Genomic DNA, 45,371 nt, shown 5'->3' on the forward strand with positions numbered 1-45,371 from the left:
AGACGGGAACCACGGAAAACAAAGAATGGTGGCGGAACCCTGGCACTTTTTTCCCGCCCCCAGTGCGTGTACGGTCCGGGATCAGCCGGTGACCTCGACGGCGGCGAGGTTCTTCTTGCCCCGGCGCAGCACCAGCCAGCGCCCGTGCAGCAGTTCCTCGCGGGCCGGTGCGCTCTCGCCGTCCGTGACCTTGACGTTGTTCACGTACGCACCGCCCTCCTTCACCGTGCGGCGGGCGCCCGACTTGCTCGGCGCCAGGCCGACCTCCACCAGGAGATCCACCAGCGGGCCGAGCTCGGTGACCCGGGCGTGCGGCACCTCGGACAGCGCGGCGCTGAGCGTCGCCTCGTCCAGCTCGCCGAGATCGCCCTGGCCGAAGAGCGCCTTCGACGCGGCGATGACCGCGGCACACTGGTCCGCGCCGTGCACCAGCGTCGTCAGCTCCTCGGCCAGCGCGCGCTGCGCCGTCCGGGCCTGCGGACGCTCCTCGGTGACCTTCTCCAGCTCCTCCAGCTCGGCAGGGCTCCGGAAGCTGAGGATGCGCATGTAGCGGGAGATGTCGCGGTCGTCCACGTTCAGCCAGAACTGGTAGAACGCGTACGGCGTGGTCATCTCCGGGTCGAGCCAGACGGCGCCGCTCTCGGACTTGCCGAACTTGGTGCCGTCCGCCTTCGTCATCAGCGGGGTCGCCAGCGCGTGCACCTCGGCGCCCGGCTCCAGGCGGTGGATCAGGTCGAGACCCGCGGTGAGGTTGCCCCACTGGTCGCTGCCGCCCTGCTGGAGGGTGCAGCCGTGGCGCCGGTACAGCTCCAGGAAGTCCATGCTCTGGAGCAGCTGGTAGCTGAACTCGGTGTAGCTGATGCCCTCGTCGGACTCCAGCCGCCGGGCGATGGACTCCTTGGTGAGCATCTTGTTGACCCGGAAGTGCTTGCCGATGTCCCGCAGGAACTCGATCGCGGACATGCCCGCGGTCCAGTCCAGGTTGTTCACCATGACCGCGGCGTTCTCGCCCTCGAAGGACAGGAACGGCTCGATCTGGGACCGCAGCCGCGACACCCAGGCGGCGATCGTCTCCGGATCGTTCAGCGTGCGCTCCGCGGTCGGCCGCGGGTCACCGATCTGACCGGTGGCCCCGCCCACCAGGGCGAGCGGACGCAGACCGGCCCGCTGGAGCCGGCGCATGGTGAGCACCTGCACCAGATGACCGACGTGCAGACTCGCCGCGGTGGGGTCGTAGCCGCAATAGAAGGTGACGGGACCGTCCGCGAGAGCCTTGCGCAGTGCGTCCTCATCAGTGGACTGGGCGAACAGCCCACGCCACTTCAGCTCGTCGACGATGTCCGTCACGGTTCCGGTGCTCCTCGTGATGCGTACGGGTAGTGGTTTTCCTGCTCAGTCTAGGCGGGTCACACGCCAGGGCTCACCGAACTCATGTTGAAGTCCGGGATCCGCAGCGCGGGCATCGCGGACCGGGTGAACCAGTCGCCCCACTCGCGCGGCAGCGTCTTCTCGGTACGGCCCGCTTCCGAGGCCCGCGACAGCAGGTCCACCGGCGACTCGTTGAACCGGAAGTTGTTCACCTCGCCGACGACCTCACCGTCCTCGACGAGATACACCCCGTCGCGGGTCAGCCCGGTCAGCAGCAGCGTGGCCGGATCGACCTCCCGGATGTACCACATGCAGGTCAGCAGCAGACCGCGCCCGGTCGTCGCGGCCACCATCTCCTCCAGGGACCGCTCACCGCCGCCCTCCAGCACCAGGTTGTCGATCGTCGGCGCGACCGGCTGTCCGGTCAGCCCCGCCGTGTGCCGGGTGGTCGTCAGGTGCTCCAGCCGGCCGTCCCGCATCCAGTCGGTCGGTGTCAGCGGCAGACCGTTGTCGAAGACGGAGGCACTGTCCCCGGAGGCATGGGCGATCACGAACGGCGCCGACTCCAGGCCCGGTGCGTACGGGTCGCTGCGGAGCGTCAGCGGCAGCTCGGAGAGCTGCTCGCCGACCCTGGTCCCGCCGCCCGGCCTGGAGAACACCGTCCGGCCCTCCGCGGCGTCCCGAGCGGCCGACGACCACAGCTGGTAGATCAGCAGATCGGCGACGGCGGTCGGCGGCAGCAGCGTCTCGTACCGCCCGGCGGGCAGCTCGATACGGCGCTCCGCCCAGCGCAGCCGCTGCGCCAGTTCCGCGTCCAGCTCGGCCGGGTCGACGTCCTTGAAGTCGCGCGTCGCGCGGCCCGCCCAGGACGAACGGGTGCGGTCGGGGGACTTGGCGTTGAGCTCCAGCGTCCCGGTCGGCTGGTCGTGGCGCAGCCGCAGCCCCGTCGACGTACCGAGGTAGGTCGAGGTCAGCTCGTGGTGGGCGAAGCCGTACAGCTCACGGCCGCCGGAGCGGGCGCGGGCGAAGGCGTCGCCGAGCGCCGGGGCGAACTCCGCGAAGACGTCCGAGTCCGTCTCGGCCGGTGCGTCCGTGAAGTCGGGCGACGTGGGCACCCCGGTGACCAGCGGCTGCGCGTCCTCCGCCGGACCGGCCCCGCGCGCCGCGGCCTCGGCGGCCCGCACCAGCGGCTCCAGGTCGTCGGCGGTGACCGCGGACCGCGACACCACGCCGGACGCGGTGCCCTGCGCACCGTCGACGGTCGCGATGACGGTCAGGGTCCGCCCCCGGGTCACCCCGTTCGTCGTGAGCGCGTTGCCGGCCCAGCGCAGATTCGTGGACGACTGCTCGTCGGCGATGACCACACAGCCGTCGGCGGTGGACAGTTCGAGCGCCCGCTCGACGATCTCGTGCGGCTTGCTGACGCGGCTCATCGTCCGGCCTCCTGCGTCGTATTGAGACTGCGCTGTCCCGGGGGACGACCCCCGGACCCCCAGCCGGTTCCGTGGTGACCGCTCATCGTCCGGCCTCCTGCGTCGTATTGAGGATGTTCACGCCCCGGAAGAGGGCGGAGGGGCAGCCGTGCGAGACGGCCGCGATCTGGCCCGGCTGGGCCTTGCCGCAGTTGAAGGCGCCGCCCAGGACGTACGTCTGCGGGCCGCCGACCTTCTCCATCGAGCCCCAGAAGTCCGTCGTCGTCGCCTGGTACGCGACATCGCGCAGCTGCCCGGCCAGCCTGCCGTTCTCGATCCGGAAGAACCGCTGCCCGGTGAACTGGAAGTTGTAGCGCTGCATGTCGATCGACCAGGACCGGTCGCCGACCACGTAGATCCCGCGCTCCACCCCGCCGATCAGATCCTCCGTGGACAGCCCGCCCGGATCCGGGCGCAGCGACACATTGGCCATCCGCTGCACGGGGACATGGCCCGGCGAGTCCGCGTACGCGCAGCCGTTGGAACGGCCCAGCCCCGTCAGCTTCGCGATCCGCCGGTCCAGCTGGTACCCGACCAGCGTCCCGTCCTTGACCAGGTCCCAGGACTGCGCCTCGACACCCTCGTCGTCGTACCCGATCGTCGCGAGCCCGTGCTCGGCGGTGCGGTCACCGGTCACATTCATCACGGGGGAGCCGTACGCCAGCTTCCCCAGCTGGTCGAAGGTGGCGAACGAGGTCCCGGCGTACGCCGCCTCGTAGCCCAGCGCCCGGTCCAGCTCGGTGGCGTGGCCGATCGACTCGTGGATGGTCAGCCAGAGGTTGGACGGGTCGACGACCAGGTCGTACGTCCCCGCCTCGACGCTCGGCGCCCGCATCTTCTCGGCCAGCAGCCCGGGAATCCGCTCCAGCTCGTCGTCCCAGTCCCAGCCGGTCCCGGTCAGGTACTCCCAGCCGCGGCCCACCGGCGGGGCGATCGTCCGCATCGAGTCGAACTCACCGGTGGTCCCGTCCACGGCGACCGCGGTGAACTGCGGATGCAGCCGCACCCGCTGCTGGGTGGTCACGGTGCCGGCCGTGTCCGCGTAGAACTTGTTCTCGTGGACGGTCATCAGCGAGGCGTCCACATGCGCGACGCCCTCGGCGCCCAGGAGCCGGCCGCTCCAGTCGGCGAGCAGACCCGCCTTCTCCTCGGCCGGTACGTCGAAGGGGTCGACGTCGTACGCCGAGACCCAGGTCCGCTCGCCGTGCACCGGCTCGTCCGCCAGCTCGACCTGCTCGTCGGAGCCGGCCGCCGCGATCACCTTGGCCGACAGCTTCGCCATGGCGACGGCCTGCGAGGCCACCTTCGCCGCGGCGTCCATCGTCAGGTCCACCCCGGACGCGAAGCCCCACGCTCCGCCGTGCACCACCCGCACCGCGTAGCCGAGATCGGTGGTGTCCGAGGACCCGGCGGGCCGGGCGTCCCGCAGCCGCCAGGACGCGCTGCGCACCCGCTCCAGGCGGAAGTCGGCATGCACGGCACCCAGCGCACGCGCGCGGGCGAGCGCCGCGTCGGCGAGGGCCCGCAGCGGCAGGGCCAGGAACGACTGATCTACCTCATGGGCCACGAAGGGCTCCCTTCCTTTGACAATGCTCGCAGTGAATCACGGAGCGGACCGTGAATGTGCTGCACCGCAGTAGGCTGATCGCTGCGGATGGCCGGGGGGCCGGCAGCGGTACGGGCGGGCCGACGCAGTACAGCAGGCAGCGGGGAGCGGGCGCGACAATGGATGTTTTCGGGGTTCACCAGAGGCTGATCAGTGACTACGACGCCTTCACCAGCTCATTGGTCGGTGTGAGGGACCGCGAAATCCAACGGCACCTCGACGAGGAGCGGGAACGCAAGGCCCGCTGGCCGGATCCCCGAATCTCGCTCAATCCGAATTTCCGCAGCGGGGGCACGGTCGCCGAACTCGTCGACGAGGGCATTCTGCACCGCGGGTGCCGCGACTACTTCCGGTCGAAGGAGCATGAGAACGACCCCGGCTCCCGGACGCTCACCCTCCACCGTCACCAGCGGGAGGCCATCGAAGCAGCCGCTTCCGGCGATTCGTACGTCCTGACCACAGGAACGGGGTCGGGGAAGAGCCTGGCCTACATCGTTCCTGTCGTGGACGCGGTACTGCGCCACCCCAATCCGGACGGCATCTCCGCCATCGTCGTCTATCCCATGAACGCGCTCGCCAACAGTCAGCAACACGAGCTGGCCCGCTATCTGCAGTGGGGCGTCCCGGAAGCGGACCGGAAGGTGACGTTCGCGCGATACACCGGGCAGGAGTCTCTGGAGAAGAAGACCGCTGTTCTGCGGTCGAAGCCGGACATCCTGCTGACCAACTACGTCATGCTGGAGTACTTGCTCACCCGCCCCCGTGAGCGCGAAGCGCTGATCGGTGCCGCCCAGGGCCTGCGTTTCCTCGCCCTTGACGAGCTGCACACCTATCGCGGCAGACAGGGCGCGGACGTCGCCCTGCTGGTACGCAGGCTGCGGGACGCCTGCGCGGCCCCCCGGCTCCAGTGCATCGGTACGTCCGCCACGATGGCCAGCGCCGCGACATTCGCCGATGCCCAGTCGAAGGTCGCAGCCGTTGCCACCAGCCTCTTCGGAACCACGGTCCGTCCGGAGCGGGTGATCGGAGAGACACTCGAACGCGCCACGGACCCGGGCCCCTCCCACGCAGCATCCGAGGACGCGCAGCGTACGGCACTGGGCATGGCCGTACGCCGCGCTGTGGAGGAACCTCACGCACTGTCGCGCGACTACATGGTTTTGCGGACGAACCCGCTCGCGGTATGGGTGGAGGACTCGTTCGGCCTGGTCGAGGACCAGAAGGCCGGAGGGCGGCTGGTCCGCAGGACGCCGGTGACCGTGCCGTTCGCAGGTCAGGCCCTGGCGAAGGCGAGCGGGGAGCCGGAGGACGTATGCCGTGATGCCATCGAAGCAGTACTCCGGGCAGGGGCCGAGGCACGGCACCCGCAGCACCGGCGCCCGTTGTTCGCCTTCCGGCTTCATCAGTTCCTGTCCAAGGGCGACACGGTCTACACCAGTTTCGAACCGGCGGGGCAGCGCCACCTGACCAGCCAGTACCAGGTCAGCGTGCCCGAGCACCGGGACAAGCCACTGATCCCCCTGGCGTTCTGCCGCGACTGCGGGCACGAATACCTGGTGGTAACCCGTGAGGAGGGGGCTGCCGGGCTCCGCCTCACCGCACGCCGTGACCCGGAGGCCCCGGCCGAGGACGGCGACGGCTATCTCTACGTCAGTGAGGAGCACCCCTGGCCGGACGATGCCGGGCAGCGGCTTGCACGCCTGCCCGACAGTTGGGTCGAGACCTCGGACGAGGGCGTCCGCACGGTCGTACAGGCCCGGACCGGGGATGTGCCGCGTGAGGTCCGCGTCGCTCCGGACGGCACGCTCGACCCGGCAGGGAGCAAAGGACTGCGCGCATGGTGGATCGGGGCTCCGTTCCGTTTCTGCCTGCGCTGCCGTGTCAGTCATGAGCAACTGCGCGCCCGCGACTTCGTCAAACTGGCAACTTTCGCCGCAGAGGGCCGGAGCTCGGCTGTTTCCCTGATCAGCGCCAGCGTGGTGCGGTCGCTGCGCGGTCAGAAGGAGATCGATGAGCGGGCCCGCAAGCTCCTCACCTTCGTCGACAACCGGCAGGACGCCAGCCTCCAGGCAGGGCACTTCAACGACTTCGCCCAGGTCACTCAGATCCGTGGCGCGCTCTACCGGGCCCTGGCGGCCGCAGGGCCAGAAGGGCTCCGCCACGATGTGCTGCCCAAGGCGATCGAGGAAGCACTCGCCCTCCCCATGGAGGCATTCGCCCGCCACCCGGGCGCGAAATACAGCCAGCGAGAGTTCGCGCGGTCCGCGCTGCGTACGGTCCTCGCCTACCGGGCCAACGCCGACCTGGAGCGCGGCTGGCGCATCACCATGCCCAACCTCACCCAGACCGGACTGCTGCGCTTCGACTACACCGACCTGACGGAGATCGCCGCCGACGAGGAATGCTGGCAGCACACACATCCTGCCCTGGCCGCAGACTCGCCCAAGCACCGCGCCCACCTTGCGCGCGTCCTGTTGGACGAACTCCGCCGGTCGCTCGCCGTGGACGATCCACTGCTCACGCAGGAAGGCTTCGACCAGCTTCAGCGCCAATCCGAGGGGCACCTCCTGGGCGTGTGGGCACTGCCCCCCAAGGAGCCCCGCGTTCCCTCCCGTGTCGCCTTCCCCGGAAGCGGCCCCAAGGGCGCCCCGTCCGGGGAGGCCATCTACCTCAGCGGCCTGGGGGCATACGGGCGCTTTCTGCGTCGGCCCGGCCAGTTCGCGGCCATCCAGGGGCTGGCAGGCACACGCATGGCGGTCGCGGACGCCGACGCGGTGATCCGCAGCCTGTTGGAGGTGCTGGAGACCCAAGGACTTGTCGCCGTCGTCCGGGAGGAGCGCGACGGTTCACGCGGACACCAAGTCAGGTCGGCCGCGCTGCGCTGGCTTCCCGGGGACGGGATCACCCCTGAGCCGGACCCTCTGCGCAAGGTGAGCGACTCCGGCGCGGAGCCTCGCGTCAACACGTACTTTCGCGATCTCTACCGTGACACCGCGGCCGAGCTGGTCGGCCTGGAAGCCAGGGAGCACACCGCTCAGGTCCCCTCGGACGTGCGGGAGAAGCGGGAGGAAGCATTCCGGGAGGGCGAGCTGAGCCTCCTGTACTGCTCGCCGACCATGGAGCTCGGTGTCGACATTGCCACCCTGAACGCGGTCGCCATGCGCAACGCACCGCCCACCCCCGCCAACTACGCCCAGCGCTCGGGCCGGGCGGGACGCTCCGGGCAGCCCGCACTGGTCACCACGTACTGCTCGACGGGAAGTGCTCACGATCAGTACTACTTCCGTCGCCCTGAACTGATGGTGGCCGGCAGCGTGACGCCGCCGCGTCTCGACCTCGCCAACGAGGAGCTCCTGCGCTCGCACGTGCACGCCATCTGGCTGGCTGAGACCGGCGCCTCGCTGGAGTCCCGCATGACCGACGTCCTGGACGCGGAGACGCGCGACTCCGCAGGCGGCGTGGTGCCGTTGCCGCTCAGCGAAGCGATGCGCGCCCAGCTCGACAGCGAGGCGGCCCGCCGCCGGGCCGTCGCCAGGGCGGAGGAGGTTCTGCGACCCCTGCTGGCCGATCTGGAGAAGCGCGCCGGCTGGTGGTACGACGGCTGGATCGAGGACGTCGTACGCTCGGCCCTGCGCCGCTTCGACGACGACTGCGAGCGTTGGCGTCGCCTCTACCGTTCCGCCCTTTCCGAGCGCGAGGAGCAGCACCGCATCGCCGGAGACCTCTCGGTCGACCCGAAGTCACGACGCCGCGCGCAGGCCCGCCGTGCCGAAGCCGAGAGCCGGCTGAAGCTGCTGCGTAACGAGGACAGCGAGGAGTCCTTCAGCGACTTCTACACCTACCGCTACTTCGCCTCCGAAGGTTTTCTCCCCGGCTACTCCTTCCCGCGACTGCCCTTGGCTGCCTACATCCCAGGCCAGCGGGGCGAGAGCCGGTACGGCCAGAAGAACGGGTCGTACATTCAGCGCCCGCGCTTCATCGCCGTCTCCGAGTTCGGGCCCGGAGCGCTCATCTACCACGAAGGCCAGCGGTACGCCGTCGATCGCGTCCAGGTCCCCACCGGTGCCGTCCCTGGGCAGGTGGCCACCAGCGACGTCCGGATCTGCGGAAGCTGCGGCACCTGGTACGACCGCTCCGAAGGCGCCGACCAGTGCGACGACTGCCATGTCCCACTCACCCTGACGCTGAGCCGGACGATGGTGCTGACCACGGTCCAGGCCTCGCCGGTGCGGCGTATCTCCTCAGATGAGGAGGAACGTCTCAAATCCGGCTTCGAATTGCTGACCGGCTACCAGTTCTCCCAGGTGGGCGGTCGGCTGGACGCTGTGGCCGCCGACCCGCACGGCCCGGTCCTCAGCGTCAGCTATGGCGACACCGCTCGTGTCCGTGTCTTCAACATCGGCCGTCGTAAGCGCAAGCACCCTGGGGACCGGGGCTTCTGGCTCGACCCCGCGCAGGGCAGGTGGCTGAGCGCCAAGAAGGCGGCGGAGACGCAGGAAGCGTCCCCCGAGGACGAGGCGCTGGGCGCCTTCGCATCCGCGGACCGTGCGCTTCAGGTCATCCCGTACGTCGAGGACCGCAAGAACATCGCTGTGCTGCGGCTCGCCGAGCCCGTCGGCGACGAAACCGTTGCCATCACGCTCAGGTATGCCCTCGAGCGCGGTATAGAAGCCCGCTACCAGCTCGAGGACTCCGAGCTCGACAGCCAGGACCTTCCCGACGAGGACGCGCGCGGACGCATGCTCTTCGTCGAGGGCGCGGAAGGCGGCGCAGGAGTCCTGCGGCTGCTCCACGACGATCCGGGCTCCCTCGCCGAGGTGGCCAGGGCCGCGCTGAAGATCATTCACGTGGACCCGGACACCGGCCGCGACCTGGACCGGGCGGAGGGGGCGCCCGAGCGGTGCGAGCTCGGCTGCTACGACTGCCTTCTCTCGTACAGCAACCAGCGTTTCCACACCCGCATCGACCGGCACGCAGTCGTCCCGCTGCTGATGCGGCTGGCAGCTGCCACCACCAGCGGCGAGCGACAGACCACCCCCGCCGCGCAGCGGGCTCAGGCACTGGCCAAGGCAACACGGAGCGCTCAGGGGCCCGTGGCCGACTTCGTGGAGTGGCTCGGTGAATCGGGCCACCGGCTGCCCGACGAGACGCACCCGGAGCAGACCGGTGCCCCCGTTCACCCCGACATCGTCTACCGTCTGCCCGGCGCCGATGTCGCGGTCTACCTGGACACGGCAGCCGGCCGTCACCTGGACAAACCGGCCGAGTACCGGCTGATCGACGATGGCTGGCTCGTGATCCGGGCCGGCGCCGACACCAAGGAGTGGGAAAGCACCGTGCGCGCACATCCGGATGTATTCGGCCCCGGACGGAGCATCCGATGACGACCGTCCCCCGCGCCCCCGGCGACCTTGTGTCGGCCCGTGGACGTGACTGGGTGATCCTGCCCGGTGCCTCCGACGACCTGGTCATCGCGCAGCCTTTGGACGGAGACCGCGAGTTCATCACCGCGCTCTTCCCGCACGAGATCGAGGACCCCGGCTTCGGCTGGCCGAGCGCGGTGAACGGCGAGATCGGCGACTTCGCCTCGGCCGGGCTTTTGCGGACGGCCCTGAGGATCGCCGCAACGCACGGTGCCGGGCCGTTCCGCAGCCTTGCATCCATCGCCGTCCAGCCGCGCCAGTACCAGCTGGTCCCGCTGATGATGGCCCTGCGGATGGACACCGTACGGCTCCTCATCGGCGATGACGTCGGCATCGGCAAGACCATCGAGGCCGCCCTCATCGCCAAGGAACTCATCGAGCAGGGGTCGGCACGCGGCATGGCCGTGCTGTGCTCGCCCTCGCTCGCCGAACAGTGGCAGTCCGAGCTCCGGGAGAAGTTCGGCATGGAGGCGGAACTCGTCCTGCCCTCCACCGCTGCCCGCCTGCAGAAGGGAGTGGAACCCGGCCAGACGCTCTTCGAGCGCTACCCCTGCACGATCGTTTCCACCGACTTCATCAAGCAGCCCGACCGCCGTGAGGCGTTCCGCCGCACCTGCCCGGACCTCCTGATCGTCGACGAGGCACACACCTGCGTCGGAGCGGGCACGGGGCACCAGCAACGCTACGAGCTGTTGCGTACCCTCGCCGAGGACAAGAGTCGCCACCTCGTCCTCGTCACCGCCACCCCGCACAGCGGCGACGCCCACGCCTTTGCCAAGCTCACCAGCCTGCTCGACCCCGGTCTCCAGGCACTGGACCCGACGCTCCCCGCGCACCGTGACCGGCTCGCCCGCCACTTCGTGCAGCGCCGCCGCCGGGACATCCGGCGCTACCTCGACGAGGACACCCCCTTCCCGCGCGACCGCAAGCTGCGTCCGGCCCCGTACCAGCTGGGCACGGAATACGCCCAGTTCGTCACCGATGTCCTCGCCTTCGCCCGCGAGCAGGTCCGCCGACCCGACGGCGCCCTCCGCCAACGCCTCACCTGGTGGTCCGTCCTCGCCCTGCTGCGCTGTGTGCTCTCCTCGCCCGCTGCGGCGGCCGAGACGCTCAAGGTGCGCGCGGCCGTAGGAGCTGCCCGCACCCCCGAGGAGGCCGAGAGCATCGGGCGCCGGGCCGTCCTCGAACTCACCGACGACGAAGCGAGCGAAGGCCTCGACGCGGTCCCCGGCTCCGTTCTCGACGACGACGATGCCGGCTCCCGCGCGGGCAGCCGCAAGCTGAGCGAATTCGCAGCGCGCGCCGCCCTGCTGGCCGGCCCGGAGAACGACACCAAGCTGGCCTTCCTCATCGACGCGGTGAAGGGCCTCCTCGTCGACGGCTACGACCCGATCGTCTTCTGCCGCTACATCCCCACCGCCGAGTACGTCGCCGAGCACCTGGCCGAAGCGCTGGGCCGCAGTGCTCACGTCGATGCCATCACCGGCAAACTCCACCCCGATGCCCGCCAGGCCCGCATCGACGAGCTCACCGCCAAGCGCGGCCGGCACGTCCTCGTCGCCACCGACTGCCTCTCGGAAGGTGTCAACCTCCAGGAGCACTTCGGCGCCGTCGTCCACTACGACCTGTCCTGGAACCCGACCCGCCACGAACAGCGCGAGGGCCGCGTCGACCGTTTCGGCCAGTCCCGTGAGAACGTCCGTGCCATCACCCTGTATGACACCGACACCGGCATCGACGGCCTCGTGCTGGACGTGCTCATCCGCAAGCACCGGGACATCGCCGAACAGGTGGGCGTCGTCGTACCCGTCCCGGACGGTGGTGCCGGAGTGCTTCAGGCACTCTCCAAGGCCCTCCTGCTCAGAGGCCGTGAGGGTGAGAACGATGGACAGCTCACGCTCGACTTCGACACGAACGAGCTCTTCGGCCACGCGCGCCGACAACTGGAGACGGAGTGGGAGAGCGCGGCCGACCGCGAGTCCAAGGTGCTGACGAAATTCGCCCACAGCGGTCTGCGCCCCGACGAGGTACAGGCCGAGCTGGACGCCCTGCGCCAAGCACTCGGTGACCCCGCCGACATCGCCGACTTCACCCGGGAGTCCCTGAAAGCCCTGGGCTCGGCGGTACGTCCCGACACACGCTCGACCGGGTTCACCGCTCCGGCCGGGGCACTGCCCCGCGGGCTGCGTCACGCCCTCGGCATCTACGAGGATTCCGACCAGGCTCTCGGCCCCGGCGCCGCCAAGGCCCCGGCCCGCACCCCGGCCAAGGGCAAGGCCCGCAAGCCGGCAGTGGACAACCTCGTCTTCCACCAGGACCTTCCGGTGCCCGCCGGCGAGCATGCCCTCTTCCGTACGGATCCCGCCGTCCGGGCCGTTGCCCGTTACGTCCTCGACTCGGCCCTCGACAAGGAACTGAGCGACAACGACCGCCCTGCCCGCAGACTCGGTGTCATCCGCACCCCGGACGTCGCCCACCGCACCGTGCTGCTCCTGGTCCGCTACCGCTTCCGCCTGACCCTTCCCCGCCCCGGCCGTACCACCGAGAAGCCGAACGAGCTGGTGGCCGAGGACGCCCAGCTCCTGGCCTGGCGCAACGACCCCGAGGGCGGGCGCGTCTGGCTCAGCGACGAGAAGACCGCCCAACTGCTCCTCGCCGCCCCGGACCGCAACACCAACCTGTCCATGCGTGGACAGCAGATCGAGCGAGCCCTGGACGAACTGGCCGAGGTGCAGGACCACCTCAGAGCCCATGGCGACCAGGTCGGCCGCCGTCTCGAAGCCGCCCACCAGCGCGTGCGTGAAGCGGCCGGCGAGCGGGGCCGGGCGCGCGGCGCGGCAGCGGCCCGCCGTATCACCGCCGTACCCGCGGGCGAACCCGACCTGCTCGGTGTGTATGTGTACGTCAAGCGTCCCGGAGGATCCAGGTGACCACTCTCGCCCCCGACCACCTCCCGGCGAGCACAGCCGTCCGCATAGAGGGAGCACTGCTCTCCGCCGACCTCATCAACAAGATCCGCTTCGCCGACCGGGAGCTTCCCGGAGCCGCACCCGCCGACTACGGCCTGCCCCGCGGCGTACGGGTCGAGGACGCTGCCAGCCGCAAGTGGGAGTACCTCAAGGCCACCTACGCGACCTTCCTGGATCAGCTCGCCGAATCCGGCGATCACACCGCGCCGGCCAAGGTCACCCACCAGGAATGGCTCGGCGTCCTCCTCGACGAACTCGGCTATGCGGGCCGCACCGCCGTGCCGGCCCGGCAGGGCATCCGCGTGCCGGGGCGGCCCGACCCGTACCGGGTGAGCCACCAGTGGCAGCAGCACCTGCCCATCCACCTCCTGGGCTGGAACACCCCCCTCGACCGGGGTATCGGCAACGACCGTGCCCCGCAGTCGATGGTCCAGGAACTCCTCAACGTCTCCGACGAGCACCTGTGGGCCCTGCTCTCCAACGGCAGCGTCCTGCGCGTCCTGCGCGATTCCACCGCGCTGGTCGGCTCCGCGTATGTCGAGTTCAACCTCGAAGCGATCTTCGGCGGCGACCAGTTCGCCGACTTCCTGCTGCTCTATGCGATGCTCCACTCGTCCCGCTTCGAGCTCGTTGCGAAACCGGAGAAGAAGCGACGCGGCGCGGCAGCGGTCGTGGACGCCGAGGCCGACGAGGACGACGTCGCCGAGGACGACACCGAGACCGACGAGTCCCCCCTCGACGAAGCTGCCACCCTCACCCCCGCCGACTGCCGCATCGAATGGTGGCGTGCCTACGCCATCGAGACCGGCATCCGCGCCCGCGACCGCCTGCGCAACCAGGTCAAACAGGCCCTCAGCATCCTGGGCTCCGGCTTCCTCCAGGCGAACCCGGAGTTCGGCAAGGCGCTCACCCGGGGCGGCAAGGCCGCACTGGACGACTTCCACCACGAGCTCCTCAGGCTGGCCTATCAGCTGATCTTCCTGTTCGTCGCGGAGGACCGCGACGCCCTGCTGCTGAGGCCCGGTGCCAATGCCTCCCGCAAGGAAGTCGAAGCGCTGGAGCGGGCCCGCGTTCATTACGCCCGCTACTTCTCCACGGCCCGGCTCCGCCGCATCGCCTCACGCCGCAAGGGCGACCACAACGGCGATCTGTGGGAGGGTCTGCGCATCGTCCTCGACGCCCTCGGTCAGGACGAGGGTCTGCAGGCCCTCGCCCTGCCCGAACTCGGCGGTCTGTACTTCCGTGCCGGAACGGACGAGACCCACGACGCCCTGCTTCCCGGCAGTCCCGAACCTCTGCGCTCGGCGAAGCTCCCCAACGAGAACCTGCTCGACGCGGTCAGGCTCCTCTCCCGCGTACGGGACAAGCAGGGCCGCCCCAGCCGGGTGGACTACCGCCACCTGGGCGCCGACGAGCTCGGCAGCGTCTACGAGTCCCTGCTGGAGCTGATCCCGCGCCACGATGTCCAGAAGCGGGAGTTCTGGCTCCAGGACCTGGTGGCCGGCAACAAGCGCAAGACGACCGGGTCGTACTACACACCGTCCGTGCTCATCGAGAAGCTCCTCGACAATGCCCTGGACCCGGTCATCGAACGCCACGCGGCGTCAGGAATCCCCGACGACCTGCTGAAGATCCGTTTCGTGGACCCGAGCTGTGGTTCCGGCCACATGCTGGTGGCGGCGGCCCGGCGGATCGCTCTGCGCTACGCCCAGATGTACGACAAGGAGCGCGAGCCCGCACCGGAGAAGGTGCGCGAGGCGATGGGCAAGGTTGTACGGTCCTGCGTCCACGGCGTCGACATCAACCCGCTCGCCGCCGAGATCGCCAAGGTGTCGCTGTGGCTGGAATCCCTGAACCCGGGCGAGCCGCTGGCCTTCCTGGACGACCGGATCAAGGTCGGCAACGCGCTGCTGGGCACGACTCCTCGGCTGCTGGAGGCAGGCGTGCCCGAGGAGGCCTTCAAGAAGCTGGAGGGCGACGAGACCAAGGCGGTGACCGAGGCCCGTGACCGCAACCGCAAGGAACGCAAGGGCATCGAGGTCTGGATCCAGAGCCAGCTGGGCGAGCCGGCGGTCCGTACGAGCACGGCAAAGGTGCGGGTGGCCGCCGAGGAGGCAGCCGCGAAGCCGGCCGGTAGAGGGCTTGCGGCGATCCGCGAGCTGGCCCGCCGGCACAAGGAGTTCGAGGCCAACCCGGAGCTGGAGCGCCTCAAGCGAGTGGCCGACGCCTGGTGCGCGGCGTTCATCTGGCCCAAGCGGAAGGACGCGCCAGCCGCCATCACGACGTCGACCCTGAAGCGGCTGGAGCAGGGCGAGCCGCTGGAAGGGCTCCCGGAGCCCTTGCCTCCGATGGGTGAGGACCCCGTGCCGGAGTCGGACGAGGACCGCGAGTGGCGCGAGGGCGCGGGAGAGCGGGAGCTGCGCGAGGTGGTGGCCCGTAACCGGTTCTTCCACTGGCACCTGGAGTTCCCGCGCGTGTTCCGGGTCGAGGACACGGACGCGGCGGACGCGAACGCGGAGACGGGGTGGCAGGGCGGCTTCGACGCGGTGTTGGGGAATCCGCCGTGGGAGCGGGTGAAGATCCAGAAGAAGGAGTGGTTTGCCGCACAGAACCCGTACGTCGCGGACGCCGAGACGGCGAGCGAGCGGGAGCGCCGCATCGGCGCGCTGCTCACGTCGGTGGACGAGCACGGCAACCCGATCGAGGGCGACCGGAAGCTGCACCGGGACTATCTGATCGCACAGCGTGAGTCCAAGGGCACGACGAACATGCTCCGCGACTCGGGGATCTTCCCGCTGACGGGCAAGGGCGACGTGAACACGTACGCGGTCTTTGCGGAGAAGTCCCGGATGCTGGTGGGGCCGGAGGGGATGGCGGGACTGGTCCTGCCGACCGGGATCGCGACGGACAAGACGACGTCGGCGTTCTTCTCGGACCTGGTGGAGCGGCGGCAGATGCACACAGTGCTGGACCTGGAGAACGAGGAGAAGCTGTTTGCGGACGTGCACCACTCGTACCGCTTCTGCGTGTTCACGATTAGCGGATCAGCGGCGAGAACAGAGCGTGTTCGACTTGCCTTCCGGGCTCGACGCACTGATCAACTAGATGCGAAGCAATTTGAACTAGATGGCTCTGGCTTCAGAGAAATTAATCCGAACTCTATTACCGCGCCAGTATGTGAGGGCCCTGAGTACTTCCGAGTGCTCCGTGCAATTCATCGCCGCGCTGCTGGTGTTCTGCTGACGCATCCGTGGTCAGGCCAGAAAGAGCGAAACCCGTGGGCGTTGCGACTATCTCGCATGTTCCATATGGCCGACAACTCTGGCGATTTCGTATCTGCGGAGAACCTCGCTCTCTCCGGCTGGCTCCGTGAGGGTAATGTCTTCAGCAAGAATGGCAAGCGTGCTCTGCCACTTTACGAAGCCAAGCTGGTCCATCAATACGATTCTCGCTTCAGCACGTTTGAGAACGCTACAGAAGCGCAATTGCGAATGAACACGCTTCCTAGGGTCTCACTCGATGGCCATAAGGATCCTACGCAGCTTCCGCTGCCGCGCCACTGGGTCGATGAGGAACTTGTTGATAAATGGATGGCGGGAGACCCTCGAACGCCCGAGACTGCCTGGTCGCATGATTGGGTAATTGGCTGGCGTGATGTCTGCCGTGCCTCGGACGAGCGGACGGTTATCGCGTCTGTACTGCCACGGACCGCGGTGGGGCATACGGAGCCGTTGTTCATGCCTACAGACACCGCCACATGCTTTGGTCCCTTCGTCGCGAACATGTCCTCCTTCGTCCTGGACTTCGCTGCCCGGCAGAAGATCCAGGGCGCGCACCTCACATACACCTACCTGGAGCAACTTCCGGTTCTCGCCCCGGACACGTACGTCAAGCCAGTTGCCTGGCTGGACAGCCAGACACCTGAGCCCTGGATCCGCTCTCGCGTCCTAGAACTGACCTACACGTCATACGAGATGGGGCCTTGGGCCGGGCATCTCGGTGACGAAGGCGCCCCGTTCGTCTGGGACGAGGACCGCCGCTTCCAGATGCGCGCCGAGCTGGACGCCGCGTACTTCCACCTCTACGGCATCGAGCGCAAGGACCTCGATCTCGTCCTGGACAGCTTCCGCGCCTTCCGCAACAAGAAGCCGGAACTCTTCCAGCGCACCAAGGACGAGATCATCCGCATCTACGAGGCCATGGCCGCCGGCCCGTACGTCACGTCCCTCACCCCGCACCCGGGCCAGGGCCCTCGGCACAACCCCGGCACCAGTCCTCTCACCCGCGTAGCCCCGCCCACCCCGCCGGTCCGGCCCGTGCCTGTGAAGAAGAGCAAGAGCAAGAGCAGGAAGCCGGTCACCGACAACCAGTTGGGCGGTGCCCTGTTCGGTCTGGAGGAAGTGGAGGGAGTCGACGTACAGCTCGACTTCTTCGGGCGTGAGGAGTAGCCGCGCCCATCCCGCACACAGCAACGGCCGCCCGCCCGGACACCCCGGCCGGGCGGCCGTTCGCGTGCCGCGTCGTCAGAACTCGTCCGCGATCACACCCACCCGGAAGGCGGCCCACTCCGTGGCCGTGAAGCACAGGGGCGCGCGGTCAGGGTTCTTCGAGTCGCGGACTGCTCGCCCACCGCCGGGCAGTTCGGCGATCTCGACGCACTCGTGTTCGCCAGCGCTGGCTGATGACTTACGCCATATGGCGTCGGTGAGGTCGATCTTGTACAGCTGCGCCTTGCTGTCCTTCACTCGCGACTTCTCTCTTCCATCTGTCCGATCAGTGCCAAGGTATCGTCCATCGAAAGAGCCGCGGCGACAATGCGTTCGAAGGCATCGGTAAAGGTTCGGACCTCGTCAGCGTCTTCTACGTAGGTCGCTCCGATCAGGTTCTCCAGAGTGACGACGTCCGGCATCGTGCCAGGGAAGTTGGCCAGGGTGAAGCCGCCGGCACCTCCCGGATGAGGTGTAGCGGCTAACGGCATGACCTGCACCGTCACGTTGGGCATCTCGGACAGGTCCAACAGCCGACGAAGCTGCTCCCGCATGGTCGCGGGACGCGCGGCGAAGCGCTGGTGCAGCACCGCTTCGTGGATGACTGCCCAGACCTTGAGCGGCCTCTCCGGTCGTGTCAGCACCGCCTGGCGTGCCTGGCGTACTTCGGCGAGAGCGGCCACTTCCTGAGCCGTGCGTGTGGTGGCGTTGGCTGCAATGGTCTCGCGTGCGTAGGCGGCGGTCTGAAACAGCCCGGGGATGACCAGAGGTGCGTAGGCGCGGATGCTCTCCGCGTCGGACTCCAACGAGATGTAGTCCGCGTACGACGGAGCTACGACGTGGTTGTACGTCTGCCACCACCCTCGTTTGCGCGCATCCTTGGCCAAGTCTTCCAGCGCAGCGACAACGTAGGCGTCCGTCATGCCGAACACCTCGAGCAGGGGCGCCACTTCAGCGGGCCGGATGTATCCGACCGCATTTTCGATGCGCGACAACTTGGGCGCGATCCACCCCATCGGCTTCGCTGCGGCGTCGAGACTCAGCCCTGCGTCATTTCGATAGCGGCGCAGGGCTTCCCCAAGGCGACGACGTCGGACGGTCGGTACAGGGCGCATGTTCGGCATGGCTGGAGTTTGGCACCCCGTCAATCTGCAAGTCCATGGGAACGAAGTAGCTATCACTCGATGTGGGTAACAACATTGCGAGTGTGCATGTGAGTCATCCACTCTGGAGACATTGCCGACCCGCCAGGCATCAGCCGAATCGGTGGCGGCTCAAGTCGCAAGGAGGCCCTGTGCTCAACCCCCTCGCTCAGATCGCCCCGGCCGCTGCCCTCGGCCACTACCTCACCCCCACCTCCACCGGTTTCGCCCTCCACATGTCCGCCTCCCCGCGCAATCTCCGCGCGGTCCGAGGGCTCACCGAGGCGACGCTCATCAGTGCGGGCGTCGCTCCCGACCTCGTCGACTCCGCCCAGCTCGTTCTCTCCGAGCTGTACGGCAACGCCGTTCATGCCTGCGGCGAGTTCGTCCCCCTGGTCGCCGAGGTCGAGTCGACGCACGCCGGCGTCTGGGTCCGGCTCCACGACCCCGACCGGATGCGCCTCCCGCACCGCTCGGGAGTTCAACTCGACGACCCTGGAGCTGAATCCGGCCGGGGGCTGCCCCTCATGGACTACTTCGCGCCCGGCTGGGACGTCACGCTGACGCCCGTCGGCAAGCAGATCTGCTGCCTGCTCCGGCATGGTCGCGCTTGACGGCACATGCCTCCAACTAACACACAGCTGTGCGATTTGACCGAGTGTCAGTCTCACGGGGTAGTCTCCCGATCACGCCGGGTTGACCGTCAACTTGCGCGACGGCGTTGTTGGTTGGGGAGATGGTGGATGGTCGGGCGAGGAGTGTCACCGGCAGATCACCAGCAGAAAGAGATCCGAATAGCTCTCAAGCGGCTTGTCGCCGAAGGCTGGACGCTGCGCAAGGAGGCCCACTGGGGCCGCCTGTACTGCCCCTGCGTCGGACGTAGCTGCACCATCATTCCCGTGCCCGGCACGGCAGCGAATCCGGGGCGCACGGCGCTCCGCCTCGTACGGCGCGCGAATCTCTGCCCGCTCCCCGAGGGTGACCCGCGCCGTACCCACGGAGGGGGCGCTGTCGTTTGACAAGCGATTCCCTGTTGTCGTTTGACAACGCATGGGGGCTGGGTAAGTCTGCCTCGCAGGGGTGGCGCGCCCTGGCGCGAAAGCTTGGACGGGCACGGACAAAGAGGGTTGAGGGCGAAATGGAGTACGAGTTTCTCTTTGTCGTGGATGGTGTCGGCGTGGACGACGATGTTGCGGTCGGCATCATCTTCGACGAGTTCGACGGGCTGCTCACCCGGCACCGGGACAAGTGCCTGCTCGATCTGGCCGAGTCCGGAGACAGCGCCGTGGACGCCGCTCACCGCCTGGTCGTCCGGCTGGGGGAAGAGCTGCCCCAGCTGAGGCTGCTGCGGCTGGACCCGGATCTGGTCGGTGTGCCGGACATCGCCGAACGTACCGGCCGCACCCGGCAGAACGTCCTCCAGTGGGTCAACGGCGAGCGGCACACGGACGCAGGCGCGTTCCCGGATCCGGAAGGCACGGTCGGGCGCTCGCTCGTCTGGCGCTGGGCCGAGGTCAATGCCTGGCTGGCGGGCATCGGAGGACAGGTGGGCGATATGGGGGCGACCCGGGAAGACGCCCTGTACATCGACTTCATGCTGCCCCGCTGGCAACAGGCGCTGGCCGAGGGCCTGCCGATCGTGCGGTTCGTGCACGCACGGGACGACGATCGCTCCGACGACCGTGCCGATGTGGCGCGGCTACTGGACGGCACACTTTCCGCCCCGGGATGGCTGGAGTCGATCTCCGCGTTTCCCCGGGCCGTACGGCAACGGCTGACCGTGGTCTGCGCCGTGCTGCCCGACCGGCTGAGCGATGTGGTCGCACGGATCCGCCAGGACGAGAGCTGGGTGATGCTCGCCTTTCAGGGCAAGCAGAACGAACTGCGTCTCATGCCGGTTGCCGCGCGAGATGTACCGGGGGCGCGGCCCGTATCGGAACTGGACCTGGGCGATGACGCCACCGTCGGTGATCTGTTGCTGGTCACCGTGAACGGTGCCGTACAGCCGACCACTCCTGTCGCCCTCGGCTGAACACCGTAGAGAACGCCCTTGCGGGGCCCACGAAAGGAATCCGTGCCCACCGCCTTCGAGATCAGCGCCCGCGCAGTACGTCAGGCCGCGACCGTCCTCGCCGACCACCTCCAGGACGGCCTGCCGTTCCGCGAACTCCGGCCGCTGATCCACGCCGCGGACCCGACGCTCGCGCAGGACTGGCAAGCTCTCGGCGCCGCGGTGACCACCGATATCGACCGCAACCTCAGCTTCACGGCCACCACTCTGACCAAGGCGGGCTGGCTGACACGGGCGAACCGCACCTGGCGGCTGACCGGCCTCGGCGTCGAGGCCCTGCACGCCTACCCGGAGCCGGGGACGTTCTTCTCCGAGGCCGGCACTCGGTACGCCCACTGGAGGGCCGGGCGTCTTTACTTCGATGCCGCCGCCAAACTGCTCTCCGAACTGCCCGACGACCGGTGGGTGAGTATCGAGGACCTCGCGGCCGAGTACGAGATCGACCCCGAGGCCCTCGCCGCCTGTCTTCAGGGCACCAGGCCCGAGGGCTGGCATCTCGCGCTCTCCCCCGATGGTGAGGCAGGTTTCGGCACCACGCTGCTAGCGACCGAGATCGGGGCCTGGCGCACCCTGCTGGAGCGCGACGAGCTCTACGACGAAGCCGCCTCCAGCATCGACACCGTACGGGCACTGCCCGGCAAGCGGCTCACCGCCGAGGAGATCACCGCGCTCGTGCTCGGGGAGGAACCCGGGCAGGACAGCATCCCTCAGCGGCCGCGCAGAGTGTGGATCATCAGAGGTACGGATGCCGGGGGCGCCAGCCTCATCCGCAGCCACTGGCGTGACGAGGGCGTGGTGACCCTGTCGGCCGACCGGCTGCCGGCCCTCGCCCAGGGCGCCGGGCCGCAGCGGGTCCGCAAGGCTGTCGACGATGCCGACTCCGGGGCCACCGCTGCCCAGCGCGACCGCCGCGCGGACGAGCTGCACACCTTCCTCTCCCGGATACAGGAGGGGGACATCGTGGTGTGCACCGACGGCCCCAAGGCGTATCTGGGCGTGGTGCGGGGCCCCGCCGTCTATACGGACCCGCTCGAGGACGCGGCCCACTTCGCCCGATCGGTCGCCTGGCGGAACCTCGACGCGCCGCTCGACTTCGTGCGCGACCTTCCTGCCGAGCTGACCGGCCGGGTCGCCGACGCGGACGCGCGGATCGTCGACATCAGCGAATTCGCCTCCCGGCTCGAGCCGCTCGTCGGGCCCGAACCGGAGCGCGCCGCACCCCCGCCGGACATCACGGCGGAGATTCCCGATGCCACCGGGGAGCTGGCTGACGGCCTCTTCCTGGGCAACGCCTCCTGGCTGCAGGAAAGTGTCGAACTTCTCCGGGGTAAACCGCAGCTGATCTTCCACGGCCCTCCGGGTACGGGAAAGACCTACACCGCCCTGGCCCTCGCCCGCCATCTGACCGGCGGCAGCCCCAACAACGTACGACTGGTGCAGTTCCACCCCGCTTACACCTACGAGGACTTCTTCGAAGGGTTCCGCCCCCGGCTCCCGAAGAAGAAGGCGTCCGACGGCCCTGCCGAGAAGCGCGAGCGGGACGCCGACACCTCGACGGGCCTTGTCTTCGATCTCGTCCAGGGCCCGCTGCGCAGGCTCGCGGACGCGGCCGAGGAACGCCCTGCCGAAGTCTTCGTCCTCGTCATCGACGAGATCAATCGCGGCAACCTCGCCAAGGTCTTCGGTGAGATGTACTTCCTGCTGGAGTACCGCAAGGAGTTCGTGCACCTCCTCTACGGATCCGACGAGGGCCGCGGCTTCCGGTTGCCGCCCAACCTCTACATCATCGGCACCATGAACACGGTGGACAGGACTGTGGCGTTGATGGACGCGGCGATGCGCCGCCGGTTCTCGTTCATGGAGCTGCACCCGGACGTTCCGCCTCTCACCGGCCTCCTCAGCCGCTGGCTCACCGTGAATCAGCACCCGCAGGACGCCGCGCTGCTGCTCGACGAACTCAACCGCCGTATCGCCGAAGGCCCGGCGAACGACCGGGACTTCCGCGTCGGGCACTCGTATCTCATGCAGTCCATGGCCCACAGCAGCCCACAGGCCATGGACCTCATCTGGCGCAGCCAGGTCATACCGCTGCTCACCGAGTACCACTGGGGCGACGGGACCGACATCGAGGAGACGTACGGCCTGGCCGGCATCAGGGAACACCTCGGGTTGCAGTCCGGCGGCGGTGCATGACGAGGGAGGAGCACGTACGGCTCCGCGAGGGGGACGCGTGGTCAGAATGGCCGTTGTCCCCGGAGCAGGTGTGGGAGCTGGACCGGTCCGAACTCGTCGACGTGGGGGCCACGGGCCGTGCGGGCACGTACCGCTTGCGTGCCAGGGACCGGGTGGGGGCCGTCCGGCTCGGGCGCGGCTCCGGCCGGGTCCGGCTGTCCATCGAGCCCAAGATTCCGGTCGACCGGCTCATGTACCTCCTCGGATACGCGCCGAGCCGGCTCCATTGGCAGGACCAGCAGGTCGACGCGGTGGCCCGCGCCGACCTCTTGCCCGCCGTCGCGCACGCGTTCAACCGCGCCGCTCGGCGGGCTCTGCGAGCGGGCCCGCTGTTCGGTTACCGGGAGACGGATGACACTCTGCCGGTGCTGCGCGGCCGGTTACGGGCCTCCGCCCAGCTGAGCAGGCGCCCGGGGCTCGTGGTGCCACTGGAAGTGACGTACGACGAGCACACCGTCGACATCGCGGAGAACCGGCTGCTGCTCGGCGCGGCCCGCAGGTTGTTACGGGTCCCGGGCCTGGAGTCGCGCCTGCGCGCCGAACTGCAGGGATTCGCCGCACAACTGGACGGGGTGAATTCTCTCGTCCCCGGGGCGCCCGTGCCCGCCTGGCAGCCGAGCCGCCTCAACCAGCGCTACCAGCCGGTACTCGCGCTGGCGGCATTGATCCTGGGTGGCGCTTCCTACGAGTTCGAGGACGGACGCAACGTTTCCGTCGACGGCCTGGTGTTCCGGATGTGGCAGGTCTACGAGGACTTCCTGGGCCGGGCGCTGGGCGAAGCGCTGGTGAGCGCCGTAGGCGGTCGGGCGGAACCCGCGGACCGCAATCACCACCTCGCCGTCGGCAGGCGCCACGTCCTGAAACCAGACCTGGTCCACTACCTGCCCGGCTCCACAGGCGTACCCGGGCCCGCGATCGTGGTGGATGCCAAGTACAAGCGTGGCTTCCGCCGCGAGGACCTGTATCAGATGCTTGCCTACTGCGTACGTCTCGGGCTCGACGACGGCCACCTCGTGTACGCAGGCGGTAGACCGGGCGTCGTACGCGTACCGGTGCCGGGCAAGGAGATCAGGCTGCACAGACACGTCCTGGACCTGAGCCTGCCGCGGGCGGAACTGAGCAGTCGCGTCGACGCGCTCGCGGAAACGCTCGCGCGGGCACTGCCATGAGCACGGGCCGACATTGTAGGTACAATTTCGGAGTGTAAGTACTTTCTTGGCCGCATGCTGAAGGGAGCCCCGCCCCCGATGAGCGCAATCTCCGTCCGAGAGTTCTCGTACAACCCGAGCGCCGTCTTCGCCCGCGTGGAGAAGGGGGAGGCGGTCCAGGTCACCCGGCACGGCAAGGTGATCGCCATACTGCTGCCCGGCTCCGGGGTGACATCCCGGTACGCGGACCTGGTGGCTCAGGGGAAGATCCGGCTCAAGGCCGCGACCACCTCGGACCTCGACCACTTCCCGCGCTACGACCTTCCCTCAGGCGCCCCCGATCCGCTGGAGCTTCTCCTGGCCGAACGCGAGGAGGACGACCGTTGATCTACATGGATTCCTCGGCGCTCATCACTCTGCTCACCGGCAGGCCGGGTGCCGCCGAGCTCAGGACATTCCTGTCCGACCGGCCCGGACTGCCCTTGGCTACCAGCACCATCGGCATCGTCGAGACCGTCCGGCAGCTCGACAAGGCCGGATCATTCCCCAACGCACTGTCGGATCTGGACGGGATGGTCACCGAGATCCTGCTGACGGAAGAGGTCCGGGATCTGGCCACCAGGGTCTCCGGGGCCCTGAGATCCCTTGATGCCATTCATGTCGCGAGCGCGCTCGTCATCGGCGGAGCTCTTGACTCCCTGGTCACGTACGACAAGCGCATGCTCGACTCAGCGAGGGGAGAGGGCCTCTCCGCGCATGCGCCCGGAATGGCGGAATGAGGCCGGGCCGGGTGCCAACTGTAGGAACTCCACAGCGCCCGGGGGAAGGCGCTGTCAGGGGCCGATTGCTCGTGGAGCACCTGGTACCGATAGGTTTTCGAGGTACCAGACCGCTATCGAAAGGGTGATCCGTTGAGCCGCTCGGTTCTCGTCACCGGAGGAAACCGGGGCATCGGCCTCGCCATCGCCCGCGCTTTCGCCGACAACGGCGACAAGGTCGCGATCACCTACCGCTCCGGCGAGCCGCCCGCGGCGCTCACCGAGGCCGGTGTTCTCGCGGTCCGTTGCGACATCACCGACGCGGAGCAGGTGGAGCAGGCCTACAAGGAGATCGAGGAGAAGCACGGTCCCGTGGAGGTGCTGGTCGCCAACGCCGGTATCACCAAGGACCAGTTGCTGATGCGGATGTCCGAGGACGACTTCACGTCCGTCGTCGACACCAACCTCACCGGCACCTTCCGTGTCGTCAAGCGCGCCAACCGCGGCATGCTGCGCGCCAAGAAGGGCCGCGTCGTCCTCATCTCCTCCGTCGTCGGGCTCCTCGGCTCGGCCGGGCAGGCGAACTACGCCGCGTCCAAGGCGGGTCTGGTCGGCTTCGCCCGGTCGCTGGCCCGCGAGCTCGGTTCTCGGAACATCACTTTCAACGTCGTCGCGCCCGGTTTTGTCGACACCGACATGACGCAGGTGCTCACCGAGGAGCAGCGCAAGGGCATCGTGTCCCAGGTGCCGCTCGGCCGCTACGCGCAGCCCGAGGAGATCGCCGCCGCGGTGCGCTTCCTCGCCTCCGACGACGCGTCGTACATCACTGGAGCCGTCATCCCCGTTGACGGCGGATTGGGCATGGGTCACTGATCACCATGAGCGGAATTCTCGACGGCAAGCGCATCCTCATCACAGGTGTGCTGATGGAGTCGTCCATCGCTTTCCATGCCGCGAAGGTGGCCCAGGAGCAGGGCGCCGAAGTCATCCTGACCGCGTTCCCCCGGCCCACGCTGACGGAGCGCATCGCCAAGAAGCTGCCGAAGCCGGTCAAGGTCATCGAGCTGGACGTGACCAACACCGAGCACCTGGACCGCCTGGAGGGCCTGGTCCGTGACGAGCTCGGCTCGCTCGACGGCGTCGTCCACTCCATCGGCTTCGCGCCGCAGGACGCGCTCGGCGGCAACTTCCTCAACACCCCGTTCGAGTCCGTCGCCACGGCGATGCACGTCTCGGCGTTCTCGCTGAAGTCGCTCGCCATGGCCTGCAAGCCGCTGATGAGCGAGGGCGGCTCGATCGTCGGCCTCACCTTCGACGCGCAGTTCGCCTGGCCGCAGTACGACTGGATGGGCCCGGCCAAGGCCGCGCTGGAGGCCACCTCCCGCTACCTCGCCCGCGACCTGGGCAAGGATGACATCCGCTGCAACCTGATCTCCGCCGGACCGATCGGCTCCATGGCCGCGAAGTCCATCCCGGGCTTCACCGAGCTCGCGGACGTCTGGAACACCCGCTCCCCGCTGTCCTGGAACATGGCGGACCCGGAGCCGGCCGGTCGCGGCGTCGTCGCGCTGCTCTCGGACTTCTTCCCGAAGACCACGGGCGAGATCATCCACGTCGACGGTGGCGTGCACATGATGGGTGCCTGATCTCGTACGACAGGCTCTGACACAGCCGCGTACCGCCTCCTAGCAGGCGGTACGCGGCTGTGTCGTGTCCGCGCCCGGCTCCGGCCCGCTCAAGTCGAAAAGATGGTCGATCCACCGCAGAATGTGGTGAACCGGACTTCGGGTCGGGCTACGGGGAGGAGGTCGCCATGCGCTCCACACGTCGCCGGACCGGGATACTGCTGGCGGCCTCCATAGCCGTCGCCGGACTCGCCGCCCCGGTGGGGATATCCGTGGCGGGGCGGGTGGGAGCCGGGGCATCCACCCCTGACGCTCCCACTTCTGACCCCGCCGGATCCGAATGCCGTACGTCGGTCCGGGGCTCCCGGGTCGTCGCCTACTGCCACAACCCGTACCCCTCCACCGACCGCGTGCAACTGCACACCGAATGCCGCCGCTGGTGGGACATAGATGCCGACGCCCCCCCGGTCGACGTGGGCCCCGGGCGGACCGTGCGGCTCGACGACCGCTGCTGGAAGGAAGTCGGCTCCGTCTGGGTCACGCACCGGGTGCAGGGCACGGTCTAGGCCCTGTCCACCAGACAGCTCAGCGCATGGCCCGCGGCCTCGGCCGCCGCCGTCTCCCCGTCCCCGGCCCGGATCGCCTCGACCAGCCTGCCGTGGTCCATGTGGTTCTCCGGCCGCAGCTCATGACCGATGTCGCCCCTGAGGTAGTCGCGCAGCAGATCGCCCAGGTCGGCGTAGAGGCCGGTCAGCACGTCGTTGTGCGAGGCCGCGACCACGGCCAGGTGCAGCGTCGCGTCCGCCGCGACGAACGCCTCGGCGTCACCCGCGGCCCAGGTCTCCTCCCGGCGCGCCATGAGCGCGTCCAGCTGCTTCAGATCCCGCTCGGTGCGCCGGGCGGCGGCCAGCCTCGCCGCCGACGACTCCAGGGTGGAGCGCAGCTCGGCGACATGGCGCGGATCGGCGGAGGCGAAGCGGCGGTGCATCACCCCGGCCAGCTCGCTGGTGGCGACGACATAGGTGCCCGAACCCTGCCGGATGTCCAGCAGCCCGTTGTGCGCGAGGGCGCGCACGGCCTCCCGGACGGTGTTGCGGGCCACCCCCAGCTGCTCCACCAGCTCGGGCTCGGTGGGAATGCGTGACCCCACGGGCCACTCGCCCGAGGTGATCTGATTCCTGAGCTGGGCAATCACCTGGTCGGCGAGTGCCGAACGCCGCGGAGACGTCAGCGCCATGGTGCTCCTTGGTCGGGTTGCTGGGGTGATGAGTCGGGTTGCCGGTGCGATGAGGGGTGACGGGAGTTGCTGTCGTTGCTGTGCCTGGAGCGAATGGTCTCAGAGGGACCCTCGCGTGATTGGACAATCAATCATCCCATGATTCTATGATGGGCCTCATGCCCGACGACGAGACCCGGACCCTGAGCCCCGCCACCACGGTGGACGCCCCCGAGAAACCCACGACCACGCAGACCCCGCAGGACCCGCGGACGGCACGGACCGCCGACGGGCCCTCTCCCTGGCTGCTCCGGCTGGTCGTCGTCGGGCTGGTCCTCACCGCGCTCAACCTCCGCCCCGCCATCACCAGCCTCGGCGCCCTCCTCGAAGAGGTACGGGACGGGCTGCACATGAGCGGCAGCGTCGCCGGCGTCCTCACCTCCGTACCGCCGCTCTGCTTCGCGGTCTTCGGCATCATGGCGCCGCGCCTCGCCCGCCGCTTCGGCGCGGGGGCGGTCGTCTGCGCCGGGATGATCGCCATCACCGCCGGTCTGGTGATCCGGCCGCTCGTCGGCGGGACGGCCGGCTTCCTCGCCGCGAGCGCCCTCGCCCTCATGGGCATCGCCGTCAGCAACGTCCTGATGCCGGTGATCGTCAAGCGCTGGTTCCCGGACCGGGTCGGCTCCATGACCGGGCTCTACTCGATGGCCCTGGCCCTCGGCACCTCGCTCGCCGCCGCGGTGACCGTGCCCATGACCAGCGCGCTGGGCGGCAGCTGGCGGTTGGGACTCGGCGTCTGGGCCGTGCTCGCCGCCGTCGCGATCCTGCCCTGGATCCCGGTGGTACGGGACCGGCGCGGCGCTCCGGGGCAGCCCGCCGCCCAGCACCCGGACACCCCGGCCCTCAGGATCACCCGCAGTCGTACCGCCTGGGGCCTCGCCTGCTTCTTCGGCCTGCAGGCCACCGCCGCGTACATCACCATGGGATGGATGCCGCAGATCTTCCGCGACGCCGGGGTCTCGGCCGGCACGGCGGGTGTGCTGCTCGCCGTGACCATGGCGATGGGCGTGCCGCTCGCCTTCGTCATCCCGAGGGTCGCGGCCCGGATGAAGAACCAGGGCCCCATCGTCGTCTTCCTAGGCAGCTGCGGCCTCATCGGCTACGCGGGCCTCTACTTCGCACCGGCCGGCGGGGCCTGGGCCTGGGCGCTGCTCCTGGGCATCTCGAACTGCTCCTTCCCGCTCGCCCTGACCATGATCGGCATGCGCTCGCGCACCGGCGCGGGAGTGGTCCGGCTGTCGGCGTTCGCCCAGTCCGTCGGCTACCTGATCTCGATCCCTGGACCGCTGCTGATCGGTGTGCTCTACCAGCACAGCGGCGGCTGGGAGCTGCCGATCGCACTGATGGCGGGCCTGATAGTGCCGCAGATGGCGGTCGGGATCCTGGCCGGGCGGGACCGGACGATCGAGGACGAGTGCTGAGGTGCGAGACTGGGGCCATGTCTCCTGTGCTCGACCCGAATCCCCAGAACGGTCAGAAGAAGCTCCTCGTCGTACTCGGCGCGATGCTGCTGATCACCGTGATCGTCGCGGTGATCGCCTCGATCGCGTCCCCCTGAGCCGCGCGGCCGGGGTCGCCGATGGTGGGGATAACCCCCGCGTCCCCTAGGGGGCCAGGGTCAGGGTGAAGTGGGTGGGTCGCCGGATGGGGCCCCCGGCCCCGGATCCGTAGGTTTTCGGTATCAGTACCGATGACCCACGGAGGCGGACATGTCGGCCCGAACGCACACCCGGACCACCCACCCGGCCACGGGCAGTGTCGAGGTGCGGCTGCCGTGGTGGGCCATCGCGCTGCCCGCGCTCGCGTTCGCCGCACTGCTGCTGCTGATCGTGGGACCCGGCGAGGCGCACGCCGCGACCACCGACCCGGCGATCAGCCGGTTGCTCGCGCGAATCACGGCCCTGGTGACCGGCTGACGGTGCCCGCGCACCCCGCGCAGGCCCTTCAACACCCTGCGCCGGGCGGCACATTTCGTGCGAAGCTGAGGTGTATGAGCGTCGATACACCTCGCAGGATCGTCCTTCTCAGGCATGCAAAGGCGGAATGGTCGCAGGATTCCGACCACGAGCGGCCGCTCGCGGAACGTGGCCGCAAGGATGCCCCCGTCGCAGGCCGCAAACTCGTCGACTCCGGGATCGACCTCGATCTGGCCCTCTGCTCCACCGCCACCAGGACACGCGAGACGTGGAAGCTGGCCGTCCATGAGATGCCGCACCGCCCCAGGACGGTGTACGAGGAGCGGCTGTACGAGGCGTCCCTCGGTGAGCTCATCGCCCTGATCAACGAGACCCCCGACGATGTGCACGACCTCCTGGTCATCGGCCACAACCCCGGCATGCACGCGGTCGCCGACGCCCTCTCGGAATCGGCCGAGGGCGACGCCCTGACCCGGATGACCCGCGGCGGTTTCCCCACCGCCGCGTTCGCCGTCGTCGAGTTCACCGGCTCCTGGAAGGGCGTGGAGCACGGAGTGGGCAGGCTGGTCGAGTACTGGACGCCCAACGACTGATCCCGCTGTCTTACGAGCAGGGCCCCGGTGCGGAAAGCACCGGGGCCCTGTTTCGTATGCGCGAGCGCGTCAGTGCCGGTACGTGCGAGCGCGCAGCGCCTGTATGCGCTCAGTGCCCGTACGCGTGAGCGCCTCAGTCGACGAGACCGTCGGCGGCCTCGACCTCCTCGCGGGTGATCCCGAGCAGATACAGCACGGTGTCCAGGAACGGCACGTTCACCGCGGTGTGCGCGGCCTCGCGGACCACCGGCTTGGCGTTGAAGGCCACCCCGAGCCCGGCGGTGTTCAGCATGTCCAGGTCGTTCGCACCGTCACCGATCGCGACGGTCTGCGCCAGCGGCACCCCGGCCTGCGCGGCGAAACTGCGCAGCAGCCGGGCCTTGCCGGCCCGGTCGACGATGTCGCCGACGACCCGGCCCGTGAGCTTCCCGTCGACCACTTCCAAGGTGTTGGCAGAGGCGAAGTCGAGCCCGAGCCGTTCCTTCAGGTCGTCGGTGACCTGGGTGAACCCGCCCGAGACGACACCCACTTGGTAGCCGAGCCGCTTCAGCGTACGGATCAGGGTGCGCGCGCCCGGCGTCAGCCGCACCTCGGCGCGCACCTTGTCCACCACCGACACATCTAGCCCGGCCAGCAGCGCCACCCGTGCGTGCAGCGACTGCTCGAAGTCGAGTTCGCCGCGCATCGCCTGCTCGGTCACCTCGGCGACCTTGTCCTCGCAGCCCGCGTGAGCGGCGAACAGTTCGATGACCTCGTCCTGGATGAGCGTCGAGTCGACGTCCATGACGACCAGCCGTTGCGCCCGGCGGCTCAGCCCGGCCGACACCACCGCGACATCGACACCGATGCCGGCCGCCTCCGTCGCCAGTGCGGTCCGCAGCTCCTCGGTCCCGGTGCCGGACACCGCGAACTCGACTGCCGTGACCGGGTACTTCGCGAGCCGGAAGATCCGGTCGATGTTGCCGCCGGTGGAGGTGATCGTGGCCGCTATGGCGGCGGTCGACTCCGCGGTCAGCGGGTGCCCGAGCACCGTCACATGGGAACGCCCGTCGCCACGCGGCCGGTTGTCGCCCGTACCGGAGATGATCTCGGCCTGAAGTCTCAGCGAGTCGGCCCAGCTGTGCACGGTCGCCCGCAGGTCGCCCTCGGTGGTGTCGCCCACGGTCGGGGCGGTGACCAGCGCGCACAGGACGATGCGGCCACGGGTGACGACCTGCTCGATGTCGACGACATCGACCGAGTAGGCGGCGAGGGTGTCGAAGAGCCCGGCGGTGATGCCGGGGCGGTCCTTCCCGAAGATCTTGACGAGAAGGGTGGGTGTGTCGGTGCCCCGACGGGACTCAGGGGGCTCAGGGGACTCAGGAGACGAGGAGGACCGAGGTGGCTGAGATGCGCTCATGGTGCTTCCACCGTATCGGTCCGCTCCGAGGCGCCGAAGGTCCGTCCCGAGGACCGGACAGCGCGTCGGCCCCGTACCCCCGCCCGGAGCACACGCGTGGTGACGGACCGCGCGCATCCGGATCCGTCCGGTGGCCGGCGGAGGGAATACGGGCGTTCGGGCCGTCCTGGATGTCCCTTTTGCTAGCGGTTCGCGTGCACTCGGGGTACTTACCGCGTACTGCTCCCTCTATTCGTGTCAGCACCGTAACGATGCAGGTCTCGGCAGGGTCTTCACCCCGCCCGACTTTCGTATCCGGGACTGCTCCTGGAATAGTTCCTCACGATGTTCAGCATCCCTAGGCTCCCTGTGACGGGGGCAATTCGGGGGACAACTAGTGGGGCGCGGAGTGCCGGAACTCGTACTGGAATTGAATGGAAGGACCTGGACGCTCGATCCGTCCAGGTCGTACACCCTCGGGCGCGATCCGCAGGGCGACCTGACGATCGACGACGCCAGGGTGTCGTGGCGGCATGCCACGATCAGCTGGGGGGGCCGGAGTTGGTTCATCGAGGACCACGGCAGCACCAACGGCACCTATGCGCAGGGCAGCCGGATCCAGCAGCTGGAGATCGGCCCCGGCTCCGTCGTACATCTGGGCAATGCCACTGACGGCCCGCGGCTGAGCATCACCGCCGCGGCGGGCGCCGATGTGTACAGCGGGCAGGGCGCGGGCGCCCAGCAGGCCCCCGCCCAGCCCCAGCAGGGCGGCCCCGGCTGGCCAGGCCAGCAGGCACCCGCTCCGCAGCAGCCGCAGCCGCCGCAGGGCTGGCAGCAGCAGGCCCCCCAGGGCCCGCCGCCGCAGCAGCCCGCGCAGCCGCAGGTTCCGCAGCAGCAGGGCATGGCGAGGACCCCCGGCGCGGGCGGTCCCGGCGGGGCCGCGGGGGCCCCGCCGGTGTACGGCGACCGCAGTCCGACCACGTTCCACCGGCTGGACCTCGGCCGCGTGATGCGCATCGGCCGTGCGCTGGAGAACGAACTGGTCGTCTCCGACCTCCAGGTCTCGCGCCACCACGCCGAATTCCACGCGACCCCCGACGGCCGCTTCGAGATCCGTGACCTCGGATCCCACAACGGCACGTACGTCAACGGTCAGCCGCTCCACAAGTCGGGCTCCGCGCTGATCGGGCCGAACGACATCGTCGGTGTCGGTCACTCGACCTTCCGCCTGGTCGGCGACCGGCTCGAAGAGTTCGTCGACACCGGTGAGGTCTCCTTCTCCGCCCGCCACCTCACGGTGACGGTCGATGGCGGGAAGCAGATCCTCAAGGACGTCTCCTTCGGCGTCCCGGAGAAGTCGCTCGTCGCGGTCATCGGCCCGTCCGGCTCCGGCAAGTCCACCCTGCTCAAGGCGCTCACCGGCTACCGGCCCGCCAACCAGGGCGACGTCCTCTACGACAACCGGAACCTGTACAAGCAGTTCGCTGAACTGCGCCAGCGCATCGGTCTGGTCCCGCAGGACGACATCCTGCACAAGGAACTCACCGTCACCAAGGCGCTCAAGTACGCGGCCAAGCTCCGCTTCCCCGCGGACACCACCGAGGCCGAGCGCCAGGCCCGGATCCTCGAAGTCCTCGCCGAGCTCAAGCTCGACATCCACAAGGACAAGAAGGTCACCTCGCTCTCCGGCGGTCAGCGCAAGCGCGTCTCCGTCGCCCTGGAGCTGCTCACCAAGCCGTCGCTGATATTCCTGGACGAGCCGACCTCCGGCCTCGACCCGGGCATGGACCGCGATGTCATGCAGTTGCTGCGCGGTCTGGCCGACGACGGCCGCACCGTCCTGGTCGTCACGCACTCCGTCGCCGAGCTGGCGATCTGCGACAAGCTGCTGGTCATGGCGCCGGGCGGTTCCGTCGCCTACTTCGGCCCGCCGGAGGAAGCGCTCAACTTCTTCGGCTACACCACCTGGGCCGACGTCTTCTCCGCGTTCGAGAACTACCGCGACTACGACTGGTCGGGCCGCTGGCGCGGATCGCAGCACTACCAGATGTACGCCGCGGACATCGACGCCGTCGCCGCACAGTCCGTACACATGCCGCCCCCGCAGCAGATGCGCCCGCCGAAGCCGCAGAGCTGGTCGGCCCAGCTGTGGACGCTGATGCGCCGCTACGTCTCGGTGATCGCGTCCGACAAGGGTTTCATGGGTCTGATGGTGATCCTGCCCGCGGTGCTCGGCGTCGTCAGCGTGGTCATCCCGGCCAAGTTCGGCCTGGCCCCGCCGGACCCGCCGTCCCGGTTCAACAGTGCCGCCGGAACGATCATGCTGATCCTCGCGGTCGGCATGTGCTTCTCCGGTGCGGCCAACTCCGTACGAGAACTGATCAAGGAACGCGTCATCTACGAACGGGAACGGGCAACCGGCCTGTCCCGCTCCGCCTATCTGATGTCCAAGGTGATCGTCCTCGGAGTGATCACCGCCATCCAGGGCGTCATCATCTGCGGCATCGGCTTCGCCACCCGCGAGCTGCCGGCCGAGGGCCTGATCATGCCGCCGGCCGTCGAGATCTGCCTGACGATCATCGCCCTCGGCTTCACCTCGATGATGTTCGGCCTGGTGATCTCCTCGCTGGTGAAGACCGCCGAGAAGACCATGCCGCTGCTGGTCATGTTCGCGATCGTCCAGGTCGTCTTCACCGGCATCCTCTTCCAGGTGTACGGATCGCCCGGCCTGGAGCAGTTCGCCTGGCTGATGCCGTCCCGCTGGGCCATCGCCGGCGCGGGCACGACGCTGGACCTCTCGCACCTCATGGCGCCGTGGGACCCGAAGAACCCGACCGATCTGGACCCGCTGTGGGAGCACTCGGCCGGTCAGTGGGGGATCAACATCTCGGTACTCCTGCTGCTCGGCATCGTCTGCGGCGTCGTGGTCGCGCGACTGCTGCGCCGCCACGAGCCGGAGGTCATGCGCAAGTAGGCACCGGACGCATACGCCGAAGGGCGGCACCCCGCGCGGGGTGCCGCCCTTCGGCGTATGCGGATGCTGTCCGGCCAGGTGTTCCGCCGGTCAGTACGCGCTGTTGACGTTGTCGATCGAGCCGTACTTGTCGGCCGCGTAGTTGGCCGCGGCCGTGATGTTGGCGACCGGGTCGTAGATGTTCGACGAGGTGCCGGGTACGTGGTACGCGCTGAACGTCGGCTGGATGACCTGGAGCAGGCCGCAGGACGGGGTGCCGTTCTGGGCGTTGACGTCCCAGCCGTTGACCGCGTTCGGGTTACCGGTCGACTCACGCATGATGTTGCGGTGCAGACCGTCGTACGAGCCGGGGATGCCGTGGGCCCGCATGATGTCCAGGGCCTGGTTGATCCAGCCGTCCAGGTTGTTGGCGTAGACCGGGGTGCGGGCCTCGGAGCGGCTGGCGGCCTGCGTCTCGGAGCGCTTCGCGACGACGGCCTCGGCCTTCACCTTGGCGGCGGCCCTGGCCTTCGCCTCGGCCTTCGCCTTCGCCTGGGCCTTGACCTCGGCGGCCTTGGCGGCCTTGGCCTTCGCGGCGGCGGCCTTCTTGGCCTTGGCGAGGTCGGCGGCCTTCACCAGCTTCTCGGCGGTGGAGTGCTGCTCGATGATGCTGGCCTGCACGGCCTTGGCCTGCGGAGTACCGGCAACCGACGAGAAGACCACGGGGGCGGCGGACACGGGGGTCTCGGCCTCGGGCTTGGGGTCGGCGTTGGCGGGGACGAGCGAGAACGAGAGCGCGGCGGCGGCCATGGCGGAGATACCCGCGACGGAGAGCTTCTGGGTCTTGTTCAGGCGACGACGACGGCCGGGGATGCTGGACACGGACATGCAGACTTACCTCTTCGTATTGCGGGAGTCCTCACGGAGGACGAAGACGGGAAGCGGCGTTTCGCATCTCCGTCGGGGACGAGTGCAATTCTTAGCGCCAGCAAAATCTGGTGGCAAAGGTGTGACGTACGAACCCCGGTAGTGGATCGGGATCCCGCTCGAACGTGTCGGGCCGCGCTCATGACCACTGATGTGGCGCTTATGTGTCCACTAGCGGGCTTCGTAAGTGACGTGGGTCCTATGCGCGGCCTCACATCGGCCCGGTAACAACCTGACCGACCGTTGCGTCAGCAATCCGGAGTGTCAGATTCCGGCTCTGGGGCGGCCGCGCGACGCGGTCGCCGCTCCGGTGCGCGGGCGGCCGGACCTAGGCCCTGCGCCCTAATCCCCGGCCGTCCACAGGCCGATACGGCGTTCGGACCCCGCCGGTACGGTGAGGCCATGAGCCATCGCCCACCGTCGGGTCTCGCAGCCGTGAGCGCCGCGCTGCTCGCCATGAGCCGGCATCTCGAAGTACGCGACGTCCTGAAGACGATCGTCGCCTCGGCCCGCGAACTGCTGGACGCCGAGTACGCCGCCCTGGGCGTCCCCGACGACCACGGGGGCTTCGCCCAGTTCGTCGTCGACGGCGTCAGCGACGAGCAGTGGAAGGCCATCGGTCCGCTGCCCAGACAGCACGGCATCCTCGCTGCGATGCTCCACGAGGCGAAGGTCGAGCGCCTCGCCGATGTCCGCAAGGACCCCCGCTTCGAGGGCTGGCCCGCCGCACACCCCGACATGTCCGACTTCCTAGGCCTGCCCATCAGGGACGGCGAGGAGATCATCGGCGCGCTCTTCCTCGCCAACAAGCGCTGCCCCAAGCCCGAAGGCAGCTGCGGCTTCACCGCCGAGGACGAGGAACTGCTGGCAATCCTCGCCCAGCACGCGGCGATCGCCCTGACCAACGCCCGCCTCTACGAACGGAGCCGGGAGCTCACCATCGCCGAGGAGCGCTCCCGGCTCGCCCATGAGCTGCACGACGCGGTCAGCCAGAAGCTCTTCTCGCTGCGGCTGACGGCCCAGGCGGCCACCGCCCTGGTGGACCGCGACCCGGCCCGCGCCAAGGGCGAGCTCCAGCAGGTCGCCGCGCTCGCCGCCGAAGCCGTGGACGAACTGCGCGCCGCCGTCGTCGAGCTGCGCCCCGCGGCACTCGACGAGGACGGTCTCATCGCCACCCTCCGCACCCAGATCCAGGTCCTGGACCGGGCCCACACGGCCCGGGTCACCTTCGAGAGCCTGGGTATACGGGCCCTGCCCGCCGCACAGGAGGCGGCGCTGCTCCGGGTCTCCCAGGAAGCCCTGCACAACGCACTGCGCCACTCCGGGGCGGAACACGTCGATGTCACGCTGGCCCGGCACGGCAGCGGCACGCTGCTGCGGATCACCGACGACGGCGGCGGCTTCGAACCCGCGGCGACCCGGCAGGCGGGCCGGCATCTGGGCCTGGTGTCGATGCGGGACCGCGCGAACGGCGTGGGCGGAAGGCTCACCGTTGAATCGGCGCCCGGCAAGGGCACCACGATCGAGATGGAGGTACCCGGTGGCTGACAGGATCATCAGGGTGCTGCTGGTCGACGACCACCAGGTGGTCCGCCGCGGTCTGCGTACGTTCCTGGAGATCCAGGACGACATAGAAGTGGTCGGCGAGGCTGCCGACGGCGCCGAGGGGGTGGCCAGGACCGAGGAGCTCCGCCCCGACGTCGTCCTGATGGACATCAAGATGCCCGGCACCGACGGCATCGAGGCCCTGCGCAGGCTCCGCGAGCTGGAGAACCCGGCCAAGGTCCTCATCGTCACCAGCTTCACCGAGCAGCGCACCGTGGTCCCCGCCCTGCGCGCCGGAGCCTCCGGTTACGTGTACAAGGACGTCGACCCGGACGCCCTGGCCGGCGCCATCCGCTCGGTGTACGCGGGCCACGTCCTGCTCCAGCCGGAGGTCGCGGGAGCCCTGCTCGCCCAGGAGGACCCGGGCAGCGGTACGGGCCGGGGGAGCACGCTCACCGAACGGGAACGGGAGGTGCTGGGCCTGATCGCCGACGGCCGTTCCAACCGCGAGATCGCGCGGGCGCTGGTTCTCTCCGAGAAGACCGTCAAGACACACGTCTCGAACATTCTGATGAAGCTGGATCTCTCGGACCGGACCCAGGCGGCGCTCTGGGCCGTCCGCCATGGGGCGGCGGGCTGACCGGCAGCGAAGCGGACCTTCCTCTTCTGGATTGAGATTCATACTGTCGGGTGGATGTCACCCGGACGGCGCAACCTGTTCGACTCCGAGGCGTTCACCAGGGTGCTGCGGCGGTCGGCCGCAGCCACGCTAGGAGGATCCTGAAGTGAAGAACCTGAAGAAGGCCGCTGCCGTCACCATGATCGCCGGTGGAATCATCGCCGCCGGTGCGGGCGCGGCCTCCGCCACCGGACACGGCGCGGGCGCCCACGGTGTCGCGGCCCACTCCCCGGGCGTGGCCAGCGGCAACGTCGTCCAGGTCCCGGTGGACGTCCCGGTGAACGTGGCCGGCAACACGGTCAACGTGATCGGTCTGCTCAACCCGGCCTTCGGCAACCTCGGCCTGAACGGCTGACCGACCCCCGGGGCCGGCTGACCGAACCCACGGTCATACGTCGCCGGACGGAGCGCATCGAGCCCGTCCGGCGACACCGGGAGCCCGCCCGGCCAGGGCCTACCGCTCCCGCTCGCGCTCCTCCACATACGCGTTGTACGCGGCGACCTGTGCCCGCCGGGCCACCCGCTCCACCGGCCGCAGCACCTCACCCCGGGCCGCGATCTCCGAAGCGCTCACCGCGCCGCCGTGCCCGTTCTCGTACGCCACCGAGATCAGCAGCCCCACCCGCTGTGCGAGCTCCAGAACCCGCACCGCCCGCGGCGGGTACCCCGGAGCCAGCACCTCGCGCCCCCGCTCCGCCCGTGCCCGGTACGCGTCCACCGCCGCCTCGGCCACCGGCCCCGAACCGGCCACATCCAACCGCGACAGCATCGCCGTCGCGTCCCGCAACCCCTCGGCGAGCTCCCGCTCCGCCTCGCTCAGCGACGGCACATCGGCCGGCGGCGCCTCCCGTACGGGCAGACAACGCCACACCACCTCGACGTGCAGGTCCCCTTCCAACCCCGCCTCACGCACCTCGGGAACCAGCCCGTACGGCGCGCCGAAGGCCACCACCGCCTCCTCGGCCTCCAACGCCCGCGCGTTGAACTCCGGCGGACCGCTCAGCCCCAGCGGATGGCCGGGCGCCGGCAACGCCACCCGGAAACCCGTCACCCCCAGACCCCGCAACCGCCCGAGCGCCAGCGTGAGCCCGACCGGCCCCGCCTCGCCCGGCAGTCCCTCGACGCGGTGCACCGCGTCCTCCCCGACAATGGCGAGCGCCGCCTCGTCCGGCGACACCAGTCCCGCCAGAAGCGCGTTTCCCCAAGCGGCCAACAGCCCTGAGCGTGGTTCCGAAAGCATGGGAACAGCCTAGGGAACGGGCCCGGGGCCTGTCGTCACGCGGGCCCAGCGCCGGGAGCACTCGTACGGTGGCGTAGATTTCCCTGGGAGCTGTGCCCACAGGCACCGACGATCTCGACACTGCATGGGGAGACAACGCGCCATGAGCGATGTACTGGAGCTGGTGGACGTATCCGTGGTCCGCGACGGACGCGCTCTGGTGGACGACGTCTCCTGGTCGGTCAAGGAGGGGGAGCGCTGGGTCATCCTCGGCCCGAACGGCGCCGGCAAGACCACCCTCCTCAACATCGCGTCCAGCTACCTCTTCCCGAGCACCGGCACCGCCAAGGTCCTCGGCGAGCAGCTCGGCGGCGTCGGCACCGATGTCTTCGAGCTCCGCCCCCGCATCGGCATCGCGGGCGTCGCCATGGCCGAGAAACTGCCCCGGCGCCAGACCGTGCTGCAGACGGTGCTCACCGCCGCGTACGGCATGACCGCCACCTGGCACGAGAACTACGAGGCCGTCGACGAGGAGCGCGCCCGCGCCTTCCTCGACCGGCTCGGCATGACCGAGTACCTCGACCGCAAGTTCGGCACCCTGTCCGAGGGCGAGCGCAAGCGCACCCTGATCGCCCGCGCCATGATGACCGACCCCGAGCTGCTGCTCCTCGACGAGCCCGCCGCAGGTCTCGACCTCGGTGGCCGCGAGGACCTGGTCCGCCGCCTCGGCCGACTGGCCCGCGACCCGTACGCCCCCTCCATGATCATGGTCACCCACCATGTCGAGGAGATCGCCCCCGGCTTCACCCACGTCCTGATGATCCGCCAGGGCAAGGTGCTCGCCGCCGGTCCCATGGAGACCGAGCTCAGCTCCCGCAACCTCTCCCTCTGCTTCGGCCTGCCGCTCGTCGTCGAGCACACCGGCGACCGCTACACGGCCCACGGACTGCCGCTCTCCTAGGAGACAACCTCCGGACACAACGGGCCCCGCCGGGCGCAGTGGCCCGCTTGCGCCCTGTCGGCGAGGGCGCCCGCGGTTCTACCATGACCACGTGGACATCGACGCGTGGGTGTGGTGGCTGATCGGCGCGGTGGGACTGGGCATCCCACTCGTCATGACTGCGATGCCCGAGTTCGGCATGTTCGCCGTCGGAGCGGTCGCCGCGGCAGTCGTCGCGGCACTCGGCGGCGGCATCGTGGCCCAGGTATTGGTATTCGTCGTGGTCTCCGTGGCGCTCATCGCCGTGGTTCGCCCGATCGCCGCCAGACACCGCACCGACCGGCCCCAACTCGCCACCGGCATCGATGCCCTGAAGGGCCGTCAGGCCGTCGTCCTGGAACGGGTCGACAGCAGTGGCGGCCGGATCAAGCTGGCCGGGGAGATCTGGTCCGCCCGTGCACTCGACGAGGGCCAGAGCTTCGATCCGGGCCAACAGGTCGATGTCGTCGACATCGACGGCGCTACGGCAGTCGTCATGTGACCGAACCACCCACAAGGCAGAGCGCGTTCTGTCAGACTTGATGTCGATCATCATGAGTTTCGGGACCGGCACGACATCCGGTCCCTCCCGCGATCTCGATCTCGACCTCGATCATCGCGATCCGTCGGCAACCGAAGGGCAATGAGAAACACGATGCAACCGATCATCATCGTCTTGATCATTCTGGTGGTGCTCGTCTTCATCGCCCTGATCAAGACGATCCAGGTCATCCCGCAGGCCAGCGCCGCCATCGTGGAGCGCTTCGGCCGCTACACCCGCACGCTCAACGCGGGCCTGAACATCGTCGTTCCCTTCATCGACTCCATCCGCAACCGCATCGACCTCCGTGAACAGGTCGTGCCGTTCCCGCCCCAGCCGGTGATCACCCAGGACAACCTGGTCGTCAACATCGACACCGTCATCTACTACCAGGTGACCGACGCGAGGGCCGCGACCTACGAAGTCGCCAGCTACATCCAGGCGATCGAGCAGCTCACCGTCACCACCCTCCGCAACATCATCGGTGGCATGGACCTGGAGCGGACGCTGACCTCCCGCGAGGAGATCAACGCGGCCCTGCGCGGAGTCCTCGACGAGGCCACCGGCAAGTGGGGCATCCGCGTCAACCGCGTCGAGCTGAAGGCGATCGAACCGCCCACCTCCATCCAGGACTCGATGGAGAAGCAGATGCGCGCCGACCGTGACAAGCGCGCCGCGATCCTCCAGGCCGAAGGAACGCGCCAGTCCGCGATCCTCACCGCGGAGGGCGAGAAGCAGTCCGCGATCCTGCGCGCCGAAGGTGAGGCCAAGGCATCGGCCCTGCGCGCCGAGGGCGAGGCCCAGGCGATCCGTACGGTCTTCGAGTCCATCCACGCCGGCGACCCGGACCAGAAGCTCCTCTCGTACCAGTACCTCCAGATGCTCCCGAAGATCGCCGAGGGCGACGCCAACAAGCTCTGGATCGTGCCCAGCGAGATCGGCGACGCCCTCAAGGGCCTCAGCGGCGCCTTCGGCAACCTCGGCAACGGCGTCCCGGGGTTCGACACCGGCAAGGAACGCCGGGAGCAACCCCCGGTCGAATGACGCGTACACGCCCCGTGCATGATCAGTGCACCAAGCACCGATCATGCACGGGGGATGCGCCATGAACATCTGGGAGATGCTTGCCGTCTTCGTCGCGGGAATCAGCGCCGGCACGATCAACACGATCGTCGGCTCGGGAACGCTGATCACCTTCCCCGTGCTGCTCGCCACCGGTCTGCCCCCGGTCACGGCCACCGTCTCCAACGCCCTCGGCCTGATCCCCGGCTCCGTCAGCGGCGCCATCGGCTACCGCAAGGAACTCGCGGGACAGGGCCGTCGCGTACGCAAGCTCGCCGTCGGTGCCCTCATCGGCGGCCTCACCGGCGCCACCCTCCTGCTCACTCTGCCCTCCACGGCCTTCGAGACCATCGTGCCGATCCTGGTGGCGCTGGCCCTCGCCCTGGTCATCCTGCAACCACGCATCAGCAAAGCGGTCCAGCGCCGACGCGAACACAGCGGCACCCGCGCCCACCCCGACGGCGGACCGCTCCTCTTCGTCGGACTGATGCTCGCCAGCGTCTACGGGGGCTACTTCACCGCCGCCCAGGGGATCATCTACCTCTCCCTGATGGGCATGCTGCTCGACGACACCATGCAGCGCCTCAACGCCGTCAAGAACGTCCTGGCCGCCGTCGTCAACAGCATCGCCGCGCTCTTCTTCCTCTTCGTCGCGGACTTCGACTGGACGGCCGTCGTGCTGATCGCGGTCGGCTCCGCGCTGGGCGGCCAGATCGGCGCCAGGATCGGCCGCCGCCTCAGCCCCACCGTCCTGCGCGTGCTCATCGTCGCGGTCGGCACGGTCGCCATCGTCCAGCTGCTGCTCCGCTGACGAAGGGAAGCCCACCTCCCCCGGAGACGGGCTTCCACCACGATGAAATGCGTACGCCGACTACGCCGCGGCGCGGTCCAGCCACTCCGGCAGCTCCGACCGCTCACCGGCCCCCAGCGCCAGCAGCATCGCCTGCGCGGGAGACGGCACGAACGGCTGACGCAGCAGCGGCATCCCCGCCTGCTCCGGCGTCCGGGCCGCCTTGCGGTGGTTGTCCTCGGCACAGGACGCGACCGTGTTGAGCCAGGTGTCCTGACCTCCCTGGGCGCGCGGCACGACATGGTCGACGGTGCTCGCCCGCCGCCCGCAGTACGCGCACCGGTGCTGGTCCCGTATCAGCACACCCCTCCGGGACCACGGGGCATGTCTTCGGAACGGCACCCGTACGTACCGGCAGAGCCTGATCACCCGGGGTACCGGAATGTCCATGGCGGCGCCACGCATGCGGAGATCGGGATGCGACTGCTCGACGACGGCCTTGTCCTGCAGGATCAGCACCACCGCACGGTTCAGCGTCACCGTCGACAGCGGCTCGAAGCTCGCGTTCAGTACCAGTGTGTCCCGCATCCCGCCCACCTCCCGTGTGCCGCCCGCCCCCTGGCAGGCCCGGATCAACTCTGGCCGGGCAGGCCGTGATGGACAACGCAATAAAAATGCCCTGCCCTGATCTCTCCAAGACCAGGGCAGGGCAAACAGCAGGGGAACTCTCGGCTCGGCGGGCGCTACGAGGGACCTGTGTACTCACCGATCAGCTGGGCACGGCCCAGCGTGTGGAACCGCAGATTGAACCCGACGACCGCGGGCGACACATCGCTGTCGACACCCAGCTTCTCGGTGTCCACCGCGTACACGGTGAACACATAACGGTGGTTCTCGCCGGCCGGCGGCGCGGCACCGCCGAACTCCTTCGACCCGTAGTCGTTACGGACCTGCACGGCACCGGCGGGCAGCCCCTCGAACTTCCTGCTGCCCGCACCGGCCGGCAGCTCCGTGACCGACGCCGGGATGTCGAAGAGCACCCAGTGCCAGAATCCACTGCCCGTAGGAGCATCGGGATCGAAGCAGGTCACGGCGAAACTCTTGGTCTGCGCCGGGAAACCCTCCCACCGCAGCTGCGGCGAGGTGTTCCCGGCCGCGAACACCTGGGCGTCCGCCAGCACGGCGCCGGGGGCGAGATCCTCGCTCACCACCGTGAACGACGGAACCTCCGGATGGAAGTCGTGCGGCAGCGGCGCCCTCTTCGGCTCGGTCACGTCAGCACCTCTCCTGATCGCTCTACTGCTGTCAGCAGGTCTCCCACCGACCCTAGAGCCAGTTGCGCTGACCGCCGACCTGCGCCAGCCACTGATTGAGGTACGCCGCCCAGTCGGTCCCCTGGAAGTCGTTCAGCCCGACCTTGAACGCGCGGTACGAGTCGCTTCCCTCGCTGAAGAGCCCCGCCTTCTTGTCCATCTCCAGGACGACATCCATCTCACGGTCGTCCGCGACGAATGTCAGCTCCACCTGGTTCAGACCGCGGTACTGCTGCGGCGGGAAGAACTCGATCTCCTGGTAGAACGGCAGCCGCTGACGCGTACCGCGAATGTGACCGCGCTCCATGTCCGCGCTGCGGAAGCCGAAGCCGAGCTGCCCGAAGGCGTCGAGGATGGCCTGCTGAGCCGGCAGCGGGTGCACATTGATCGGGTCCAGGTCGCCCGAGTCCAGCGCCCGCGCGATCTCCAGCTCCGTGGTCACACCTATGTTCATGCCGTGCAGATGCTGACCGGCGAACATCGTGATCGGCGTCTCCCACGGAATTTCGAGCCCGAAGGGTACGACGTGCACGGCACCGGCCCGCACCTCGAACGCGCCACCGAGCCGCAGTTTGGTGAACTCGATGTCCTGCTTGGTCTCCGTGTCATGGCCCTCGACCTCGACCCGGGCCTGCAGACCCACGGAGAGTCCTTCGATCTGCTGATCCACGGATCCGCCCTGGACCCGCACCTCACCCTGGACGATCCCACCCGGGACGACGTTGAGCTCGGAGAGCTCGGTCTCCACCGAAGCGCCACCGGCACCCATGCTCGCAAGCAGCCGCTTGAAGCCCATGTTTACTCCTCCTTGGTCCTGACCCCTACATACGCGCCACGACCGTAGTCGGTTCCCGGTACCCTCGACCGCCATGATCGAGGGCTTGGAACGTACGCCGCTGACACGCGACTTCTTCGACCGCCCCGTACTGGACGTGGCACCCGACCTCCTGGGCCGGACCCTGGTACGTGCCACACCGGACGGACCCATCGAGCTCCGCCTCACCGAGGTGGAGGCGTACGCCGGCGAGATCGATGCCGGATCGCACGCGTTCAGAGGCCGCACCGCACGCAACGGCGTCATGTTCGGACCGCCCGGCCACGCGTACGTCTACTTCACCTACGGCATGTGGCACTGCCTCAACCTGGTGTGCGGCCCCGAGGGCCGGGCCAGCGGGGTCCTGCTCCGCGCCGGCGACATCCAGGTCGGCGCGGAACTCACTCGCGAACGACGAAACTCGGCCCGCAATGACAAGGAACTGGCCAAAGGCCCGGCCCGCCTGGCCACGGCCCTCGATGTCGACCGAGCACTGAACGGCATCGACGCCATCGCCCACCCCGGCGCGTTCCTGTCCGTGCTGCATGGCACCCCACCACCACGTGACCAGGTACGCAACGGCCCACGCACCGGAGTGGGCGGAGATGGAGCCACACACCCCTGGCGCTTCTGGATCGACGGGGACCCCACGGTGAGCCCGTACCGGGCCCATGTGCCACGCCGCCGCGCAACTTGACTCACCCTTGAGGGCCACCTAATGTAGTCCGAGCCGCTTGAAACGGGTACTGCTGTCGGTACGGTCCATCGGACCGCATCCGAGCATCCCGGAGCGACCAACCACTACCTTCGACGCACCCTGGCGGGTGCGAATTCGGCATGCCGTAATTCAATCCCTTCGACTCGATTATGAGTCGCCAAGGAAATCGGTTAATGTAGTGGACACGCCGAAAGGCGAAGACCTCTCCAAGGTCACCGGAATTCAAATTCGGACCGGAAACGGAACGAAAAAGAGTCTGGTAAGGTTGGAACCGCCGGAAAGGGAAGCGCGAAAGCGAAGAACTGGAAAGCGCAACCCGCTTCGACCGGGAATCGGACACGAAAGAGTCTGATAGAGTCGGAAACGC

37 protein-coding genes are annotated in these 45,371 nt (G+C 68.8%); 25 read left to right on the plus strand and 12 right to left on the minus strand.

Annotated features, from left to right (window positions below; all coding sequences use genetic code 11):
- Window positions 1-81: 81 nt before the first annotated feature.
- The 3 genes from tyrS to ACFVX4_RS17230 form a co-directional block, all read right to left on the minus strand.
- Window positions 82-1,347 (minus strand): tyrosine--tRNA ligase, encoded by a 1,266-nt coding sequence (tyrS, locus tag ACFVX4_RS17220; RefSeq protein ID WP_389977487.1) that lies wholly within the window; start codon window positions 1,345-1,347, stop codon window positions 82-84.
- A gap of 59 nt (window positions 1,348-1,406) precedes the next feature.
- Entirely contained in the window at window positions 1,407-2,801 is a 1,395-nt protein-coding gene (locus ACFVX4_RS17225; RefSeq protein ID WP_389977490.1) for a metallopeptidase TldD-related protein, read from the minus strand.
- Window positions 2,802-2,883: 82 nt separating this feature from the next.
- Entirely contained in the window at window positions 2,884-4,407 is a 1,524-nt protein-coding gene (locus ACFVX4_RS17230; protein WP_389977493.1) for a TldD/PmbA family protein, read from the minus strand.
- A gap of 227 nt (window positions 4,408-4,634) precedes the next feature.
- On the opposite strand from ACFVX4_RS17230, the gene ACFVX4_RS17235 reads away from it, so the two are divergent.
- From ACFVX4_RS17235 to ACFVX4_RS17245, 3 genes are read left to right on the plus strand one after another with little or no spacing between them, the layout of a single operon-like run.
- Entirely contained in the window at window positions 4,635-9,830 is a 5,196-nt protein-coding gene (locus tag ACFVX4_RS17235) for a DEAD/DEAH box helicase (protein ID WP_389977496.1), read from the plus strand.
- On the plus strand, window positions 9,827-12,799 hold the full coding sequence (locus ACFVX4_RS17240; protein ID WP_389977499.1) for a helicase-related protein: 2,973 nt from the start codon (window positions 9,827-9,829) through the stop codon (window positions 12,797-12,799). The genes ACFVX4_RS17235 and ACFVX4_RS17240 overlap by 4 nt, the downstream gene beginning before the upstream one ends.
- Window positions 12,796-17,286 carry an Eco57I restriction-modification methylase domain-containing protein gene (locus ACFVX4_RS17245; protein ID WP_389977501.1) on the plus strand — a complete coding sequence of 1,497 codons (4,491 nt, stop codon included), beginning with the start codon at window positions 12,796-12,798 and terminating at the stop codon, window positions 17,284-17,286. The genes ACFVX4_RS17240 and ACFVX4_RS17245 overlap by 4 nt, the downstream gene beginning before the upstream one ends.
- Before the next feature lie 75 nt (window positions 17,287-17,361).
- On the opposite strand, the gene ACFVX4_RS17250 is transcribed toward ACFVX4_RS17245, so the two are convergent.
- Entirely contained in the window at window positions 17,362-17,583 is a 222-nt protein-coding gene (locus ACFVX4_RS17250) for a DUF397 domain-containing protein (protein ID WP_389977503.1), read from the minus strand.
- Window positions 17,580-18,449 (minus strand): helix-turn-helix domain-containing protein, encoded by an 870-nt coding sequence (locus ACFVX4_RS17255; RefSeq protein WP_389977506.1) that lies wholly within the window; start codon window positions 18,447-18,449, stop codon window positions 17,580-17,582. The genes ACFVX4_RS17250 and ACFVX4_RS17255 overlap by 4 nt, the downstream gene beginning before the upstream one ends.
- Before the next feature lie 170 nt (window positions 18,450-18,619).
- Between ACFVX4_RS17255 and ACFVX4_RS17260 the strand changes: the two genes are divergently transcribed.
- The 9 genes from ACFVX4_RS17260 (at window position 18,620) to ACFVX4_RS17300 (ending at window position 26,867) form a co-directional block, all read left to right on the plus strand.
- Window positions 18,620-19,081: an ATP-binding protein gene (locus tag ACFVX4_RS17260; RefSeq protein WP_389977509.1), complete on the plus strand. Its 462-nt coding sequence runs from the start codon at window positions 18,620-18,622 to the stop codon at window positions 19,079-19,081.
- A 563-nt stretch (window positions 19,082-19,644) separates the two neighbouring features.
- Window positions 19,645-20,499: a helix-turn-helix transcriptional regulator gene (locus tag ACFVX4_RS17265; protein ID WP_389977512.1), complete on the plus strand. Its 855-nt coding sequence runs from the start codon at window positions 19,645-19,647 to the stop codon at window positions 20,497-20,499.
- A 42-nt stretch (window positions 20,500-20,541) separates the two neighbouring features.
- Window positions 20,542-22,731 carry an McrB family protein gene (locus ACFVX4_RS17270; protein ID WP_389977515.1) on the plus strand — a complete coding sequence of 730 codons (2,190 nt, stop codon included), beginning with the start codon at window positions 20,542-20,544 and terminating at the stop codon, window positions 22,729-22,731.
- The gene (locus tag ACFVX4_RS17275) at window positions 22,728-23,939 is read left to right on the plus strand and encodes an McrC family protein (protein WP_389977518.1); all 1,212 of its coding nucleotides are present in this window, start codon (window positions 22,728-22,730) and stop codon (window positions 23,937-23,939) included. The genes ACFVX4_RS17270 and ACFVX4_RS17275 overlap by 4 nt, the downstream gene beginning before the upstream one ends.
- Window positions 23,940-24,017: 78 nt before the next feature.
- Window positions 24,018-24,305 (plus strand): type II toxin-antitoxin system Phd/YefM family antitoxin, encoded by a 288-nt coding sequence (locus ACFVX4_RS17280; protein WP_389977521.1) that lies wholly within the window; start codon window positions 24,018-24,020, stop codon window positions 24,303-24,305.
- 5 nt (window positions 24,306-24,310) lie between these two features.
- Entirely contained in the window at window positions 24,311-24,697 is a 387-nt protein-coding gene (locus tag ACFVX4_RS17285; protein ID WP_389977599.1) for a type II toxin-antitoxin system VapC family toxin, read from the plus strand.
- A 132-nt stretch (window positions 24,698-24,829) separates the two neighbouring features.
- Window positions 24,830-25,549 (plus strand): 3-oxoacyl-[acyl-carrier-protein] reductase, encoded by a 720-nt coding sequence (fabG, locus tag ACFVX4_RS17290; protein ID WP_266421169.1) that lies wholly within the window; start codon window positions 24,830-24,832, stop codon window positions 25,547-25,549.
- A 5-nt stretch (window positions 25,550-25,554) separates the two neighbouring features.
- On the plus strand, window positions 25,555-26,322 hold the full coding sequence (fabI, locus tag ACFVX4_RS17295; RefSeq protein WP_389977524.1) for an enoyl-ACP reductase FabI: 768 nt from the start codon (window positions 25,555-25,557) through the stop codon (window positions 26,320-26,322).
- A gap of 167 nt (window positions 26,323-26,489) precedes the next feature.
- A complete protein-coding gene (locus ACFVX4_RS17300) occupies window positions 26,490-26,867 on the plus strand; it encodes a hypothetical protein (RefSeq protein WP_389977527.1) in 378 nt (125 codons plus the stop codon).
- Here ACFVX4_RS17300 and ACFVX4_RS17305 read toward each other — a convergent pair.
- On the minus strand, window positions 26,864-27,538 hold the full coding sequence (locus tag ACFVX4_RS17305) for a FadR/GntR family transcriptional regulator (RefSeq protein ID WP_389977530.1): 675 nt from the start codon (window positions 27,536-27,538) through the stop codon (window positions 26,864-26,866). The two genes, ACFVX4_RS17300 and ACFVX4_RS17305, sit on opposite strands and share 4 nt — an antisense overlap.
- 158 nt (window positions 27,539-27,696) lie before the next feature.
- Between ACFVX4_RS17305 and ACFVX4_RS17310 the strand changes: the two genes are divergently transcribed.
- The 4 genes from ACFVX4_RS17310 (at window position 27,697) to ACFVX4_RS17325 (ending at window position 30,086) form a co-directional block, all read left to right on the plus strand.
- Window positions 27,697-28,998 carry a CynX/NimT family MFS transporter gene (locus ACFVX4_RS17310; protein WP_389977533.1) on the plus strand — a complete coding sequence of 434 codons (1,302 nt, stop codon included), beginning with the start codon at window positions 27,697-27,699 and terminating at the stop codon, window positions 28,996-28,998.
- 26 nt (window positions 28,999-29,024) lie between these two features.
- Window positions 29,025-29,135, plus strand: a complete 111-nt coding sequence (locus ACFVX4_RS17315) for an SGM_5486 family transporter-associated protein (RefSeq protein WP_093539771.1) — start codon at window positions 29,025-29,027, stop codon at window positions 29,133-29,135.
- Window positions 29,136-29,286: 151 nt separating this feature from the next.
- Window positions 29,287-29,493, plus strand: a complete 207-nt coding sequence (locus ACFVX4_RS17320; RefSeq protein WP_266421181.1) for a hypothetical protein — start codon at window positions 29,287-29,289, stop codon at window positions 29,491-29,493.
- Window positions 29,494-29,567: 74 nt separating this feature from the next.
- The gene (locus ACFVX4_RS17325) at window positions 29,568-30,086 is read left to right on the plus strand and encodes a SixA phosphatase family protein (RefSeq protein ID WP_389977536.1); all 519 of its coding nucleotides are present in this window, start codon (window positions 29,568-29,570) and stop codon (window positions 30,084-30,086) included.
- A gap of 133 nt (window positions 30,087-30,219) precedes the next feature.
- Here the strand turns inward: ACFVX4_RS17325 and serB are convergent, their stop codons facing one another.
- The gene (gene serB / locus ACFVX4_RS17330; protein WP_389977539.1) at window positions 30,220-31,485 is read right to left on the minus strand and encodes a phosphoserine phosphatase SerB; all 1,266 of its coding nucleotides are present in this window, start codon (window positions 31,483-31,485) and stop codon (window positions 30,220-30,222) included.
- A gap of 376 nt (window positions 31,486-31,861) precedes the next feature.
- Here serB and ACFVX4_RS17335 point away from each other — a divergent pair, with 376 nt between their 5' ends.
- The gene (locus ACFVX4_RS17335) at window positions 31,862-34,438 is read left to right on the plus strand and encodes an FHA domain-containing protein (protein WP_389977541.1); all 2,577 of its coding nucleotides are present in this window, start codon (window positions 31,862-31,864) and stop codon (window positions 34,436-34,438) included.
- Window positions 34,439-34,528: 90 nt separating this feature from the next.
- On the opposite strand, the gene ACFVX4_RS17340 is transcribed toward ACFVX4_RS17335, so the two are convergent.
- Window positions 34,529-35,305, minus strand: coding sequence for a transglycosylase SLT domain-containing protein (locus ACFVX4_RS17340; protein ID WP_389977544.1), 777 nt, complete (start codon window positions 35,303-35,305; stop codon window positions 34,529-34,531).
- Window positions 35,306-35,746: 441 nt separating this feature from the next.
- Between ACFVX4_RS17340 and ACFVX4_RS17345 the strand changes: the two genes are divergently transcribed.
- The 3 genes from ACFVX4_RS17345 (at window position 35,747) to ACFVX4_RS17355 (ending at window position 37,923) form a co-directional block, all read left to right on the plus strand.
- Window positions 35,747-36,892 (plus strand): GAF domain-containing sensor histidine kinase, encoded by a 1,146-nt coding sequence (locus ACFVX4_RS17345; RefSeq protein ID WP_389977547.1) that lies wholly within the window; start codon window positions 35,747-35,749, stop codon window positions 36,890-36,892.
- Window positions 36,885-37,529, plus strand: a complete 645-nt coding sequence (locus ACFVX4_RS17350) for a response regulator (protein ID WP_389977550.1) — start codon at window positions 36,885-36,887, stop codon at window positions 37,527-37,529. Before ACFVX4_RS17345 ends, ACFVX4_RS17350 begins: the two co-directional genes overlap by 8 nt.
- Before the next feature lie 145 nt (window positions 37,530-37,674).
- Complete coding sequence (locus ACFVX4_RS17355; RefSeq protein ID WP_389977553.1) at window positions 37,675-37,923, plus strand: chaplin family protein; 249 nt, start codon at window positions 37,675-37,677, stop codon at window positions 37,921-37,923.
- Window positions 37,924-38,022: 99 nt separating this feature from the next.
- Here ACFVX4_RS17355 and ACFVX4_RS17360 read toward each other — a convergent pair whose 3' ends face one another.
- Window positions 38,023-38,808 (minus strand): hypothetical protein, encoded by a 786-nt coding sequence (locus tag ACFVX4_RS17360; protein WP_389977556.1) that lies wholly within the window; start codon window positions 38,806-38,808, stop codon window positions 38,023-38,025.
- Between the two features lie 142 nt (window positions 38,809-38,950).
- On the opposite strand from ACFVX4_RS17360, the gene ACFVX4_RS17365 reads away from it, so the two are divergent.
- The 4 genes from ACFVX4_RS17365 to ACFVX4_RS17380 all read left to right on the plus strand — a co-directional run bounded on the left by ACFVX4_RS17365 (window position 38,951) and on the right by ACFVX4_RS17380 (window position 42,180).
- Window positions 38,951-39,748: an ABC transporter ATP-binding protein gene (locus tag ACFVX4_RS17365; protein WP_124718429.1), complete on the plus strand. Its 798-nt coding sequence runs from the start codon at window positions 38,951-38,953 to the stop codon at window positions 39,746-39,748.
- Between the two features lie 91 nt (window positions 39,749-39,839).
- Window positions 39,840-40,268: an NfeD family protein gene (locus ACFVX4_RS17370; RefSeq protein WP_266421208.1), complete on the plus strand. Its 429-nt coding sequence runs from the start codon at window positions 39,840-39,842 to the stop codon at window positions 40,266-40,268.
- Between the two features lie 153 nt (window positions 40,269-40,421).
- A complete protein-coding gene (locus ACFVX4_RS17375) occupies window positions 40,422-41,351 on the plus strand; it encodes an SPFH domain-containing protein (protein ID WP_093539783.1) in 930 nt (309 codons plus the stop codon).
- 61 nt (window positions 41,352-41,412) lie between these two features.
- Complete coding sequence (locus ACFVX4_RS17380) at window positions 41,413-42,180, plus strand: sulfite exporter TauE/SafE family protein (RefSeq protein ID WP_266421212.1); 768 nt, start codon at window positions 41,413-41,415, stop codon at window positions 42,178-42,180.
- Window positions 42,181-42,240: 60 nt separating this feature from the next.
- Here the strand turns inward: ACFVX4_RS17380 and ACFVX4_RS17385 are convergent, their stop codons facing one another.
- From ACFVX4_RS17385 to ACFVX4_RS17395, 3 genes are all read right to left on the minus strand, one after another.
- Window positions 42,241-42,747: an HNH endonuclease gene (locus ACFVX4_RS17385; RefSeq protein WP_389977559.1), complete on the minus strand. Its 507-nt coding sequence runs from the start codon at window positions 42,745-42,747 to the stop codon at window positions 42,241-42,243.
- A 155-nt stretch (window positions 42,748-42,902) separates the two neighbouring features.
- The gene (locus ACFVX4_RS17390) at window positions 42,903-43,433 is read right to left on the minus strand and encodes a YbhB/YbcL family Raf kinase inhibitor-like protein (protein ID WP_389977562.1); all 531 of its coding nucleotides are present in this window, start codon (window positions 43,431-43,433) and stop codon (window positions 42,903-42,905) included.
- 52 nt (window positions 43,434-43,485) lie between these two features.
- Window positions 43,486-44,268, minus strand: a complete 783-nt coding sequence (locus ACFVX4_RS17395; protein WP_389977565.1) for a sporulation protein — start codon at window positions 44,266-44,268, stop codon at window positions 43,486-43,488.
- Between the two features lie 73 nt (window positions 44,269-44,341).
- Here ACFVX4_RS17395 and ACFVX4_RS17400 point away from each other — a divergent pair, with 73 nt between their 5' ends.
- Window positions 44,342-44,983, plus strand: coding sequence for a DNA-3-methyladenine glycosylase (locus ACFVX4_RS17400; protein ID WP_389977568.1), 642 nt, complete (start codon window positions 44,342-44,344; stop codon window positions 44,981-44,983).
- Window positions 44,984-45,371 lie beyond the last annotated feature (388 nt).

This window comes from Streptomyces sp. NPDC058240 (assembly GCF_042882135.1).
GTDB lineage: Bacteria > Actinomycetota > Actinomycetes > Streptomycetales > Streptomycetaceae > Streptomyces.

What these genes read in the sequence shown, in the direction of transcription:
- ACFVX4_RS17225 (WP_389977490.1), bottom strand. Translation starts at nt 2,801, where the DNA reads ATGAGCCGCGTCAGCAAGCCGCACGAGATCGTCGAGCGGGCGCTCGAA.
- ACFVX4_RS17240 (WP_389977499.1), top strand. Translation starts at nt 9,827, where the DNA reads ATGACGACCGTCCCCCGCGCCCCCGGCGACCTTGTGTCGGCCCGTGGA.
- ACFVX4_RS17255 (WP_389977506.1), bottom strand. Translation starts at nt 18,449, where the DNA reads ATGCCGAACATGCGCCCTGTACCGACCGTCCGACGTCGTCGCCTTGGG.
- ACFVX4_RS17275 (WP_389977518.1), top strand. Translation starts at nt 22,728, where the DNA reads ATGACGAGGGAGGAGCACGTACGGCTCCGCGAGGGGGACGCGTGGTCA.
- ACFVX4_RS17280 (WP_389977521.1), top strand. Translation starts at nt 24,018, where the DNA reads ATGAGCGCAATCTCCGTCCGAGAGTTCTCGTACAACCCGAGCGCCGTC.
- ACFVX4_RS17285 (WP_389977599.1), top strand. Translation starts at nt 24,311, where the DNA reads ATGGATTCCTCGGCGCTCATCACTCTGCTCACCGGCAGGCCGGGTGCC.
- fabI (WP_389977524.1), top strand. Translation starts at nt 25,555, where the DNA reads ATGAGCGGAATTCTCGACGGCAAGCGCATCCTCATCACAGGTGTGCTG.
- ACFVX4_RS17300 (WP_389977527.1), top strand. Translation starts at nt 26,490, where the DNA reads ATGCGCTCCACACGTCGCCGGACCGGGATACTGCTGGCGGCCTCCATA.
- ACFVX4_RS17305 (WP_389977530.1), bottom strand. Translation starts at nt 27,538, where the DNA reads ATGGCGCTGACGTCTCCGCGGCGTTCGGCACTCGCCGACCAGGTGATT.
- ACFVX4_RS17310 (WP_389977533.1), top strand. Translation starts at nt 27,697, where the DNA reads ATGCCCGACGACGAGACCCGGACCCTGAGCCCCGCCACCACGGTGGAC.
- ACFVX4_RS17320 (WP_266421181.1), top strand. Translation starts at nt 29,287, where the DNA reads ATGTCGGCCCGAACGCACACCCGGACCACCCACCCGGCCACGGGCAGT.
- ACFVX4_RS17325 (WP_389977536.1), top strand. Translation starts at nt 29,568, where the DNA reads ATGAGCGTCGATACACCTCGCAGGATCGTCCTTCTCAGGCATGCAAAG.
- serB (WP_389977539.1), bottom strand. Translation starts at nt 31,485, where the DNA reads ATGAGCGCATCTCAGCCACCTCGGTCCTCCTCGTCTCCTGAGTCCCCT.
- ACFVX4_RS17340 (WP_389977544.1), bottom strand. Translation starts at nt 35,305, where the DNA reads ATGTCCGTGTCCAGCATCCCCGGCCGTCGTCGTCGCCTGAACAAGACC.
- ACFVX4_RS17345 (WP_389977547.1), top strand. Translation starts at nt 35,747, where the DNA reads ATGAGCCATCGCCCACCGTCGGGTCTCGCAGCCGTGAGCGCCGCGCTG.
- ACFVX4_RS17360 (WP_389977556.1), bottom strand. Translation starts at nt 38,808, where the DNA reads ATGCTTTCGGAACCACGCTCAGGGCTGTTGGCCGCTTGGGGAAACGCG.
- ACFVX4_RS17365 (WP_124718429.1), top strand. Translation starts at nt 38,951, where the DNA reads ATGAGCGATGTACTGGAGCTGGTGGACGTATCCGTGGTCCGCGACGGA.
- ACFVX4_RS17375 (WP_093539783.1), top strand. Translation starts at nt 40,422, where the DNA reads ATGCAACCGATCATCATCGTCTTGATCATTCTGGTGGTGCTCGTCTTC.
- ACFVX4_RS17380 (WP_266421212.1), top strand. Translation starts at nt 41,413, where the DNA reads ATGAACATCTGGGAGATGCTTGCCGTCTTCGTCGCGGGAATCAGCGCC.
- ACFVX4_RS17385 (WP_389977559.1), bottom strand. Translation starts at nt 42,747, where the DNA reads ATGCGGGACACACTGGTACTGAACGCGAGCTTCGAGCCGCTGTCGACG.
- ACFVX4_RS17395 (WP_389977565.1), bottom strand. Translation starts at nt 44,268, where the DNA reads ATGGGCTTCAAGCGGCTGCTTGCGAGCATGGGTGCCGGTGGCGCTTCG.
- ACFVX4_RS17400 (WP_389977568.1), top strand. Translation starts at nt 44,342, where the DNA reads ATGATCGAGGGCTTGGAACGTACGCCGCTGACACGCGACTTCTTCGAC.